The organism is Plantactinospora sp. B24E8 (assembly GCF_039871735.1).
Classification (GTDB): domain Bacteria; phylum Actinomycetota; class Actinomycetes; order Mycobacteriales; family Micromonosporaceae; genus Plantactinospora.
The window spans coordinates 1-56,854 of sequence record NZ_JBDPMH010000021.1 but is presented as its reverse complement, the minus strand read 5'-3'; the positions used below and the strand labels follow the sequence as shown (position 1 = coordinate 56,854).

48 protein-coding genes and 4 pseudogenes (1 of these 52 cut by a window edge) are annotated in these 56,854 nt (G+C 73.1%); 26 read left to right on the top strand and 26 right to left on the bottom strand.

Annotated features, from left to right (window positions below):
* From ABGB21_RS25170 to hisF, 3 genes are all read left to right on the top strand, one after another.
* Positions 1-105: the 3' end of a hypothetical protein gene (locus tag ABGB21_RS25170; protein WP_347656951.1), read on the top strand. 222 nt of this gene lie to the left of the window's left edge; 105 of the gene's 327 nt are visible here — the last part of the coding sequence; the start codon falls outside the window, past its left edge; its stop codon occupies positions 103-105.
* A gap of 67 nt (positions 106-172) precedes the next feature.
* Positions 173-907 carry a bifunctional 1-(5-phosphoribosyl)-5-((5-phosphoribosylamino)methylideneamino)imidazole-4-carboxamide isomerase/phosphoribosylanthranilate isomerase PriA gene (gene priA / locus ABGB21_RS25165; protein WP_347656950.1) on the top strand — a complete coding sequence of 245 codons (735 nt, stop codon included), beginning with the start codon at positions 173-175 and terminating at the stop codon, positions 905-907.
* Between the two features lie 28 nt (positions 908-935).
* A complete protein-coding gene (hisF, locus tag ABGB21_RS25160; RefSeq protein ID WP_347656949.1) occupies positions 936-1,706 on the top strand; it encodes an imidazole glycerol phosphate synthase subunit HisF in 771 nt (256 codons plus the stop codon).
* Between the two features lie 55 nt (positions 1,707-1,761).
* Here the strand turns inward: hisF and ABGB21_RS25155 are convergent.
* Together ABGB21_RS25155 and ABGB21_RS25150 are read right to left on the bottom strand one after the other, a co-directional pair.
* Positions 1,762-2,208: pseudogene (locus ABGB21_RS25155) on the bottom strand (hypothetical protein); the annotation flags it as partial.
* Positions 2,209-2,348: 140 nt separating this feature from the next.
* Entirely contained in the window at positions 2,349-3,059 is a 711-nt protein-coding gene (locus tag ABGB21_RS25150) for a hypothetical protein (RefSeq protein WP_347656947.1), read from the bottom strand.
* 59 nt (positions 3,060-3,118) lie between these two features.
* Here ABGB21_RS25150 and ABGB21_RS25145 point away from each other — a divergent pair, with 59 nt between their 5' ends.
* Positions 3,119-4,576, top strand: a complete 1,458-nt coding sequence (locus ABGB21_RS25145; RefSeq protein WP_347656946.1) for a PLP-dependent aminotransferase family protein — start codon at positions 3,119-3,121, stop codon at positions 4,574-4,576.
* A gap of 69 nt (positions 4,577-4,645) precedes the next feature.
* On the opposite strand, the gene ABGB21_RS25140 is transcribed toward ABGB21_RS25145, so the two are convergent.
* From ABGB21_RS25140 to ABGB21_RS25130, 3 genes are all read right to left on the bottom strand, one after another.
* Positions 4,646-5,482 (bottom strand): GNAT family N-acetyltransferase, encoded by an 837-nt coding sequence (locus ABGB21_RS25140; RefSeq protein WP_347656945.1) that lies wholly within the window; start codon positions 5,480-5,482, stop codon positions 4,646-4,648.
* Between the two features lie 192 nt (positions 5,483-5,674).
* The gene (locus tag ABGB21_RS25135; RefSeq protein WP_347679838.1) at positions 5,675-6,490 is read right to left on the bottom strand and encodes an ATP-binding protein; all 816 of its coding nucleotides are present in this window, start codon (positions 6,488-6,490) and stop codon (positions 5,675-5,677) included.
* 167 nt (positions 6,491-6,657) lie between these two features.
* A complete protein-coding gene (locus ABGB21_RS25130; protein WP_347657902.1) occupies positions 6,658-8,484 on the bottom strand; it encodes a long-chain fatty acid--CoA ligase in 1,827 nt (608 codons plus the stop codon).
* Positions 8,485-8,821: 337 nt separating this feature from the next.
* On the opposite strand from ABGB21_RS25130, the gene ABGB21_RS25125 reads away from it, so the two are divergent.
* A complete protein-coding gene (locus tag ABGB21_RS25125; RefSeq protein WP_347657901.1) occupies positions 8,822-9,196 on the top strand; it encodes a hypothetical protein in 375 nt (124 codons plus the stop codon).
* Positions 9,197-9,234: 38 nt separating this feature from the next.
* Here ABGB21_RS25125 and ABGB21_RS25120 read toward each other — a convergent pair whose 3' ends face one another.
* The 4 genes and pseudogenes from ABGB21_RS25120 to ABGB21_RS25105 form a co-directional block, all read right to left on the bottom strand.
* A complete protein-coding gene (locus tag ABGB21_RS25120; protein WP_347657900.1) occupies positions 9,235-10,467 on the bottom strand; it encodes a hypothetical protein in 1,233 nt (410 codons plus the stop codon).
* A gap of 176 nt (positions 10,468-10,643) precedes the next feature.
* A complete protein-coding gene (locus ABGB21_RS25115; protein ID WP_347679836.1) occupies positions 10,644-11,171 on the bottom strand; it encodes a PepSY domain-containing protein in 528 nt (175 codons plus the stop codon).
* Between the two features lie 113 nt (positions 11,172-11,284).
* A pseudogene (locus ABGB21_RS25110) lies at positions 11,285-12,169 on the bottom strand (low temperature requirement protein A); the annotation flags it as partial.
* A 25-nt stretch (positions 12,170-12,194) separates the two neighbouring features.
* A complete protein-coding gene (locus ABGB21_RS25105; protein WP_347657898.1) occupies positions 12,195-12,482 on the bottom strand; it encodes a low temperature requirement protein A in 288 nt (95 codons plus the stop codon).
* A gap of 132 nt (positions 12,483-12,614) precedes the next feature.
* Between ABGB21_RS25105 and ABGB21_RS25100 the strand changes: the two genes are divergently transcribed.
* Positions 12,615-12,962 carry a low temperature requirement protein A gene (locus tag ABGB21_RS25100; protein ID WP_347657897.1) on the top strand — a complete coding sequence of 116 codons (348 nt, stop codon included), beginning with the start codon at positions 12,615-12,617 and terminating at the stop codon, positions 12,960-12,962.
* 119 nt (positions 12,963-13,081) lie between these two features.
* Here ABGB21_RS25100 and ABGB21_RS25095 read toward each other — a convergent pair whose 3' ends face one another.
* The 3 genes from ABGB21_RS25095 to ABGB21_RS25085 form a co-directional block, all read right to left on the bottom strand.
* A complete protein-coding gene (locus tag ABGB21_RS25095) occupies positions 13,082-14,281 on the bottom strand; it encodes a HAMP domain-containing sensor histidine kinase (RefSeq protein ID WP_347679834.1) in 1,200 nt (399 codons plus the stop codon).
* A gap of 135 nt (positions 14,282-14,416) precedes the next feature.
* Positions 14,417-15,133, bottom strand: a complete 717-nt coding sequence (locus ABGB21_RS25090) for a response regulator transcription factor (RefSeq protein ID WP_347657895.1) — start codon at positions 15,131-15,133, stop codon at positions 14,417-14,419.
* A gap of 30 nt (positions 15,134-15,163) precedes the next feature.
* Positions 15,164-15,979 (bottom strand): SAM-dependent methyltransferase, encoded by an 816-nt coding sequence (locus ABGB21_RS25085; protein ID WP_347657894.1) that lies wholly within the window; start codon positions 15,977-15,979, stop codon positions 15,164-15,166.
* Positions 15,980-16,125: 146 nt separating this feature from the next.
* Between ABGB21_RS25085 and ABGB21_RS25080 the strand changes: the two genes are divergently transcribed.
* Complete coding sequence (locus ABGB21_RS25080; RefSeq protein WP_347657893.1) at positions 16,126-16,641, top strand: septum formation initiator; 516 nt, start codon at positions 16,126-16,128, stop codon at positions 16,639-16,641.
* Positions 16,642-16,724: 83 nt separating this feature from the next.
* Here the strand turns inward: ABGB21_RS25080 and ABGB21_RS25075 are convergent, their stop codons facing one another.
* Together ABGB21_RS25075 and ABGB21_RS25070 are read right to left on the bottom strand one after the other, a co-directional pair.
* Positions 16,725-17,678, bottom strand: coding sequence for a terpene synthase (locus ABGB21_RS25075; RefSeq protein WP_347657892.1), 954 nt, complete (start codon positions 17,676-17,678; stop codon positions 16,725-16,727).
* Positions 17,679-17,714: 36 nt separating this feature from the next.
* Complete coding sequence (locus tag ABGB21_RS25070; RefSeq protein ID WP_347679832.1) at positions 17,715-18,344, bottom strand: TIGR03085 family metal-binding protein; 630 nt, start codon at positions 18,342-18,344, stop codon at positions 17,715-17,717.
* Positions 18,345-18,547: 203 nt separating this feature from the next.
* Here ABGB21_RS25070 and ABGB21_RS25065 point away from each other — a divergent pair, with 203 nt between their 5' ends.
* Together ABGB21_RS25065 and ABGB21_RS25060 are read left to right on the top strand one after the other, a co-directional pair.
* Positions 18,548-20,614 carry an ABC transporter ATP-binding protein gene (locus ABGB21_RS25065; RefSeq protein ID WP_347657890.1) on the top strand — a complete coding sequence of 689 codons (2,067 nt, stop codon included), beginning with the start codon at positions 18,548-18,550 and terminating at the stop codon, positions 20,612-20,614.
* Between the two features lie 73 nt (positions 20,615-20,687).
* The gene (locus tag ABGB21_RS25060) at positions 20,688-22,481 is read left to right on the top strand and encodes an ABC transporter ATP-binding protein (protein WP_347657889.1); all 1,794 of its coding nucleotides are present in this window, start codon (positions 20,688-20,690) and stop codon (positions 22,479-22,481) included.
* Between the two features lie 67 nt (positions 22,482-22,548).
* On the opposite strand, the gene ABGB21_RS25055 is transcribed toward ABGB21_RS25060, so the two are convergent.
* Positions 22,549-23,004: a hypothetical protein gene (locus tag ABGB21_RS25055; protein ID WP_347657888.1), complete on the bottom strand. Its 456-nt coding sequence runs from the start codon at positions 23,002-23,004 to the stop codon at positions 22,549-22,551.
* Between the two features lie 185 nt (positions 23,005-23,189).
* Here ABGB21_RS25055 and ABGB21_RS25050 point away from each other — a divergent pair.
* Both ABGB21_RS25050 and ABGB21_RS25045 read left to right on the top strand, forming a co-directional pair.
* A pseudogene (locus tag ABGB21_RS25050) lies at positions 23,190-23,795 on the top strand (DUF2470 domain-containing protein); the annotation flags it as partial.
* A gap of 426 nt (positions 23,796-24,221) precedes the next feature.
* Positions 24,222-24,986, top strand: coding sequence for an SDR family NAD(P)-dependent oxidoreductase (locus ABGB21_RS25045; protein ID WP_347657887.1), 765 nt, complete (start codon positions 24,222-24,224; stop codon positions 24,984-24,986).
* Positions 24,987-25,040: 54 nt separating this feature from the next.
* Here ABGB21_RS25045 and ABGB21_RS25040 read toward each other — a convergent pair whose 3' ends face one another.
* From ABGB21_RS25040 to ABGB21_RS25030, 3 genes are read right to left on the bottom strand one after another with little or no spacing between them, the layout of a single operon-like run.
* Positions 25,041-25,685: a TetR family transcriptional regulator gene (locus tag ABGB21_RS25040; protein WP_347657886.1), complete on the bottom strand. Its 645-nt coding sequence runs from the start codon at positions 25,683-25,685 to the stop codon at positions 25,041-25,043.
* A gap of 36 nt (positions 25,686-25,721) precedes the next feature.
* Positions 25,722-26,477: an ABC transporter permease gene (locus ABGB21_RS25035; protein ID WP_347657885.1), complete on the bottom strand. Its 756-nt coding sequence runs from the start codon at positions 26,475-26,477 to the stop codon at positions 25,722-25,724.
* Positions 26,474-27,217: an ABC transporter ATP-binding protein gene (locus ABGB21_RS25030; RefSeq protein ID WP_347679830.1), complete on the bottom strand. Its 744-nt coding sequence runs from the start codon at positions 27,215-27,217 to the stop codon at positions 26,474-26,476. Before ABGB21_RS25030 ends, ABGB21_RS25035 begins: the two co-directional genes overlap by 4 nt.
* Positions 27,218-27,347: 130 nt before the next feature.
* Here ABGB21_RS25030 and ABGB21_RS25025 point away from each other — a divergent pair, with 130 nt between their 5' ends.
* The 5 genes and pseudogenes from ABGB21_RS25025 (at position 27,348) to ABGB21_RS25005 (ending at position 31,685) form a co-directional block, all read left to right on the top strand.
* On the top strand, positions 27,348-27,809 hold the full coding sequence (locus tag ABGB21_RS25025) for an aldo/keto reductase (RefSeq protein ID WP_347657883.1): 462 nt from the start codon (positions 27,348-27,350) through the stop codon (positions 27,807-27,809).
* A gap of 69 nt (positions 27,810-27,878) precedes the next feature.
* Positions 27,879-28,568, top strand: a pseudogene (locus ABGB21_RS25020) (nucleotidyltransferase domain-containing protein); the annotation flags it as partial.
* Positions 28,569-28,799: 231 nt separating this feature from the next.
* Positions 28,800-29,189: a phosphoribosyl-AMP cyclohydrolase gene (hisI, locus tag ABGB21_RS25015; RefSeq protein WP_347657904.1), complete on the top strand. Its 390-nt coding sequence runs from the start codon at positions 28,800-28,802 to the stop codon at positions 29,187-29,189.
* A 22-nt stretch (positions 29,190-29,211) separates the two neighbouring features.
* Entirely contained in the window at positions 29,212-30,918 is a 1,707-nt protein-coding gene (locus ABGB21_RS25010; protein ID WP_347679828.1) for an anthranilate synthase component I, read from the top strand.
* Positions 30,919-31,073: 155 nt separating this feature from the next.
* The gene (locus ABGB21_RS25005; RefSeq protein ID WP_347679880.1) at positions 31,074-31,685 is read left to right on the top strand and encodes a Trp biosynthesis-associated membrane protein; all 612 of its coding nucleotides are present in this window, start codon (positions 31,074-31,076) and stop codon (positions 31,683-31,685) included.
* Here ABGB21_RS25005 and ABGB21_RS25000 read toward each other — a convergent pair.
* A complete protein-coding gene (locus ABGB21_RS25000; RefSeq protein WP_347657880.1) occupies positions 31,678-31,959 on the bottom strand; it encodes a hypothetical protein in 282 nt (93 codons plus the stop codon). The genes ABGB21_RS25005 and ABGB21_RS25000 overlap by 8 nt on opposite strands.
* Positions 31,960-32,349: 390 nt before the next feature.
* Here ABGB21_RS25000 and trpC point away from each other — a divergent pair, with 390 nt between their 5' ends.
* The 6 genes from trpC to ABGB21_RS24970 all read left to right on the top strand — a co-directional run bounded on the left by trpC (position 32,350) and on the right by ABGB21_RS24970 (position 40,789).
* Positions 32,350-33,213 carry an indole-3-glycerol phosphate synthase TrpC gene (gene trpC / locus ABGB21_RS24995; RefSeq protein ID WP_347657879.1) on the top strand — a complete coding sequence of 288 codons (864 nt, stop codon included), beginning with the start codon at positions 32,350-32,352 and terminating at the stop codon, positions 33,211-33,213.
* A gap of 16 nt (positions 33,214-33,229) precedes the next feature.
* Entirely contained in the window at positions 33,230-34,468 is a 1,239-nt protein-coding gene (gene trpB / locus ABGB21_RS24990) for a tryptophan synthase subunit beta (RefSeq protein WP_347657878.1), read from the top strand.
* Complete coding sequence (gene trpA, locus ABGB21_RS24985; RefSeq protein ID WP_347657877.1) at positions 34,468-35,328, top strand: tryptophan synthase subunit alpha; 861 nt, start codon at positions 34,468-34,470, stop codon at positions 35,326-35,328. The genes trpB and trpA overlap by 1 nt, the downstream gene beginning before the upstream one ends.
* A 97-nt stretch (positions 35,329-35,425) precedes the next feature.
* Positions 35,426-36,703 carry a prolipoprotein diacylglyceryl transferase gene (gene lgt / locus ABGB21_RS24980; protein ID WP_347657876.1) on the top strand — a complete coding sequence of 426 codons (1,278 nt, stop codon included), beginning with the start codon at positions 35,426-35,428 and terminating at the stop codon, positions 36,701-36,703.
* Between the two features lie 17 nt (positions 36,704-36,720).
* Complete coding sequence (locus tag ABGB21_RS24975) at positions 36,721-37,920, top strand: NAD(P)/FAD-dependent oxidoreductase (RefSeq protein WP_347679826.1); 1,200 nt, start codon at positions 36,721-36,723, stop codon at positions 37,918-37,920.
* A 190-nt stretch (positions 37,921-38,110) separates the two neighbouring features.
* Positions 38,111-40,789, top strand: coding sequence for a hypothetical protein (locus ABGB21_RS24970; protein ID WP_347679824.1), 2,679 nt, complete (start codon positions 38,111-38,113; stop codon positions 40,787-40,789).
* Positions 40,790-40,943: 154 nt separating this feature from the next.
* On the opposite strand, the gene ABGB21_RS24965 is transcribed toward ABGB21_RS24970, so the two are convergent.
* The 3 genes from ABGB21_RS24965 to ABGB21_RS24955 all read right to left on the bottom strand — a co-directional run bounded on the left by ABGB21_RS24965 (position 40,944) and on the right by ABGB21_RS24955 (position 45,036).
* Positions 40,944-41,723, bottom strand: coding sequence for a fasciclin domain-containing protein (locus ABGB21_RS24965; protein WP_347679822.1), 780 nt, complete (start codon positions 41,721-41,723; stop codon positions 40,944-40,946).
* 115 nt (positions 41,724-41,838) lie between these two features.
* Positions 41,839-43,968: a M14 family zinc carboxypeptidase gene (locus ABGB21_RS24960; protein WP_347657872.1), complete on the bottom strand. Its 2,130-nt coding sequence runs from the start codon at positions 43,966-43,968 to the stop codon at positions 41,839-41,841.
* Positions 43,969-44,190: 222 nt separating this feature from the next.
* Positions 44,191-45,036 carry a GNAT family N-acetyltransferase gene (locus tag ABGB21_RS24955; RefSeq protein WP_347679820.1) on the bottom strand — a complete coding sequence of 282 codons (846 nt, stop codon included), beginning with the start codon at positions 45,034-45,036 and terminating at the stop codon, positions 44,191-44,193.
* Between the two features lie 234 nt (positions 45,037-45,270).
* Here ABGB21_RS24955 and gltB point away from each other — a divergent pair, with 234 nt between their 5' ends.
* Together gltB and ABGB21_RS24945 are read left to right on the top strand one after the other, a co-directional pair.
* The gene (gene gltB / locus ABGB21_RS24950; protein WP_347657903.1) at positions 45,271-50,016 is read left to right on the top strand and encodes a glutamate synthase large subunit; all 4,746 of its coding nucleotides are present in this window, start codon (positions 45,271-45,273) and stop codon (positions 50,014-50,016) included.
* On the top strand, positions 50,009-51,493 hold the full coding sequence (locus ABGB21_RS24945) for a glutamate synthase subunit beta (RefSeq protein ID WP_347679818.1): 1,485 nt from the start codon (positions 50,009-50,011) through the stop codon (positions 51,491-51,493). Before gltB ends, ABGB21_RS24945 begins: the two co-directional genes overlap by 8 nt.
* A gap of 194 nt (positions 51,494-51,687) precedes the next feature.
* Here the strand turns inward: ABGB21_RS24945 and ABGB21_RS24940 are convergent, their stop codons facing one another.
* Entirely contained in the window at positions 51,688-52,125 is a 438-nt protein-coding gene (locus ABGB21_RS24940) for a GNAT family N-acetyltransferase (protein ID WP_347657869.1), read from the bottom strand.
* A gap of 274 nt (positions 52,126-52,399) precedes the next feature.
* Between ABGB21_RS24940 and ABGB21_RS24935 the strand changes: the two genes are divergently transcribed.
* Positions 52,400-52,921, top strand: coding sequence for a DUF523 domain-containing protein (locus ABGB21_RS24935; RefSeq protein ID WP_347657868.1), 522 nt, complete (start codon positions 52,400-52,402; stop codon positions 52,919-52,921).
* Positions 52,922-53,813: 892 nt separating this feature from the next.
* Here the strand turns inward: ABGB21_RS24935 and ABGB21_RS24930 are convergent.
* Both ABGB21_RS24930 and ABGB21_RS24925 read right to left on the bottom strand, forming a co-directional pair.
* A complete protein-coding gene (locus ABGB21_RS24930) occupies positions 53,814-54,464 on the bottom strand; it encodes a class I SAM-dependent methyltransferase family protein (protein WP_347657867.1) in 651 nt (216 codons plus the stop codon).
* A gap of 33 nt (positions 54,465-54,497) precedes the next feature.
* A complete protein-coding gene (locus ABGB21_RS24925) occupies positions 54,498-55,034 on the bottom strand; it encodes a MarR family winged helix-turn-helix transcriptional regulator (RefSeq protein ID WP_347657866.1) in 537 nt (178 codons plus the stop codon).
* A gap of 92 nt (positions 55,035-55,126) precedes the next feature.
* Here ABGB21_RS24925 and ABGB21_RS24920 point away from each other — a divergent pair, with 92 nt between their 5' ends.
* Positions 55,127-55,534 carry a hypothetical protein gene (locus tag ABGB21_RS24920; RefSeq protein WP_347679816.1) on the top strand — a complete coding sequence of 136 codons (408 nt, stop codon included), beginning with the start codon at positions 55,127-55,129 and terminating at the stop codon, positions 55,532-55,534.
* A 55-nt stretch (positions 55,535-55,589) separates the two neighbouring features.
* On the opposite strand, the gene ABGB21_RS24915 is transcribed toward ABGB21_RS24920, so the two are convergent.
* Positions 55,590-56,567: a zinc-binding alcohol dehydrogenase gene (locus ABGB21_RS24915; protein ID WP_347679814.1), complete on the bottom strand. Its 978-nt coding sequence runs from the start codon at positions 56,565-56,567 to the stop codon at positions 55,590-55,592.
* Positions 56,568-56,854: the final 287 nt, after the last annotated feature.

Genomic DNA, 56,854 nt, shown 5'->3' with positions numbered 1-56,854 from the left:
ATCTGGCTTTTTGTCGACGACCTTGCGCTGCGGCTCGGCCTGATCATCCTGTTGCTGCTGGCCCTGCCGGCGATCGTGGTGATCGCGTTGGGCCGGCGCACCTGACCACCGGCCCGGCGGGGTGTCAGCCGCGGGTCCGGGCCACTGTTCCATCCGAGAAGAGGAGATCCCGTTGAGCCTCACCCTGCTCCCCGCCGTCGACGTGGCGGACGGTCAGGCGGTCCGCCTGGTCCAGGGCGCCGCCGGCAGTGAGACCAGCTACGGCGACCCGCTGGAGGCCGCGCTGGCCTGGCAGTCCGACGGTGCCACGTGGATCCATCTGGTCGACCTGGACGCGGCGTTCGGCCGGGGCTCGAACGCGGAACTGCTCGCCGAGGTGGTCGGCCGGCTCGACGTACGGGTGGAGCTCTCCGGCGGGATCCGGGACGACGAGTCGCTGCGGGCGGCGCTGGCCACCGGGGCGGCCCGGGTCAACATCGGCACCGCCGCGCTGGAGGACCCGCAGTGGTGCGACCGGGTCGCCGCCGAGTACGGCGACCGGGTGGCGATCGGGCTGGACGTGCGGGGCAGTACCCTCTCGGCGCGGGGCTGGACCCGGGACGGCGGTGACCTCTTCGAGGTGCTGGAACGGCTGGACAAGGCCGGTGCGGCCCGGTACGTGGTCACCGACATCACCAAGGACGGCATGATGCGCGGCCCCAACCTGGACCTGCTCCGGGACGTCTGCGCCCGTACCCCGGCCCCGGTGATCGCCTCGGGCGGCGTCTCCACCCTCGACGACCTGCGGGCGCTGGCCGGCCTGGAGTCGATCGGGGTGGAGGGCGTGATCGCCGGCAAGGCGCTCTACGCCGGGGCGTTCACCGTCGCCGAGGCGCTCGCCGTGCTGGCCGGGGCGGAGGCGTCGTGACCACCACCTCGCCGGACAGGTGCGACGCATGACGGTCGCGGTGCGGGTCATCCCCTGCCTGGACGTGGACGCCGGCCGGGTGGTCAAGGGCGTCAACTTCGTCGACCTGCGGGACGCCGGGGACCCGGTCGAGCTGGCCGCCGCGTACGACGAGGCCGGTGCGGACGAGCTCACCTTCCTCGACGTCACCGCCTCCTCGGACGACCGTGGCACCATGCTCGACGTGGTACGCCGCACCGCCGAGTCGGTCTTCATCCCGCTCACCGTCGGCGGTGGGGTACGACAGGTCGCGGACGTCGACCGGCTGCTGCGGGCCGGTGCGGACAAGGTGGGGGTGAACACCGCCGCGATCAACCGCCCCGAGCTGATCGCCGAGATCGCCGAGCGCTTCGGCCGGCAGGTCCTGGTGTTGTCGTTGGACGTCCGACGGTGCCCGGCCGGGGTGACCACCGACAGCGGCTTCGAGGTGACCACCCACGGCGGGCGGCGGGGCACCGGCCTCGACGCGGTCGGCTGGGCCGCCCGGGCGGCGGAGTTGGGCGCCGGCGAGATCCTGCTCAACTCGATGGACGCGGACGGCACCAAGGCCGGCTTCGACCTGGCGCTGATCGGGGCGGTGCGGCGGGTGGTCGACGTGCCGGTGGTGGCCAGTGGCGGGGCGGGTACGGTCGCGCACTTCCCGCCGGCGGTCGCGGCCGGTGCCGACGCGGTGCTGGCGGCCAGCGTCTTCCACTTCGGCGAGCTGCGGGTCGGCGAGGTCAAGGACGCGCTGCGGGCCGCCGGTCACCCGGTCCGCTGAGGTCGCCGTCGGTTCGTCGACCCGGCCTGCCGGCGTGGCGCCGCTGGCCCGGCCCGTTCTCCGGTGACCGGCGGGGCATCGGCAGGGTGAACCGGGCCGCGTACTCCTGCACCGCCGCGTGGTGTTCGTCCTCCTCGAGGATCCAGTCGTGGTCTCCGGGGGCGTGCCGGCGGGTCAGTACCCCGTGCACGGTCTCCACCGCGGTGCCGACCCCGCCGTGCGGCCTGGTCCGCCACAGCCGTTCGCCGGCCGTGGTGACCCGGAACCAGCCGTCGGAGACGGTGACCAGGCCGGCGCCGACCAGCCGTCGCACCGCGGCCTCGATCTCGTGTCGGGCCGGGATGGCCCGGTTGAGGTGTTCGGCGGTGGAGAGCACGTCGGCGAGGCGGACCCCCTCCGGACGTCGGGTGGTGCTCGACCGCCGGTGCCGGCCGGCACCGCCCGCGATCACCAACGAGACGAAAATCCAGGCGTCGGACCACCGCCATCCGTCATCCCCCATGGGAGAGATGATGCCGTGTGGTGCCGGTCGACGGGAAGGTCATCAGTCGTTCATTCTTCTCCGGTCAGTCCGATTCACTGTCCATTGCGGACGATCTGTGCCGACTCTGTGGCGCGGGGTCGTCGTGTCGCGCCGTGGTGTCAGACCGTTGCCGCGTCGACTTTCTCCGTGGTCGGCGGGGCGGCTCCCGGCGTGGTCGGCGGGGCGGCTTCCTGCGTGGTCGGCCGGGACCCGGCGACGTCCGTGGGCGGCACGGTGAACAGCGGGATGAACAGGTGCACCAGTGGTCCGATGCCGACCGCGTACACCACGGTGCCGATCCCCACTGTGCCGCCGAGCAGCCAGCCGGCGGCCAGCACGGTCACCTCGATCACCGTACGGACCACGCGGATCGAGTGGCGCGGGTGCCGGGCCACAAAACCGGTCATCAGGCCGTCGCGTGGCCCGGGGCCGAACCGGGCGCCGATGTAGAGGCCGGTCGCCACTCCGTTGAGCAGGACACCGGTGACGAGGAAACCGATCCGGGCGGGGAGCGGGGAGACGGTCGGCAGCAGCCACAGGGCGACGTCGACCGCCACCCCGATGACCAGGACGTTGCTGACCGTGCCGAGCCCCGGACGTTGCCGCAGCGGGATCCAGATCAGCAGGACCAGTACACCGACGACGATCGTGACGGTGCCGATGGAGGCGCCGACGAGTCGGGAGAGTCCCTGCTGGAAGGCGCTCCAGGGGTCCAGGCCGAGCGTCGACTCGATCATCAGCGCCATGCTCAGGCCGTAGAGCACCAGGCCGGCGTAGAGCTGTCCGAGCCGTCGGAGCAGTCGGTCGGGTCGGTTGCCAATCCGTGTCATGCATGCCACTCTGAGGGCCAATCTGGGAGGTATGAAGGACCAATCAAGGAGATGTGGTTATGACTGGACTGGTCCGTGGCCCCCATCTGGCTCGGATGCTCGGCCAGTGGCACTCCCTGCCCGGTCGGCGACGCGACCCCGACTACGCCGCGCTCGCCGGGGCGGTACGGGGACTGCTCGCCGACGGGCGGCTGCCGCTCGGCGTACGCCTGCCGGCCGAACGGGAACTGGCCGAGGCGCTGCGGGTCAGCCGTACCACGGTCACCGCCGCCTACCGGTCGCTGCGGGAGACCGGGCACCTGACCAGCCGGCGCGGCGCCGGCAGCTGGACCACCCTGCCAAATGGCCACCGGGTGGGCAGCACCGGCATGTTGACCCCGCTGGAGGACCTGGACGTGATCGACCTCGGCTGCGCGGCACTGCCCGCGCCGGTCGAGCTGGCCGACGCCGCCCGGGCCGCCGTCGAGGACCTGGCCTGCTACCTCGGCGGCGCCGGATACCACCCGACCGGCATCATCGAACTGCGTACGGCGGTCGCCGAGCACTACACCGGACGGGGCCTGCCGACCAGCCCCGAGCAGATCCTGGTCACCAACGGCGTGCAGCACGCCCTCGACCTGGTACTGCGACTCGCGCTGCCGCCCGGAGCCGGCGTACTCGTGGAGTCGCCGACCTATCCCAACGCGTTGGCCGCGCTGGCCGCCCGCCGAGCCCGGATCACCACCCACGGCCTGGACGCCGGGGGACCGGGCTGGGACGCCGACCTGCTGCTCGGCGGCCTGCGGCAGACCCGGCCCCGGCTGGCGTACCTGATCCCCGAGTTCCAGAATCCGACCGGTCACCTGATGCCCGCCGACCTGCGGGAGCGGGTGGTGGCCGCGGCCCAGGCCGCCGGCACCGACCTGGTCGTCGACGAGTCCTTCGTGGACCTCGCCCTGGACGGCGTCGAGGTGCCGCCGCCGACCGCCGTCTTCGACCGGCACTCGCGGGTGGTCACCATCGGCGGGATGAGCAAACCGTACTGGGGAGGTCTGCGGATCGGCTGGATCCGCGCCTCGGCGCCGCAGGTGCAGCGGCTGGCCGCCACCCGGGTCGGGGTCGACATGGCCGGCCCGGTGCTCGACCAGCTCGTCGCGGTACGCCTGCTCGCCGCCGCCGGGACCATCGTGCCGGCCCGGCGGGCGCAGCTGGCCGCCCAGCGAGACGCCCTGCTGGCCGTGCTCCGGGCCGAACTGCCGACCTGGCGGGTACGGCCCCCGCAGGGCGGGGTCACGCTCTGGGCCGAGCTGGACGGGCCGATCGCCAGCGCGTTGGCCCGGGCCGCCGAGGAGGTCGGGGTACGGATCGCTCCCGGACCGAGGTTCGGCCTGGACGGCACCATGGAACGGTTCCTCCGGCTGCCGTTCACGCTGCCGCCGGCCGACCTCACCGAGGCGGTACGCCGACTCGCCGCCGTTCGGTACGACCTCGACCGGGTCACCCGTCCACACTGGCGGGAGCCGGCGGTGATCGCCTGACCGCCGTGCCGGATCAGCGGCGGCCGTGCCGGATCAGCGGCGGCCGTGCCGGATCAGCGGCGGCCGGCGTCAGGCGTCGGTGCCGCCCGGTGCCGGCTGCCAGACCCAGTCCTGCCGGTCGTAGAGCCGGGTGAATCCCACCCGGAGCAGGTTCTCCAACGACTGGTGGCGTTCGCCCGCCGCGGGCCGGCCGGTCTGCACGACGAGTCGGCGGCAACCGGCCTCGGCGGCCGCTCGGGCCCGGGCGGCCGTCAGGGCCGACTGGGCGCCCCGGCCACGGTGGCTCTCCCGGGTGACCGCGCTGTTCAGCCCGCCGACCTCGCCGTTCAGGAACAGGTTGGCCGCGGCCACCATCTGATCGCCGTCCCAGGCCGCGAACGCCCGGAAGTCCGGCTGCCCGAGAGTGGCCCGGAACAGGGTGTCGAAGTGCTCGGGCATCTGGAACACGGTGTACAGCAGGCTTACCCACTGTGCGAAGTCGGCCGCTCCGACCGGTCCGATCCGCAGGTCGGTGCGGGCCGGTGCGATGTCGCCCACCGCGCAGCCGAGCTGCACCGTGAACGCGCCCGGGGTGAGCCCGTACGCGGCGCGGATCTCGTCCCAGTCCGGGGGAAGCAGGTCGGGGGCGATCTGGATCCGCGCCGACGGGCTGCCCTGGTCACGGTGGAACTCGATCACCTTGTCGAGCACGTCCCGGGTGACCGGCTCGGTCACCCCGAGCCCGAGGGTCTTGTTCCAGTAGCCGGCCATCGGATCGTTGCGGGTGACCCAGGTGAACGCCCCGCCGATGCGGGTGGTGCTGATGCCGAGGGCCTGCCGGGTGCGCTCCGGCGCCAGGGCCACCATCCGGTAGTTGCACTCGGCTTCGGCGGATTCGGCCAGGGCGGCGAGATTCTCTGCTGACATGGGTGGTTCCAGGGGGCGTCGAAGGGCCGGGGCGGCCCGGGCGGACTGTGCTGCCGTCGACAACCGACCGGGTGGCGGCCGGATCTGTGGGCGACGACGTCCGTCATGGAACCCGGTGATCCCTTTCCTGACCAGCCCGGGGAGGGGCAGGTGTGAGCAGGATCTACGTACCCGTGAGTAGCTGGTCGGGGGTCAGGCCGGGTAGCCGTCCCGGGCGATCAGGTCCAGGCGGGGCAGCCGCAGCCGGGCCGCTCGGGGTGCCGGCAGGGACGCCCAGACCACCTTGCCGTCGGTGCCCGGCAGCACCCCCCAGCCGGCGACCGACCGGGCCACCAGGTCCAGTCCGCGCCCGCGCAGCGCGGGCGGTGTCGCCGCATCCTCGGCTCCGTCGGGCGTGGTGGCGATCCGGGGTACGCCGTGGTGCCGGTCGGCGACCGCGATCCGAAGTCGTTGACGGTGGTGGGAGACGGTGACGTCGATCTCCGTACCGGCGTGCTCCACGGCGTTCGCCACCAGTTCGGAGACGACGAGCTGGGCGTCGTCGGTCACCTCGGACAGACGCCACCGGTCGCAGCAGTCCCGGACCAGGCGCCGGGCGGTGGCCGCCGCCTGCGCCGCCGGGGCGAGCCGCTGGTGGGCCCGCCGGACCCCCGGTGGCACCGGGTACGGCCGGAGTCGGCTGAGTGCCTCGGAGAGTCGTGGATAGAGCCGGACCCGGCGGGTCGGCAGTCGACGCAGCGCCCCGGTCAACGCCGACGCCGGGGCGCAGACCAGTACGGTGATGCCCCGTCGGCAGGACTGTCCGAGCATGACCAGGGCCGGCAGCACGGTCGGCAGCAGACCGTCCGGGGTGACCCGGGTGCAGTCCAGCGCCACGTAGGGCGGGTGGTGCGCGGTGCAGGCCTCGAACGCGCGCTGCAGGGTGTACACCTGGGCCAGACTCCACCGGCCGGCCATGGTGATCACCAAGGCGCCGGTTTCCACGTGTGCCGCCACCATGGTCGTCATCCTGGGAACCCCCTCGCCGCCCGCCCGGGCGACCACCGGCTCGTCGGTCGCTCGGATGCTGCCTCTGGTCTTACCCCGGCGAGCGGCGGACGATTCCGGGTCGGCCGGATCGGTCGGTCCGGGTGACCCACCCGACCCCCCCCCCCCCCCCCCCCCCCCCCGCCCGCTCAGAGCTGGGCGAGGGTGCCCTCGTACATCTTGTTGATCTCGTCGGCGAAGCTGGTCTCCACGGCCTTCCGCTTGATCTTCATCGAGGGTGTCATCTCGCCGTCCTCGACGGTCAGTTCACGGGGCAGGATGGCCACCCTCTTGATCGTCTCCCAGCGGTTGAGCTTGGTGTTCAGGTCGTCGACGTACCCCTCGACCAGGCTGCGCACCTCGGCCGACGCGACGAGTTCGGCGTACGGACGCCCGGCGAGCGGTCCACCGGCGGCCCAGGCGGCGATCGCGTCGGCGTCCAGGCTGACCAGCATCGTGCAGTAGTTGCGGGCCTGGCCGATCACCACCGCCTGCGCGGTGTACGGGCAGATGGCCTTGAACATCCCCTCGATCGCCGACGGCGCGATGTACTTGCCGCCGGAGGTCTTGACCAGGTCCTTCTTCCGGTCCGTGATGGTGAGGAAGCCGTCGTCGTCGAGTTCGCCGATGTCACCCGTGCGGAAGAAGCCGTCCGAGGTGAACGCCGCCGCGGTCTCCTCGGGCAGGTTGTGGTAGCCACGCATCACCGGCGCGCCCCGGAGCAGGATCTCGCCGTCGGAGTCGATCCTGCACTCCAGGTCCGCGATCGCCTGACCGACGGTGCCGATCTTGAGCCTGCCGGGCCGGTTGACGAAGTTGGCCGCACTGCTCTCGGTGAGACCGTACCCCTCGTAGATCGGCAGCCCGGCGGCGGCGAAGAACCCGGCGATCTCCTTGCTCAGCGGCGCGGCGCCGGAGACCAGTACCCGGATCCGGCCACCGAGCCGGGCCTGGAGCTTGCTGAACACCAGCTTCTCCGCGATGCCGTAGCTGATCCGCAGGCCGGCGGAGACCGGTTGACCGGCCTGCTCCAGGGCGACCTTCCGCCTGCCGGTCCGTACCGCCCAGGCGAAGATCTTCGCCTTGGCCCCGCCGCCGGTCTGCGCGGTGGTGACCGCGCGGTTGTAGACCTTCTCGTAGATCCGGGGCGCGCCGCACATCAGGGTCGGCTTGACCAGGCCGAGCAGCTCGACCAGCTTGTCGAGTCGACCGTCCACGTACGTCGGCAGCCCGACGTGGATCACGCCGCAGAGCAGGGTCTTGCCGAACGAGTGGGACAGCGGCAGCCAGAGGTACTGCAGGTCGTCGGGCTCGAGGATGCCGATCGTCCCCTGGGCGACCCCCTCCCAGCACCAGCCGGCGTGCAGCAGTTCCACACCCTTGGGCCGGCCGGTGGTGCCGGAGGTGTAGATCAGGGTGGCCAGCCGGTCCGGGGAGATGTCGGCGACGATCCGCTCGATCAGGTCCGGATCCTGTTCCAGCGCGAGCGTGCCCTGCACCTCGAGGTCGCCGAGGGTGAGCTGGGTCGGGCTGGCCTCGGGATCCGCGGGCCCGTCCATCAGCACCACGTGGGTCAGCGCGGGCAGGTCCGCGGCGGCGACCTTGGCGGCCTGGGCGGCGTTCTCCGCGATCAGGATCTTCGAGCCGGAGTCGGTGAGGATGTAGGCGGTGTCCTCCGGCTCGGTGGTCGGATAGACCGTTGTGGTCGCGCCGCCCGCGCACATGATCCCGAGGTCGGCGAGCACCCAGTCGAGCCGGGTGTTGGCCGCGATCGCCACCCGGTCCTCGTGGTCGACACCGAGACCGCGCAGTCCGGCGGCGATGGCCTTCGCCCGCTGGCCGACCTGCGCCCAGCTGAGCCAGATCGGACCGGAGTCGTCGGGCGCGGGATGGGCGAAGGCGTCCCGGTCGGGGGTGGCCGAGACACGTTGCAGGAACATGTCGGGGATGGACCGGTACGGGATGTCGAGAGACATTGGGGGATAGCCTCCGGATATCGTGGCGTGACGGTGATCACGTTAAATCGCGGTTACCAGAGAGTATTGGCTCTTCCGGCCGCTCGGCTAGTGCTGATCGGACCGAGCCGGTACGGCTGGACGGACGGTAGGTCGAGGCCGTCCCGGTGCTGGCTCTTCGTGCTGGTCTGTTCACGAACTGTCGACATTTGCCGGGAGTGGCAAACCCTTGTCGGCCCGTCGCGTCTCTAAGCTATCCAGGCGTCGGCCCAGGCCAGTCGATCGGCGGACGAGGTCCCGCGGCCCCTGGTCGACACATTTCCGCGACAGACCACCCCCCCGGGTACGAGGAGAGAACGTGTCCATGGACGAATTCGGTTGCGGCGAGGCGGCACCGGGGCACGTCATCCACCTGCGGGTCGCCGTACCCACGCTGGACGCCGCCACCGATCTGGCCGCGTTGCTCACCGAGTCCCTGGCCTTCCTGCCGGAACTCGACGCCGGCGAGGTGACCGTCTCGGCGGAGGACGCCCAGCACGAACGGTTCCGGGTGTTCTGCGACCGGCGGCTGCCCGGTGGCGGCCGGTGCGGCGAGCGTGAGGGACACGGCGGCTCCTGCCGGTCCGGTCCGCCCGGAACCGGTCCGGGACAGTGGCCCGGGTTCGTCGAGATCAGCCCGGCGCCACCCCGGTTCCGGACCGGCGTACCGGTGCGGCTGCAGGGCCGACTGTGAAACCGTGTCCCACGATCGCGACGAGGTAGCGCGGGAGTTCAGTTCCCGCGCCAGCTGACGGTGGTCACCCCGACCAGTTCGTTCACCGCGACCCGGTCCTCGGTGGCGAGGATCCGGACCATCCGCTCCGCCTCCGGCAGGGACACGTGTCGGCCGGTCGACGTCTCCGTCGCGGGGTCCGGGCTCTCCAGCCAGAGCCGGCCCCGCTCCCAGCGCATCTGCACCGCCGCGTCGGAGCGGCCGACGTAGCAGATCCAGGCGCCGGTCCGGACCGGCATCCGCCGGACCATCTCGACAGCCTCGGCGGTTTCGAGGGGCACCGCCCGGTCCTGCAGACCGGCCGGGTGCTGCCAGGTCGCCTCCACCAGCCCGGCCTCGGGTGTCGGCTCGGCGGCCGGTGCCGTCGCACCCCGCAGCCGACGTACCAGGGTCATCCCGTCCCGACGACCGACCCGCAGTTCGGTGCCGTCCGGGAAACCGCCGACCAGGGTGTCCCAGTCCCGTCGTACCGTCACCGACGCCCCGTCGACGGTGACCCGGACCCGGATTCCGACCGGCAGCCACGGCAGGTGCAGACCGGTCAGCCAACTCGCCGCAAGGGTGCCGTCGGTCAGCGCGAACGGGCCCCGCCAGGCGTCGGGGACCGCCACCTCGACCGGTATGTCGTCCTCGACGACGGGCGGAACCGCCGCGAGCCGGCCGAACCGCCGACGCCGCAGGGTCAGCGGAACGAAGATCCGGGTGCCGGTGCTCCCGTCCCACCGCACCGGTAGGTCGTGGTCGCGCAGTGCGGCCGCCACCTCCTCGCCGATCTCGACCGTGGCCGGCCCGTCGAACAACCCGTACGCGAGGTACACCCCGCCGCCCTCGACGCCGCGCTCCGCGTCCTGCTGGTGGTAGAAGGTGTAGCCGCGTCGCTGGTCCCGCTCGTCGGCCTCGTCGCGGATCTCCTGGACGCCGCAGTTCTGGCAGCAGGTGAAGTCCTCCCGGGCGACGATGCCGGCGCTGTCCAGGGCGCGGAAGGCGAGGGTGAGCCGGTCGCTGTCGGTCGGCCCGGGAAACTCCGCCTGGGCGGCGAGATGTGCGGCCAGTTCACGGGCCGTGACCTCCCCGGCCCAACGGCGGACCACGTCCCGGTTCGCCTCGTCCTGGAAGTGGTACCCGGTCTCCTCGACGATCGTCGCGTACGGCAGGACGCCGAGCGCCACCTGCTGCCGTACGAACGCCTCGACCACCCCGCGGATGTCGTCCGTCTCCTCGTCAGTCTCCACGGCCGCGAACGCTAACAGCCTCGACCGACAGCCGTCGGCGAGCGATGTCACGGTCACGTCCCGCGGCGACCTCGACGCCACTTTCCCGCCGCCGGCGATGCCACGGTCGCGGGCGGCGGCAGCGCGACGGCCGCACCGCCAAGGGGGCGGTACGGCCGTTCGTCGGGGCAGGTTGCTCAGTCGTCGTCCCGGTCGTCGTCGTCGTCATCGTCGTCGTCCCGGTCGCGGTCGTCCCGGTCGTCGTCCCGGTCGCGGTCGGTCTTGACGATGTCGCCGGTGCTGGTGTCGACGTCGACCTCGACCTCCCAGCCGTCCTGCTGGATCTCCACGCTCCAGACCGTCCGGCCGTGTTCCCGCTCCCGCTCGACCTCGTCGACCCGGCCGCCGCCGGCCTGGCCGAGCGCGATCTCCACCGCGCGTTCCCGGCTGATCGGATCGTCCGTGCCGGGGCTGGTGGTGCTGGGAGCACCGGTCGACGGGCCGCCGGTCGAGGTGGTGGCGGTCGACGGGCCGCTGGTCGACGGGGCGGCCCGAACGGTGCCCGGCTCGGTGGCCGGCGCGGTGGCCGTGGCGGTCGCCACCGGTGCGGCGCCGAGCCCGCGTTCGCCCTGCTCCGCCGCGTTGGCCCCGATCGCGGTGCCGACGACGGCGAGTACGGCGAGCGCACCGCCGATGCCCAGGACCATCGTGTTGCGCCGGATCATGTCCCCTCCTCGGTGCTGAGTCCTCTGTGCTGTCACCCTCAGAGGTTCGCCCGAGCGGGGATAGCGGCGCACTGTGCGAATGCTAAGCCGAGGTAAAGATCCGGCCCCGCCGGTCAGCCGGCGTGCGGGGCCGGCATCGGCAGGTGGGCCCGGGTCAGCAGCAGGTTGACGGCCGCGACACCGGTCAGCACGGCCAGCACGACCAGCGCCGACATCATCGGCGGCAGCACCGTCGCCGTCGGGGCCAGCACGAGCAACCCGACCAGACCGACGATCTGGGGTCGGTCCAGCCGGGCGAAGACGATCCGGTCGAGCAGCAGCCGGCCGAACAGGAACAGTGCGGGGCCGCCGAAGATCAGCATCGCCGTCGCGGCCGGCGTGGCGCCGAACGGCCGGGCGATGACAAGCTCGTTGGCGGCGGCCGTTCCGAGGATGCCGCTCACCAGGACCAGGTGGACGAGGGCGGTCAACTGGCTACGCCGCCACGGGTTCGACGACTCGGCGATGCCGCTGGTCATCAACTCCCCGGCACGGTGGATGTAGATCCGCCAGATCAGCACCGTCGTGCCGAACACCACCGCGAGGGCGAGGGTGTCGGCGAGCCGGTGCGCACTGCCGCTGTACGCCCGACCGGTCAGGAAGATGGCGACCCCGAGCGCGATGATCACGAACTGCCGGTACCGCTCGGAGACCCGCTCACCCACCTGCACCGGCGGCGGGGCGAGCCGCTGCCGGGCCCACGGTGTCGGCCAGCTGAGCAGCACGCCGAGCATCTCCACCGCCGCCGCCACCGTCCAGAGCGCCAGCCGCACCTGTTGCGGCAGCAACGCCCCGACGATCCACGGCACCGCGGCGAGGAGTACCCAGAAGAGCACCCGGGGCGGCCGCCCCCGGACCGGCTCCGGCGCCCGCGCCCGGGCCAGCAGCACCAGGTTGTACGCGCCGCTGCCGACGTGCGTCGCCAGGTAGGCGACCACGAACAGCAGGCCCCGCTGTTCGTACGCGGCGGGACGGCGGCGGACATCACCAGGACGCCCGCCGTGCCCAGACGAACTGCGGTACGTGGGTCCACCGGTTCAGGTCGACCGTGTCCCCGGCCCCCCACGAGGTCAGGGCCCAGAGCAGGGCGAAGGGCACCAGCAGCACCAGCGCCTCGGCGGCGCCCAGCGGGGTCAGGTCGGCGAGCAGCCGCTCGGTCAGGGTGATCATGGCGGCGACGTACGCCAGGTCGAAGAAGAGCTCCAGCAGGGCGGGGCGGCTCGTCGACGCCAGGCCGGGCGGCGACATCCGCTCCCTGTCGCCCTCCGCCATCGACCGGCCTGCCTCCCGTGCCCCGCCCTCGTCCGACGTCTCCGAGCCTATGAGCCGTTCGGGTGCCCCGTCCCGGGTTCCCCACGTGCGAAGCGTCCGCCTTTGTAGCGTTGCCACGGGTCACCGGGGGTGATGGTCGGCGGTGTCCTGCTGATCTCCACCGGCACCTCGCTCGTGGTCGGCGACCCCTACCGCGACCCGCCGCTGTCCTGGGTCCTGATCCTGCTCGGTGGTCCCGCACTCTTCCTGCTCGGCACGCTGTTCTTCGAGATCGTGGTGACCGGCCGCCTCCTTGGCACCCGGGTGACCGCGATCGTGGTGCTCGCCGCGAGCGGGCCGGCGATGCCACTGTTGCCGTCGCTGGCGGTCATGGCGGTCCCGACTCTCGTCCTGCTCGGCACCCTTGTGGTCGAGTTGGCCGTCAACCGGGCTGGGGCCACCGCCGAGTCATCGCCGGGATGGCCGGCGCCGCCACAGTGAGGCAGCGCCGCCACAGTGAGGCAGCGCGGCAGCGCCGCCACAGTGAGGCAGGGCCGTCGGAACGGCAGCGGTGAGGCAGCGCCGTCGGGGGTGTCCACCCGCGGACGGTACGGCGCCGGTCAGGCCGGCGGGACCGCCGGCGACCGGGTGGGTGGGCCGAGGGTGAGCGCGACCCGGGCGCCGCCACCGATCCCGCTGGCCAGTTCGAGTTGTCCGCCGCTGTCCCGGGCGGCCCGGCGAGCGATGTCCAGCCCCAGCCCGGTCGAACCGCCGGCGCTCGCCCCCCGTTCCACCAGCGTCGCCGGGTTCAGCACCGCCGACGGCAGTCCCGGACCGGCGTCCGCGACGGTCAGCAACGCGCCGCCGCCGACCTTCGGCACACAGGTGACCGAGAACCCGACCCCGTCCGGGGTGTGTGCGAAGACGTTGCCGAGCAGCGCGTCCAGGACCGCCGCCAGGTCGTCGGCGGGCAGCCGTACCGGCAGTGGGTGGTCGGCGAGGTCGACGGCGACCGTCCGGCCGGTGTCCTCGGCCAGCACCGTCCAGAACGCCACCCGGTCCCGGACCACCTCGGTCGCGTCGCAGACACCCTCGGCACCGCTCGGGCCGCCGGGGCCGGCCTCGGTCGTGCCGCGGCGCCGGGCCTGCCGGATCAGCCCGGTCACCGCCCGCTCCACCGCGTCGATCCGGTTGCCGATCCGGGCCGCCTCCGCCGGGTCGGTCAACGACTCGGCCTCCAGCCGCAACGACGTCAACGGGGTACGCAGCCGGTGCGACAGGTCCGCCAACTGCTCCCGTTCCTCCCGGAGCAGCTCCTGGATCCGGGCGGCCAGGTGGTTGAGCGCGCCGGCGACCGCCCGCAGTTCCGGTGGCCCCGACGGCCGGGCCCGGGCGGTCAGTTCCGCCCCGGCGAGCCGCAACGACACCGACGACAGCTCGCTGATCGGCGCCACCATCGACCGGGCCAACCGGTCGGCGACGACCAGGCCGAGCAGCAGCAGGGCCACGCCGAGCCCGGCGAGGACCAGCCACGACCGGTACACCCCCCGGACCAGCTCGGCCCGGGGGACGAAGGTGCGGACCACCGCCGTACCGTCCGGCCGGCCCTGCACCGCGACCAGGATCTCCCGGCCCTCCGGCCCGGCCACGGTCAGGCTTTCGCCCCGTGCCGCGAGCGCCACCCCGGGGCTGCGTTCCGACGGCGTCCCGAGCGCCGAACCGTCCGGCAGGAAGACCGTGACCGGCCGGCCGGCCAGCGCGCCGACCTGGTCGGCGGCGAGCCCCAGCCGGGCCGGGTCGGCGGTGCCGACCAGCGGCACCAGCCCCTGGACCTCGGCGGTGGCCGCCGAGGTCCCGGTCGGCCGCGGCGTCGCGCAACAGCACCGCCAGCGGGACCAGGAAGGCCAGCAACACCAGGCAGGTGGTGGCGGCGACCAACAGGGTCAGCCGGCGCCTCACCGGACACCTCCGGGATCGCCGGCCGGCTCGTCACCGGGCGCGGCGAGCCGCACCCCGACCCCGCGTACGGTGTGCAGGTAGCGCGGCCGCTGCGCGGTCTCCCCGAGCTTGCGGCGCAACCACGACAGGTGTACGTCCACCGTCTTGTCCGCCCCGCCGTACGGCAACTGCCACACCTCGGTCAGCAGTTCCCGTTTACTCACCACCTGGCCGGCCCGGGTGGCGAGGTAGTGCAGCAGTTCGAACTCCCGGGGGGTCAGCTCGACGGGGGTGCCGGCCAGGGTCGCCAGCCGGGCGCCCGGGTCGACCCGCAGGTCACCGACGGCCAGCACCGGCGGCCCGCCGGCCGGGCCGGTGCCCCGGCGCAGTACCGCCCGGATCCGGGCGTCGAGCTGGGCCGCGGTGAACGGCTTCACCAGATAGTCGTCGGCACCCGAGTCCAACCCGCGGATGATCTCGGTCTCGTCGTCCCGGGCGGTCGCGATGATCACCGGGGTGGTGTTGACCGCGCGCAGCATCCGGAGCAACTCCAGCCCGTCCAGGTCAGGCAGGCCCAGATCGAGGACCACAAGGTCGGGGCGGTGGTCGAGGACCGCCTGCAGGCCACTCATCGCGGTCGCGACGGCGGCGACGGCGTGCCCCCGCTCACGCAGCGCGTGCAGGAGCGGATTGCGGATCGCCGGATCGTCCTCGATGAGCAGTAGGCGTGCCACACCGGAACGGTAACCGGTGCCGTCGGCGGCTCAGGGGATCCGGGCGACACCGCCGTACATGCATATGTCGACCGGGTCCGGGATCTCGGCACCGGGGGCGGGCCGCCACTGCGCGAGCGGCACGACCCCCGGCTCGACCAGCTCCAGGCCGTCGAAGAACCGGTCGACCTCCGCCCGGCTCCGGGTCCGGCTCAGCCCACCGCTGGCGGCGTTCGCCTGTTCCAGCCGCTCGACGACCCCGGCCGGCAGGCCGTCGTACGTGCCGTGGGAGAGCACCAGGTAGCTGCCCGGGGGCAGCGCGTCGACGAACCGCCGGACGACGCCGTACGGGTCCTCGAAGTCCCGGACGAAGTGCACCACCGCCGCCAGCGTCAGGCCGACCGGCTGGCCGAGGTCGAGGGTGTGCCGCAGTTCGGGGGCGTCCAGGATCGAGTCAGGGTCGCGAACGTCGCGCTCCAGGTAGACGGTCCGGCCCTCGGGCGTGGAGGTCAGCAGCGCCCGGGCGTGGCTCATCACCAGCGGGTCGTTGTCGACGTAGACGACCCGGGACCCGGGGGCGATCCGCTGGGCGAGTTCGTGGACGTTGTCCGCGGTGGGCAGGCCGGTGCCGACGTCGAGGAACTGCCGGATCCCGGCCTCGCCAGCCAGGAACTCCACCGTACGTCGCAGGAAGTCGCGGTTGGCGCGGGCGGCGATCCGGACGGTCGGGAAGGCGGCGGCCACCTGGTCGCCGGACTCGCGGTCGGCGGCGAAGTGGTCCTTGCCGCCGAGCCAGTAGTTGTAGCGGCGGGCGGGGTGGGCGACGGTGGTGTCGAGTTTGCTGCCCGGGGGGCTCGGGTCGGTCACGGGAAAGATTATGATCCATGCCGCCCGCCGGCCGGGAGCACCCGTCGGGTCGAGAGTGGGTGCCCGCCGGGTCGAGGGCGGGTGCTTTACCGTCTCTTAGGCTTCGCCGGCCCCGGCCTTAACTTCCGGCCGGGCATGATCGGAGCATGCGTCGACGTACCGTGTTCGCGGTCGGTGGTTGGCTGCTCGCCGCGTTGGCCGCCACCGGCACCGGGTTGGCCGCCGTCCGGGTGATCGGTGCGGATCTCACCGGGCCGGCGGGCGAGGTCCGCACCCCGGAGGAGGTGGCCCGGGCGCTGGCGGAGGTTCCGACCGGCCCGACTCCCACCAACGCCATGCCGGGCAGCCACACACCGGTCCCGTCCGGTCCGGCGGTCCCCGGGTCCCCGACTCCCGGCACCCCGGCGACCACCCCGCCGGTCGCCGGAGCCCGGCTGCTCGCCACCCCGGGCGGCACGATCGTCGCCCGGTGTGACGGCGGCCAGGTGTGGCTGGTCTCCTGGACCCCGGCCCAGGGCTTCCGGGCCGAGGACGTCGACCGTGGGCCGGACGACGACGCCGAGGTCACCTTCCGGGGTACGAGTCGCCGTCTCGACGTCGAGGTCGAGTGCCGGAACGGGGAACCGGTCCCGTCCTGGCAGGACCACAGCGACGACGACTGACAGCCCCGCCGGGCCCGGAGCAGGTCGCCGCGCAGGTGGTCGTGGCCGTCGCGCGGTGACCGGGCGAGGGCGGGCGCGGCGGATCACTGGTAGCGGCTCGCCCGCAACGACCAGTCGTAGCTGCCCCGGATCCAGCACCGGCGGGCGGTGACGAACCGGACCGTCTCGGCGTCCGCGTCGACCAGCAGTTCCGACTCCACCCGCAGGTACGTCCGCAGTGCCGCGTTGAACCGGTCGGCGGCGCCGACGAGGGCGGACCGTTCCGGGGCGGCGTCGGCGCTCCGGTGCAGCACGACGACCAGATTGTGCCCGTCGCCGCCCTGCCGCCACTCCTTGTCGTAGGAGAAGATGTCGTTGCACCAGCACACCAGGTCGGTGGCCAGGTTGTCCAAGGTGGACGCACGGGGGTCGGTCCGGTGCGCGGCGTCGCCGCCGCCGTACACCAGGTCGGTGACGGTCAGACTCGGCCGTACGCCGCCGGTGTGCCGCCGCATCTGCAGGTACTCCGCCACCGCCGGGACCCGGGACCGCTCCCGGTTCGCCGCCTCCCAGAGCAGGGCGAGCAGGTAGTCACGCATCTGGTTGGTGAATCGGAGCAGCAGGTGCGGCGAGTTGTGACCGCGTACCCGTCGACACAGGTCGTGCAGGGCGGCGCCGGCCGGGCCGGCGACGGTGGCCGGGTCCGGCGGCGCCGGTCCGCCGAGCAGGTCCAGGACGTCCAACAGTCCGCCGACGACCGGGGCGAGCCGACCGGGGTCCCGGCCGAGCCCGTCGTCGTCACACCTGTCGTCGAAGGCGAACAGCCAGGTGAAGAGATCGGTGAGCAGACGCAGCGGCGCCGGCCCGGCGTCCGGGCAGGCCCGCCCGGCCAACTCCGCCGCGCTCGCCCGGTCCAGTCGGCGCAGCGTGTCCGGGGTGGACACCAGGCCGAGTTCGGTGGCCCAGCGCAGCGACTGGTGCCCCACCTCCCCGACGTGTCCGTTGACCCGGTCGGGGAACGGCGGACGGGTCAACGCCGCCACGGCGAGGGTGCGCATCCTGCTCCTGTCGCGTGCGCCGGTCCTGCTGGGGGGTCAGATTCCGAGCTTTGCGGTCCGCAGCCGGTCGGTGAGGGCGGCGGGACCGACCAGCTGCACCCGGGCGACCCGCTGGCGGCCGAACAGGAACATGGTCAACTCGGCCGGCGAGCCGACCAGCCGGAGCTGATCCCCGCCGGCCCCGACCGTGGCCTCGCCGTGGTTCGGCGCCTGGACGAGCAGCGCGGCCGGGAATCGGCGCAGCGACATCCGGGCCAGCGACGGTATCCGTTTCCAGAGCGCGGCCTGGTGGTCCTCGGGCAGCTGCCGGGGTTGCCAGCCGGGCTCGGCGCGGCGGACGTCCTCGTAATGGACGAAGAACTCGGTCAGGTTGGCCAGTTCGTCGACCGGCGGCAGGCTCAGCGGGCTCCACCGGGGGCGGTGCCGGACCAGGTCGACGAGCTGCGGGTACGGCCGGGACGCGAACTCCTGCAACACCCGTTCGGCGTGTCCGCGCAGCGGCCGGAGCAGGATCCCGGCGGCCGCGTCCGGCCGGCGCTCCCGGAGCACCAGGTGGGCGGCGAGGTGGCGGGTGGCCCACTCCGGGATGATCGTCGGTGCCTCCGGACCACGGGCGAGGAGAAGGTCGGCCAGTGCGTGACGCTCCGAATCCGCGTACCGGGGCATGTGCCTGATCCTAGGCCGATCTTCGGGCGATCGTGTCGGGCTGTGTGACGGCCAACACAATCCGCGCCCGACTGTCCTCCGTCGAGCCGGTCGGTTCGTCACGGGCGCCGCCGATCGGTAAGGATGATCTGGACGAAGAACGCTTACGCCGGCGCCGGCCCGAACGCGCCGTGCCGGGCGATCACGGTGACGCGGGGGAAACTGTGGCGGGTGGGACGAGCCGGGACGTGCTGGCCAAGGGAATCCGGATCCTCGGCTACGCGATCCGGGACGAACCCCGGATCTTCACGATCGCCGCTGCCGGCAGCGTCGTCTACAGCCTGCTCATCGTCGCCAGCGCGTACGTCGTCGGCGCGGTGGTCGGCAACGTGGTGGTGCCGTCGCTGGAGCGGGGCGAGGCGGACGTCGGTGCCGTCGCGCTCGGCGCGGCCGCGCTGCTGGCGGTGAGCCTCGGCCGGGTGCTGGGCATGTTCGGCCGCCGAATCGGCGCCGGATACATGCAGTACCGGCTGCAGGCGAGCTACCGCCGCCGGGTCACCCGGCGCTACCTCGAACTGCCGCTCGCCTGGCACCAGCGGCACGCCACCGGCACCCTGCTCTCCAACGCCAACTCCGACGTCGAGGCGGCCTGGTTCCCGATCGCACCGCTGCCGTTCGCGGTCGGCACCCTGGTGATGCTGGTCGCCGCGATGGCCTCGCTCTTCGTCACCGACTGGGTGCTGGCCCTGGTCGGTGTCGCGATCTTCCCGGCGTTGTTCGCCCTGAACGTCGTCTACTCCCGGCGGATGGCGCCCCGGCAGTCCCGCGCCCAGCAGATGCGGGCAGAGGTCAGCGCGATCGCCCACGAGAGTTTCGACGGCGCGCTGGTGGTCAAGACCATGGGCCAGGAGGCCCGGGAGACGGCCCGGTTCGCGGCCCAGGCCGGCGAACTGCGGGACGCGCTGATCTCGGTCGGTCGGCTGCGCGGGGTCTTCGACCCGATGCTGGAGACCCTGCCGAGCCTCGGCACCCTGGCGGTGCTGCTGGTCGGCGCGGTCCGGCTGAGTCAGGGCGCGGTCACCATCACCGAACTGGTCAGCGTCGCGTTCCTCTTCACGGTGCTGGCCTTCCCGGTCCGGGCGATCGGCTGGGTGCTGGCCGAACTGCCGCGCAGTGTCGCCGGCTGGGAACGGCTGCAGACCGTGCTCACCGCGACCGGCGAGATGCCGTACGGCGACACGACCCTGGACCGGGCCGACGACCGGCCCGCCACCCTGGACTTCGACCGGGTCAGCTTCAGCTACCCGCCGGGGGAGTCGGCCACCGTCGCCGTGCCGGCCGACCCGGCGCCGCCGACCGCCGAACCCGCCGCCCCGGTGCCCGCCCCGGCACCGCCCGCAACGGCGTCGGGCACCGGGCCGGCACCGGTCGGCACGCCGGTGCTGCACGAGGTGTCGTTCACCGTGCCACCCGGCCGGACGGTCGCGCTGGTCGGTCCCACCGGTTCCGGCAAGTCGACGATCGCCGCCCTCGCGGTCCGGCTGGTCGACCCCGACACCGGCACGGTGACCCTGGACGGGGTCGACGTCCGGTCGCTGACCGCCGCCTCGCTCTCGGCCAACACCGCCCTCGTCGCCCAGGTGCCGTTCGTCTTCGACGACACCATCCGGGAGAACGTCACCCTGGGCCGGGACGGCATCGGCGACGAGGACGTCTGGGCGGCTCTGCGGCTCGCCGAGGCGGACGGCTTCGTGTCGGCACTGCCGGACGGGCTGGACACCGTGGTGGGGGAGCGGGGTGCCGCGCTCTCCGGGGGACAGCGGCAACGCCTCACCCTGGCCCGCGCCCTGGCCGGTCGGCCCCGGCTGCTGGTACTCGACGACGCGACCAGCGCGGTCGACCCGAGGGTGGAGGCGGCGATCCTGGCCGCGCTGCGTGGCGGACGCACAGCCACGCCGGAGACCGGGCGCCCGGCCGACGGGACTTCCGCCACGCCGGACGGCGGTGCCGGTCCCGACGGCGGTGCCGGTCCGCTCAACCCGGCCACCTCGATCCTGGTGGTGGCCTACCGCCGGGCGACCATCGCGCTCGCCGACGAGGTGGTCTACGTCGAACACGGCCGGGTGGTCGGGCGGGGCACGCACAGCACGTTGCTGCGGACCACCCCCGGGTACGCCGCCCTGGTCACCGCGTACGAACGGGCGGAAGCCGAGCGGGAACGGGACCGGGAGGACGCGCGGACCATCCTCGACGATCCGACGGACCGGCAGGACCAGGAGGTGGGGGCATGAGCGAGCGGAGCGAGCGAATCGGCCAGTTCAGGTTGACGGCTCATGACGCCGACGAGCGCAGCGAGGAGGCGGCATGACCAGTACGACGGTGAGCGCACCCGGGACGGAGCGGACCGAGACCACCTGGCACACCCTGCGTCGTGGCCTGGCCCTCTCCCCGGAGCTGCGGACCGGACTCGCCGGCACGCTCGCCCTGGCCCTGGTCTCGATGGTCGGCCGGGCCGCCGTACCGGTCGCCATCCAGCAGGGCATCGACCGGGGACTGCGGGCACCCGGCGGACCGCACCTGGACGTGGTCGCCTGGGTGGTGGCGGCGACCGCCGCCGTCCTGCTGGTGACGACCGTCTGCGGCTACCTGATGATGCGCCGGCTGTTCACGGTCAGCGAGACCGCGCTGGCCGGGGTCCGGGTCCGGGCCTTCCGGCACGTGCACGACCTGTCGACGCTGCACCAGCAGGCGGAGCGGCGCGGGTCCCTGGTCTCCCGGGTCACCAGCGACGTGGACCAGATCACCCAGTTCCTGCAGTGGGGCGGGGTGATCCTGCTGATCAACGTGGGCCAGGTGGTGGTGACCACCATCGTGATGGCGGTCTACTCCTGGCAGCTGACCCTGGCGGTCTTCGCCGCGTTCGTACCGGCCGCGCTGGTGATCCGGCTGTTCCAGAAGCGGCTGGCGGCGGCGTACGGGGTGGTTCGGCAGCGGATGGGCGCGATGCTCGCCGCCGTCTCGGAGAGTGTCGTCGGGGCGCCGGTGATCCGGGCGTACGGCGTCGCGGGGCGGACCGCCGCCCGGCTGGACCGGACCATCGACGGGCAGCGCCGGGCCCAGCAGCGGGCGATCCGGACCAGCGTGATCAGCTTCTCCACCGGGGAGATCGCCGCCGGGCTGGCCCTGGCCGGTGTGGTGCTGCTCGGGGTCCGGCTGGGCGTCGACGGGACGATCGGCATCGGTGAACTGACCGCGTTCCTCTTCCTGGTCACCCTCTTCATCCAGCCGGTGCAGATCGCGACCGAGGTGCTCAACGAGGCGCAGAACGCGATCGCGGGCTGGCGCCGGGTGCTCGACGTACTGGACGTGGAGCCGGACGTGGCGGACCCGGGGGAGCAGGGGGTCGAGCTGCCGCCCGGGCCGATCGACATCCGGTTCGCCGACGTCGGCTACCGCTATCCGGGCGGCCCGCCGGTGCTGGTGGACGTGGACGTGGAGATCCCGGCCAAGACCCGGGTCGCGGTGGTCGGGGAGACCGGCAGCGGCAAGACCACCTTCGCGAAGCTGCTGACCCGGCTGATGGACCCGTCCACCGGGGCGGTGCTGCTCTCCGGCGTACCGCTGGACCGGGTCCGGTTCGCCTCGCTGCGCTCCCGGGTGGTGATGGTGCCGCAGGACGGGTTCCTCTTCGACGCGACGGTGGCGGAGAACATCCGGTTCGGCCGTCCGGAGCTCTCCGACGACGACCTGGCCCGGGCCATGGTCGAACTCGGTCTCGGCGACTGGGTGGCCGGCCTGCCGGCCGGGCTGGCGACCCCGGTCGGGGAGCGGGGCGAGGCGCTGAGCGTGGGTGAGCGGCAGTTGGTCGCGCTGGCCCGGGCGTACGTCGCAGACCCGGACCTGCTGGTGCTGGACGAGGCGACCAGCGCGGTCGACCCGGCGACGGAGGTACGGCTGCAGCGAACCCTGGATGCGGTGACCCGGGGGCGGACCACGGTGGCGATCGCGCACCGGCTCTCCACCGCCCAGGCCGCCGACGAGGTGATCGTGGTCGACAAGGGTCGGATCGTGCAGCGTGGACCGCACGACGAGCTGGTCCGGGATCCGGAGTCGACCTACGGCCTGCTCTACGCCTCATGGTTGGAGCAGACCAGGTGAACGTCCGGTCGCGGTCGGGACCACCGGTGACACCTGTCGCGGTCCGCCCGTCGGTGTCGTCCGCCCGCTACGCGGGTCCGAGGCAGAAGAGCACGTCGACGTAGTCCGACCGGCCGGCCCAGTTCGAGTAGTGGTATTCCGTGTAGTCGGCGCTGTCCGCCTGGCAGATGGCGTCCGCCTCGGCCTCGTCGGAGATCTCCTGCTCGATCCGGCCGAGTACGCGTAGCGCGCCGGCGGCGTCGCATGCCGCGATCCTGAGGATCGGGCTTTCGGCGGTTCCGACGTTCGCGGCGCACTGTCCGGGCTGGAGGAAACCCTCGTCGCCGTTGGCGAGCCGAACGGGAGGCGTCTCCTGGACGGTGGAGGTGGTCGACGTCGGGACGGCCCGGGGTGGTTCTGCCGGGTCGAAGCGGTCCGCCAGTTCGAACAGGCCGACGATGAGGCCGACGCCGGCGCCGATCACGGTGAGCCAGAAGGCGACCCGCGTTGCCCGTCCGCGACCCGACACGCCCTGGTCCGCCATCGTGCCTCCCGGTGCCCCGCGGTCACCGTTCGGGGCGATCGACAATGGTCAGCCCATGCTCACACATCTCGACGCGGGTCGGTTCGGTCGGTGGGACCGGCCGGGATACCGGGATGGACGATGATGAAACAGTAGGTTAGCCTGCCCTAACACTAAGGTCAGCCTAACCACTGGAGGTTGTCGTCATGCAGCCCAGCCCCGCGGAGGTGGCCCGCACCCTGGCCGCCGGTCGGCTCGCCGGTACCGCCCAGGTGGCGTACCGGCCGGGGCCGCACCAGGTCCGGCACGCCACCGACCCCTCCGGGCGGGTTCTGCTGCTCGTCTCGGTGGTCAGCGACCTGGCGGCGGCGCTGCGACCGGCCGGCGCCGTCGGGCAGCCGGCCGGCCCGTCCGGCATGGCCGGGCATCCGGCTGGTGGTGGTCGGGCTGCGGCGGTGGTCCTCGACGTGCGGGACCTGCCGCCGTCCGCCGGCGCGCCGTCGCTCGGCCGGCTGCGGATCTCCGGCTGGGCCCGGCCGCTCGGCGGCGACGCGGCCCGCCGGGCGGCGGTCGACTTCGCCGAGGTGGTACCGACCGGTGACCTGCTCGACGTCGGCCAGCGGTTCACGCTCTACCGCTACGAACCGGCCGAGGTTCGGCTGGACCGCGGTGACGTCCGGTACGACATCGACCCGATCGAGTACGCCGCCGCCGAGCCGGACCCGCTGCACGAGCGGGAGGCCGACCTGCTCGCCGACCTCGCCGAGCACCACGGACCGGAGATCGTCGCCTTCGTCCGTCGACAGCTTGGCGGCGCGCGGACCCGGTCCGACCGGAGAACCCGTTGAACCTCCAGACCGGCTGACCGGGCGTCCATGCGCCCGCTGTCGGACACCCGGCGCACCGCGGAGTGCCGGCCGTGTCGGCGCTACCCGCCCGGTTGTCGGATCTCTGCCGCCCCGTGCCGGCCTGCCCGACATTCGCCGCCGTACGCCGACCCGGGTCGTCTCGCCTGGTTGACCGGATCGTCCCTGATTGAGTGGCCTGTCCCTGGTCTGTCCACCGGTGACGGGGTAACCGCAGCGCAGCGTCGCGAGTAGTAGTTGACACGTCAAGCCGGAGCTATGCTTGACGCGTCAAGTACAGGGGGTCGCGGACCCACGAGGTGGCGCGTCCCAGGCGCCCGCCCGGACCGGCTGACCAGCCGTCCGGGTGGAGCGCGGACCAGGGAGGTTTCCATGGGAACGCTGGACGGCAAGATCGTGCTGATCACCGGGACCGGAGGAGGCGTGGGGCGCGTCGCGTCACAGCTCTTCGCCCGGGAGGGCGCGAAGGTGGTCGGCATCGACATCCAACCCGCCGGCAACAACGAGACCGTCGAACTCGTCCGTGGCGCCGGTGGGGAGATGACCGGCATCGCACCGGTTGATCTCACCGATCCGGACCAGGTGCGGCAGGCCGTCGAGGAGGCGGCGGCGGCCTACGGCGGACTCGACGTGGTCTACAACAACGCGGCCGCGCTCCGGTTCGGGCCGATGCCCGACTTCTCGGTCGAGGACTGGCGGGCGACCATCACCGGCGAACTCGACATCCCGTTCTTCGTGTCGAAGTTCGCCTGGCCGCACCTGGTCCGGCGGGGCGGCGGTGTCATCATCAGCGCCGCGTCGATGGCCGGCATGATCGCCGGCCAGGTCCCGCCGATGATCGGGCACGCGGCGGCGAACGCCGGGATCATCGGGATGACGCGGCAGCTCGCGCTCGAGGGCGCGCCGCACGGGATCCGTGCGGTGGCGATCAGTCCCGGACCGATCCTCACCCCGGCCAGTGACCGCGACCTGGGAGACGACCGGGCCGCCCGGGACGCGATCACCGCCAAGACGCTGGTCAAGCGTTTCGCCCGGCCCGAGGAGGTCGCCGAACTGGTGGTCTTCCTCGCCTCCGACCGTGCCGCGTACATCACCGGCGCCAACTACGCGGTCGACGGCGGCGCGACCGCCTGGTGAGTGGTCAGGTCCGCCGGTCGCTGCGGCCCGCCGGCCGGGCCCGTCGGTCGCCGGTCAGGCCGCCCCGGAGTGGCCCGGGAACGTTCCTGCGACGTCCCCGGCCGGTCCGGAGAGGTCGCCGGTGAGGTAGCGCTGCACGGTCGGGGCGATGGCGGCGACGACGACATCCGGCGAGGCCGAGGCGAGCGGTTCCAGCCTGAGGATGTAGCGGGCCATGGCCAGGCCGACCAGTTGGGAGCCGACCAGCGATGTCCGCAGCGGAGCCTCGGCGGGGTCGATCTCGAGCAGGCTGGTCGCCCGGCGGAAGATCTGGGTGACCACGAACTCGCGTAGCAGGCGGGCGGTCCACTCGTTGTTCACCGCCGACCGCATCAGCGCGGCTCCGGCCGTGCCGGCGGGCGAGTCCCAGACCCGCAGGAACGTCCGGATCAGCCGCTCCCCGGCCCGGGTCACGTCTCCGGCGGCGATCTGCGGGATCAGCTCGTCCGGGTCGAACGGGATGTTGATGGTCGCCCGGAAGAGCTGCTCCTTGGTGCCGAAGTAGTGGTGGACCAGCGCCGGGTCGACCCCGGCGCTGGTCGCGATCGCGCGGATCGAGGCGCCGTCGAAGCCGCGTTCGGCGAAGGTGTCCCGGGCAGCAGCGAGGATCGCCTCCCGGGTGTCAGGGTTGCCGGGTCGCCGTCCGCTCCGTCGTGCCATCGCCGTCCTCGTGCTCGGGTCCTTCCCGCCCCGGCCTCAGCCGGTGCGGCGGCGCAGCGTGGCCGCGCCGAGCGCCAGGGCGATGATCGTCGCCCCGACCACCACGGCCAGGTCACGCCACATGATGGTGGTCGGTTCGGCGTAGCGGCCGACCTCCTGCAGGGCCTGGACCGCGTACGACAGCGGCAGCACGTCGCTGGCCGCCTCCAGCCAACCCGCCATCTGGTCGCGGGGGACGAAGAGCCCGCAGAGCAGGAGCTGCGGCACCACCACGACCGGCATGAACTGTACGGCCTGGAACTCGGTCTGCGCGAAGGCACTGCAGAGCAGCCCGAGCGCGACCCCGAGTACGGCGTTGACCACCGCGATCAGCACCACCAGGCCGGGACTGCCGGCGGTGTCCAGGCCGAACAGCCAGTACACCGCCGCGGTGGCCAGACCTGCCTGCACCGCGGCGGCCAGCCCGAATGCGAGACCATACCCGAACAGCAGGTCGAGTTTGCCCAGTGGCGTGGTGAGCAGCCGTTCGAGGGTGCCGGAGGTACGCTCCCGCAGCATCGCGATGCTGGTCACCAGGAACATCACCACAAACGGGAAGACCCCGAGCATGACCAGGGCGATCCGGTCGAAGGTCCCGGGCTGGCCCGGCGGGGCGGGCTGGTCCGCGAGCATGAAGTACAGCAGGGTCAGCAGCAGCGTGGGCACCACGACCAGCAGGGCGATCGTCCGCCGGTCGTGTCGCAGTTGCCGCAGGATCCGCCCGGTGGTGGCGGCGAGGATGGGCAGACTCATCGGATACTCTCCCCGACCTCGGCCGGCACCGTCTCGTTCGCCCTGATCAGCTGCAGGAACGCCGCCTCGAGGTCGTCGGTGCCGGCGGTGGCGCGGACCGTCGCCAGAGTGTCGTCGGCGATCAGTCGGCCGTCGCGGATCAGCAGCAGCCGGTCACAACGGGCCGCCTCGTCCATCACGTGGCTGGAGACCAGCAGGGTGCGGCCCTCGGCGGCCATCGCCCGGAACATCTGCCACAGCTCGGCCCGGAGCACCGGGTCCTGGCCCACCGTGGGTTCGTCGAGGATCAACAGCTCCGGGCGGCCGACCAGGGCACACGCCAGCGAGGCCCGGCTGCGCTGGCCGCCGGAGAGGGTGCCGACGAGCTGACCGGCAGCCCCGGCCAGCCCGACGTCGCGGACCGCCCGGTCCGCCTCGGCGGCGCCGAGACCGTGTAGGCGGGCGAAGTAGCGGGCGTTCTCCCGGACCGTCAGGTCGGGGTAGACGCTCGGCGCCTGGGTCAGGTAGCCGACCCGGTGCCGTAGCCGGGGGACACCGGCCGGCTCGCCCAGCACGGTGACCGTGCCACCGGTCACCACCTGCACGCCGACCAGGGCACGTAACAGGGTGGTCTTTCCGCTGCCGCTCGGCCCGAGCAGGCCGGTGACGCTGCCGCGGGGGATCGCGCAGCTGATCCCGTGCAGCACGGGTCGCCCGCCCCGGCGTACGACGAGGTCGCGGACCTCGATCGCGTTGTCCATGGATCCTCCTTCCTAGATCTCAACGGTTGTTGAAATCAACGGTAGTTGAATTTTCGGCCCCCCACAATCCGGGCTGGCCCCGTCGGTCCGGGCTTGACTTCGAGTGCACGCGAACTGGGAGGCTGGCCCGGTGACGAGCACTGCTGACGAGACGACCCTGACGGTTGGCGCGGCCGCCGCCGAGGTCGGGCTCACCGCGTACACCCTTCGCTGGTACGAGCAGGAGGGCCTGGTCGAGCCGGTCGGGCGCGACTCGGCGGGACGGCGGCGCTACACCGGCGCCGACATGCGCAGGCTGACGCTGCTCACCCGGCTGCGGCGGACCGGGATGCCGGTCCGCGACATGCGGCGGTACGCCGAGCTGGCTCGGCGCGGCGACCAGACCCGCGCGTTGGCCTGGTTGCTCGCCCAGGGCGACGACGTCCTGCCGATTCCCGGTACGAAGCGGGTCCGGTATCTGGAGGAGAACGTGGCGGCGGGCGAACTCACCCTCTCGCCGGACCAACTCGCCAGGCTCACCGCGTCGGTGCCGCCGGCGGCGGTCGCCGGGGAACGGTATCCGGAGCAATCAAAGCGATTTCTCAGACATTAGACTCGAAACACCCAGTGAGCGCACGATCGGGCGTTGCTTCATGATCCCTGGCTGGGGCACGATGACGCCGTGGATCACGTTCCGTTACTACAACTCGGCTTCCTGGACGACTGGACGGATCGGCTGCGCCGGTTGTCCGGCCCGCCCGTGGTGGGCGTACTGCTCCGGGGCAGCCACGCCCGGGGCACCGCCACGCCGTACAGCGACGTGGACATCGATGTGCTGGTCAGCGGCGGGCCGTACGTCGCGCACCCGGCCTTCCTCGTCGAGGCCGGCGACCGGTTGATCCATCTCTCGGTCGCCGTCCGGGACGTCCTCTCCTGGCTCGAGCGCCTCGACCAGCCCGCCGAGTGGTCCTTCGGACTGCCGGTCGTCGCGCCCACACGGTTACTCTGGGCAAGCGATGACTGGCGATCGTCCGTCGCCCGTACCGAGATCCGGCAGCGCCCGGGCGTCCCGGAACTCGAGGACGTCGTCGCCGCGCTGGGCAAGGTGAGCGCGGCCTGTGTCACCGCTGACGAGTTCGGCGCCCGGTTCGCCGCCGCCGAGCTGGCCCGGCGCTGCCCCTCCGTCGTCCGGCTCGCCAACCCGACGGTCACCGTCGCCAGCCGGCGGGCCGCGCTCAGCGCCGCGCTCGACCTGCCCGTCGCGCCCGTCGGCTACCGCGCCGACATGGTGACCTGCCTCGGGCTGGACACCACGACCAGCCTGCCCCGGCTGCGGGCCGCCGCGGGCCGGCTGGTCGTCGGCGCGGTCGAGCTGGCCCGCCCGTACGCCGACGAGCTGGTCCCGATGATCGGGACGGAGTTGGCGGACGCGCTCCGGGACGGCCGGCTCGACCGGTACGTCCACCAGTTGGCCTCGACCGAGCCCTCGGCGCCCACCCCGGGGCGGGACGGGTGGACGGCACCGGGGCCCCGTGCGGAACAATCAGGAACTGTGCGCGTACCCGAACTCTCCCCGGCGGTCCCGGTAACCGCTCCCGGACCGGTGCCGGACGGCCCCGCGCGACCGTCCGCGCTCGACCCGGCGATCGCGGCCCGGCTGCGCCGCAACCCCGACGGCCTGGTCACCGCGGTGGTCCGGGCCCACGACTCGGGCGAGGTGCTGATGGTCGCCTGGATGGACGACGAGGCGCTGCACCGCACCCTCACCACCGGCCGGGCCACCTACTGGTCCCGCAGCCGGCGGGAGTACTGGGTCAAGGGCGACACCTCCGGCCACCACCAGTACGTGCGCACGGTCGCCCTGGACTGCGACGGGGACGCGGTGCTGGTCAGCGTCGAGCAGGTGGGTGCGGCCTGTCACACCGGCAACCGGACCTGCTTCGCCGACGAGTTGCCGGTGACCGCGGCCACACCGGCCGGCCCGACCCGATGACCACACCTGGGACGGTGACCCGATGACCACCGGAGCGGTGAGCCCGGACGAGGCGACCTTCCACGAACTGGCCCGGACCCGGCGGGTGGTGCCGGTGGTCCGCCGGCTGCTCGCCGACGGCGAGACCCCGGTCGGGGTCTACCGCAAACTGGCCGGTGGACCCGGCACGTTCCTGCTCGAGTCGGCCGAGCAGGGCGCCGGAGCCGCCGGCATCGCCTGGTCGCGCTACTCGTTCGTCGGCGTACGCAGCGGCGCCACCCTGGTCGAGCGGGACGGCCGCGCCCACTGGCTGGGTACGCCGCCGCAGGGGGTGCCGACCGACGGTGACCCGATGGCGGTGCTCCGGGCCACCGTCACGGCGCTGACCGGGCCGACCACGCCCACCGGTGGCACCGGCCCGTTGCCCCCGCTGACCGGCGGCATGGTCGGCTACCTCGGCTACGACGTGGTACGCCGGATCGAGCGGCTGCCCTCGCTGACCGAGGACGAGCTGGGCGTGCCCGAACTGGGCATGATGCTCGCCACCGACCTGGTGGTGCTGGACCACTTCGACGGCTCGGCGATCCTGGTCGCGAACGCCGTCCTGCCGCCGACCGACCCGACGACGGCCGACCCGACGACGGCCGACCCGACGACGGCCGACCCGACGACGGCCGACCCGACGACGGCCGACCCGACGACGGCCGACCCGTCGCCGGCCGCGCCCGCCCCGGACCCCGCCGGCCGGGTCCCGACCGGCGACGTGCCGCCGGACCGGGCCGCCCAGGTGACGGCCGCCTACCACCAGGCGGTCGGGCGGCTGGACGCGATGACCACCGCACTGTCCCGGCCCAACCCGCCGATGATCTCCATGGTCGACCGGCCGGCGGTGGGCGAGGTGGTCAGCCGTACGCCGGCGGGTGAGTTTCCGAAGGCGGTCGAGGTCGCCAAGGAGGCGATCCGGGCCGGTGAGTGCTTCCAGATCGTGCTGTCCCAGCGTTTCGAGCGGCAGACCGAGGCCGACCCGCTCGACGTCTACCGGGTGCTGCGGGCCACCAACCCGAGCCCGTACATGTACCTGCTGCGCTTCGACGACTTCGACATCGTCGGCTCCTCACCCGAGGCGCACGTCAAGGTCACCATCGGCGAGGACGGGGAGCGGCGGGCGATGCTGCACCCGATCGCCGGTACCCGGCCCCGGGGCGTCGACCCGGCCGACGACGGCCGGCTCGCCACCGAGCTGATCAGCGACCCGAAGGAGCGCTCCGAGCACGTCATGCTCGTCGACCTGGGCCGCAACGACCTCGGCCGGGTCTGCCGACCGGGCACCGTCGAGGTGCCGGAGTTCGCCACCATCGAGCGGTACAGCCACGTGATGCACATCGTCTCCACGGTCGTCGGCACGCTGCGCGAGGACCGGACCGCCTTCGACGCGCTGGCCGCGACCTTCCCGGCCGGCACCCTCTCCGGCGCGCCCAAGGTACGGGCAATGGAGATCATCGAGGAGTTGGAGCCGGTACGGCGCGGCCTGTACGGCGGCACCGTCGGCTACTTCGGGTTCGGCGGTGACCTGGACATGGCGATCGCGATCCGGACCGCGCTGTTCCGCGCCGGCCGGGCGTACGTGCAGGCCGGTGCGGGGATCGTCGCCGACTCCGACCCGGCCGCCGAGGAGCGGGAGACCCGGAGCAAGGCGGCCGCCGTGCTGGCCGCGATCGCCGCCGCCGAGACACTCCGGTCGGCCCGGTGAGCGGCCCGATGGGCGGCACCGATCCCGCCGCCGCCCAGGCCAGCGGTACCGATTCCGCCGCCGCCCAGGCCAGCGGTACCGATTCCGCCGCCGCCCAGGCCAGCGGTACCGATCCCGCCGCCGCCCAGACCACCGGCACCACCAGCGGTACCAGCATCAGCGAGGCCGGCACCGGCAGCGCCGACACCGGTGGCGGACCGGAGCGGGCCGGCCGGCGCGCGTTGACGTACGCGGTCCTGCTCTGCCTGCTCGGAGCCGGCCTGGCGGTCTTCGCGGCGACCCGGACCTGGGGGGTCGAACTCACCCCACGGCCGGCGCCCCTGCCGCCGATCCGGACCGTGCGCACCGGCGGTGACCTGCTGCCCTGGCTGCCGGCGCTGGCCCTGGTCGGGCTGGCCGCCGCCGGCGCGGTCCTCGCCACCCGTGGCCTCGGTCGCCGGCTGGTCGGCGTGCTGCTGGCTCTGGTCGGTGCCGGTCTGGTGGCCGGCGGGGGATACGGCGGGTTCGGTCCCACGTCGGACGGGATCTCGGTCGGCTGGCCGGTGCTCTGCGCCGTCGGCGGCCTGCTCGCCACCGCCGCCGGTGTGGTCACCGCGGTACGCGGTGCGGGCTGGCCGGTGATGGGGGCCCGTTACGAGCGGGCCGGCCGGGGCGGCGGACCGGCGAAGGTCGGACCGGCCCCGGAGGCACCCGGCCGGCTGGAGGGCCGGCGGACCACCGCTGCCTGGGACGCGCTCGACCGGGGTGAGGACCCGACGGTCAGCTGACCGGCTGCCGCCACCCGCGTCGCTCGGCGGCCCGGTCGCTCCGGGCGGGCGGCGTGGCGGCGAGCGCGGCCACCAGCGCCGCGACCTCGGCCCGCCGGTGTGCCCGTTCCCGGTCGGCGCAGATCGCCTCCCAGGCGTTGCCCCGGGAGGTCCGGATCCGGGTCTCGCCCACCATCGCCCGTTCCACGCTCTGCACCATCGTGACGGCGACCGAGAGAACGGTCCGCGGAATGCTGATCAGGTCGATGGTCGAGCCCGGTTTCGTCACGCTCATGTCTTCCCCGTACGACGATCGATCCGACTGGCCGACGGCGCCCCGCGACCAGTGTGCCCGAGGTTGATGGTGCCGATGTGGTGTTTCCGCCGGGTCACCCCGAGATCAACGGTTCCGTCCATGGGCATCCGCGGCGTCGCCCTTCCATGGTCTACCGGACGGACCGTCCCGAGCGGTCCCTGCTCGATTGAGTTGCGTCACAGCGGGTGAGAATCGGCCGCCATCACTCGGGAACGGCCGGTTCGACGATGGCGGAGCGTGATCTTCTGCTCACAAAGGTCCGGCATTATGCCCCAGGCCATCTCGTGAAGCACGCCATACCCCCGACGGCGTCCGCCCCGTGGCGCCGCCTAGCATCGGCGCATGACACCCGGAGAGGGGAGTCCGTTGGTGACTGCTGAGCATCCGCACGCGGAGGGGGGCGACGCCGCGCCGGCCGCGTCCGCCAATGTCCTCGACGAGATCCTCGCGGGAGTCCGGGAGGATCTCGAGCGCCGGCAGCAACAGGTCCCGCTGGAGCAGGTGAAGCAGCTCGCCGCAGCGGCCCCACCGCCGCTCGACGCGTACGCGGCGCTGCGCCGGCCCGGCGTGGCGGTGATCGCCGAGGTGAAGCGGTCGTCGCCGTCGAAGGGGCAGCTCGCCGAGATCGCGGATCCGGCGGACCTGGCCGGCGACTACGCCGCCGGCGGGGCCCGCTGCATCAGTGTGCTGACCGAGGGCCGGTGGTTCGGCGGGTCCCTGGCGGACCTGGCGGCGGTCCGGGCCGCGGTGAAGATCCCGGTGCTGCGGAAGGACTTCGTCGTCTCCAGCTACCAGGTGCACGAGGCCCGGGCACACGGTGCCGACCTGGTCCTGTTGATCGTCGCTGCCCTGGAGCAGAACGTGCTGGTCGGGCTCCTCGAACGGATCGAGTCGCTCGGCATGACCGCGCTCGTCGAGGTGCACGACGAGGAGGAGGCCGACCGGGCGCTGGAGGCCGGGGCCCAGGTCATCGGGGTGAACGCCCGCAACCTGCGTACCCTCGAGGTCGACCGGTCGGTCTTCGAACGGATCGCGCCCGGACTGCCGAACAGCGTCGTCAAGATCGCCGAGTCCGGGGTACGCGGTCCGCACGACCTGATCCGGTACGCCTCGGCCGGTGCCGACGCCGTACTGGTCGGTGAGGGACTGGTCACCCAGAAGAGCCCCCGGGAGGCGGTGGCCGAGCTGGTCAACGCCGGCAACCACCCCGCCACGCCCCGCCCGGTGCGATGAGCACGAGGAGGTCGGCATGACCGCGCCGTCCCTGACCACCGGTACCCCGGTGCCCGACGCCGCCGGCCACTTCGGCCGGTACGGCGGCCGGTTCGTCCCCGAGGCGCTGGTCGCCGCGCTCGACGAGCTGGACGTGGCGTACCGGGAGGCGCTGGCCGACCCGACCTTCCAGGCCGAGTTCGATCGGTTGCTGCGCGAGTACGCCGGCACCCCGTCCCTGCTCTACCGGGCCGAACGGCTCTCCGAGCGGGTCGGGGCCCGGATCCTGCTCAAGCGGGAGGACCTCAACCACACCGGGGCGCACAAGGTCCGCAACGTCCTCGGCCAGGCGCTGCTCACCAAGCGGATGGGCAAGCCCCGGGTGATCGCCGAGACCGGCGCCGGGCAGCACGGGGTGGCCAGCGCCACCGCGGCCGCGTACCTCGACCTGGAGTGCGTGGTCTACATGGGTGAGGTGGACACCCAGCGGCAGGCACTGAACGTCGCCCGGATGCGGATGCTCGGCGCCACCGTGGTCCCGGTCACCGCCGGCTCCCGCACCCTCAAGGACGCGATGAACGAGGCGATGCGGGACTGGGTCGCCAACGTCGACCAGACCCACTACCTGATCGGCACCGTCGCCGGGCCGCACCCGTTCCCGGCCATGGTCCGGGAGTTCGTCCGCGGCATCGGGGTCGAGGCCCGCCAGCAGTGCCTGGAGCTGACCGGCGGACTGCCGGACGCGGTCACCGCCTGCGTCGGCGGTGGCTCCAACGCGCTCGGCATCTTCCACGCCTTCGTCCCCGACGACGAGGTCCGGCTCTACGGCTTCGAGGCCGGCGGCGACGGGGTGGAGACCGACCGGCACGCGGCCAGCATCACCGGCGGCTCCTCCGGCGTGCTGCACGGCACCCGGACCTACGTGCTGCAGGACGAGGACGGACAGACGATCGAGTCACACTCGATCTCCGCCGGACTCGACTACCCGGGCGTCGGACCCGAGCACGCCTGGCTCAACGACCTCGGCCGGGCCCGGTACGAGCCGGTCACCGACGCCGAGGCGATGGACGCCTTCCAGCTGCTCTGCCGGACCGAGGGGATCATCCCGGCGATCGAGAGTTCCCACGCGCTCGCCGGCACGCTGCGGATCATCCCGGCGCTCACCGCCGAGCTGGGCCGCGAGCCCACCATCGTGGTCAACCTTTCCGGCCGGGGTGACAAGGACGTGCACACCGCCGGGGCGTACTTCGGCATCCTCGACGGGGAGCAGTCGTGATGGGCGACGTCGCGGGCGCGGTGACGGCGCCACAATCGCAGGGCACCCCGGCGGAGCGGAGCATCGCGGTCGCCTTCGGCAAGGCCAGCGCGGAGGGCAGGGCCCTGCTGATCGGTTGCATGCCGGCCGGCTTCCCGACCGTGCCGGGCAGCATCGCCGCGATGACCGCGATGGTCGAGGCCGGCGTCGACGTGATCGAACTGGAGATCCCGTACTCCGACCCGGTGATGGACGGTCCGGTCATCCAGCGGGCCAGCGACATCGCCCTGGCTGGCGGCGTACGGGTCGCCGACGCGCTGCGGATCATCGAGACGGTCGCCGCCACCGGAGCTCCGGTGGTCACCATGACCTACTGGAACCCGATCGAGCGGTACGGCGTCGACTCCTTCGCCCGGGACCTCGCCAACGCCGGCGGCACCGGGCTGATCACCCCGGACCTGATCCCGGAGGAGGCGGCCGAGTGGCTGGCCGCCTCCGACGCGTACGGGCTGGACCGGACCTTCCTGGTCGCCCCGTCGTCGACCGACGAACGGCTGGCGATGACCGTGGCGCACTGCCGGGGCTTCGTCTACGCCACCGCGCTGATGGGCGTCACCGGCGCTCGGGAACGCACCTCGGACGCCGCCCCGAGGCTGGTCGGCCGGGTTCGGCAGGTCACCGACCTGCCGGTCGGGGTCGGTCTGGGCGTCGGCACCGGGGCACAGGCCGCCGAGGTCGGCCGGTACGCCGACGGCGTGATCGTCGGTAGTGCGTTGATCCGTACCCTGCTGGACGCGCCGGACCAGGCGGCGGGCCTGGCCGCCCTGCGGACGCTCAGCGCCGAGCTCGCCGAGGGTGTACGGGCGGTTTCCGCCGCCTGAGCCGGGTGGGGTGGGGCAAACCAGACTCAGTTCGCCACCGGTTGCCAACCGGACCGGGGTGCCGCCGACCGGGGTGACGACGGTAGCCTGTGCACCCGTGACCCTCGCCTCGCTAACTCCTCAGGCGGCCCTGCCCAGTCCCGCCACCGCCGTGTGGCAGCTCGGGCCGGTGCCGGTCCGGGCGTACGCGCTCTGCATCGTGCTCGGCATCGTGGTCGCCTCCGTGGTGACGGAGCTGCGACTGCGCCGCCGTGGCGTCGCTCCCTGGGCGGTCCTCGACATCGCGGTCTGGGCGGTGCCGTTCGGCATCGTCGGCGCCCGGATCTACCACGTGATCACCTCTCCCGGGGACTACTTCGGCGAGGGTGGCGAGCCGATCCGGGCCCTCTACATCTGGCAGGGCGGCCTCGGCATCTGGGGGGCGGTGGCCGGCGGCGCGGTCGGCGCCTGGCTGGCCGTCCGGCAACTCGGCCTCCCGCTGACCCTGGTGGCCGACGCGCTGGCGCCGGGGCTTCCGCTGGCCCAGGCGGTCGGCCGGGTCGGCAACTGGTTCAACAACGAACTCTTCGGCGGCCCGACGTCCCTGCCCTGGGGGCTCGAGGTCCACCGGATGGACCCGGCGAACCCCGGGCACGCGCTCCGCGACGACAGCGGCAACCCGGTGCTCGAACCCGGGCTGTTCCACCCGACGTTCCTCTACGAGGCGATCTGGAACGTCGGCGTCGCCGGTCTGGTCTACGCCCTCGACCGGAAATTCAAATTCGGCCGGGGCCGGGCCTTCGCCCTCTACGTGATGGGCTACACCGCCGGCCGGTTCTGGATCGAGATGATGCGGACCGACGAGGCGAACCACATCCTCGGGCTGCGGCTCAACGTCTGGACCGCTCTCCTGGTCTTCCTCGGCGCGTTGGTCTACTTCGTCCGGGTCCGGGGCCCCCAGGAGTTCGTGATTCCGGTCGACGTCGCCACCGAACCGGTCCCGGCGACCGGCGGGGACGTCTCCCAGGTGGACGTCTCGCGTACCCGCCAGGCCACCGCGGTCGCGCCGAGCGGCTACCGGGTGGTGACCGAGGAGCAGTTCACGCACTACCAACGGACCGGCGAGGCCCCGCCAGAGGCGGACGGACCGGACGGTGACGACAACACCGGCGGCACCGACGGTCCGGAGACCGCCACCGCCGCCGCACCGGCCGGCGCCGAAACGCGCGCCGGTGCCGACGGACCGGCTGGCGCGGACCGCCCGGCCGAGACCGGCCCGGCCGGCGGCGGGAGCACCGTCGACTCGCCGGCTGACAACGTCGACTCGCCGACCGACAACAACGCCGATTCCCCGGCCGAGGCGACCCCCGGGCCCGCCGCCGATCGGGACCGTTGAACGGGGGCGCCGGACCGATGCGTACGGCCGTGGTGGTGGGTGCCGGGATCGGTGGGCTGGCGACCGCCGGCGCGCTGGCCCGGACTGGCTGGCAGGTGACCCTGCTGGAACGCGACGACCGGGTCAGGGCCGGCCGTACCGCGTTGGTCCTCTGGCCCAACGGGGTGCGGGCCCTGCGGGCGCTCGGCCTCGGCGAGGGACTGGCGGCGATCGCCACCCCGCTGCCCGACACCGGCGTCCGCCGGCCCGACGGCCAGTGGCTGGTGCAGCCGCGACCGGTGCCCGCCGACCGGGCCCCGGTGGTGGTGCACCGCGAGGACCTGCACGACGCGCTGGTGGCCGGGCTCGGCGACCGGGTGGAGATCCGTACCGGGGTGGAGGTGCGGGCGGTGTCGGCCGCCGACGGTGAACGGCCGAGCGTCGGCGACGGCCGGAGCACCTACGAGGCGGACCTGATCGTCGCCGCCGACGGCATCGACAGCGTGGTACGCCGCCGGACGGCTCCCGGCGCGACCGTGGTCAGCTCCGGCTGTGCGGCCTGGCGGGCGGTGATCCCCTGGTACCGGGCCCCGCAGCTGCCGTCGGACCAGCCCGTCGACGGCGAGACCCTCGGTGCCGGGTACCGCTTCGTCGCGGCGTCGCTCGGCGAACGCGGATCCTCCGGCGGCTCGACCCGGGGCGGGATCTACTGGGTGGCGACCGCGGCCGGCGCCTCCCGCCCGGAGTCCCCGGCGACCCAGCTCGCCCTGCTCCGCCGCTGGTTCGCCGACTGGCCGGCGCCGATCGCCGAGCTCCTTGCCGCCACCGAGCCGGAGGACCTGGTCCAGCAGGAGGTCCGGGAACTACGACCGCTGCCCAAGACGTACGGCTTCCCGGCCGGCACCGGCGGGATCGTGCTGCTCGGCGACTCGGCGCACGCCATGCCGCACCACCTCGGCCAGGGCGCCTGTCTGGCCCTCGAGGACGCCGCCACCCTGCAGGTGCTGGTCCGGGATGCGATCCCGGGTGCTCCGCTGCGGGAGGCGGTCGAGACGTACAGCCGGACCCGACGGCCCCGGGCCGCGACGGTGGTCCGGCAGACCCGGCGGATGTCGGCGGTGCTGCAGGCCCGGGGCCGGTTGGCGCTGCGGGCGCGGGACGCGGCGCTCGGCACCATCACCCCCCGGTTGATGGGCAGCGCGGCGAGCGCCGCCGCCCAGTGGCATCCGCCGTCCTGACCGGCCCGGTGATCTCTCCGGTCGGGTCGTCCCGGACCGGGGCGGGCCAGCGGTGTCCGAATCGAAGTCGACGGTCGCCCGAGCGGGTCCCGGTGTACCCCCGGTCCGCCGGGTAACCGACCGATCGGGGGGATGACCCCGCCGCCGCCCGCGACGGAGACTACCCGGGAGCGAAGGTGAGGGCTCCCAGGTGCGGCACAGCGGGTCTGACCAGCAGGTCGAGGCGGGTCGGCAGGTTTCCGCCGGTGGCGCGGCGCGGCCGCCGCTGTCCCGGGTCGACGCGTTCGAGCAGCGCTGGCAGGGCGAGTTGCGGGCGGCCGTCGCGGCGTGGACCGCCGCCGGCGGCCCGCGTGCCGACCGGTCCGTGGTGGCCGCCGGCGCGGCGGGTACCCGGTTGGCCGGGGTAGCCCGGGGTGAGCTGGAGGCGGCGGTGCTCCGGCATCCGCTGCGGGCCCGCCTCTGGGAGCTGCTGCTCGTCGCCGCCTACCTCGCCGAGGGACGGCGGGCCGCCGCCGAGGTGGAACGGCGGGCCCGTGGGGTCTTCGCCGAACATCTCGGGATCGAGCCGGCCGGCCGGATCTGTCTGTTGGCGGAGGCGGTACGGCTGGGCCGGCTGACGGAGAACTGGCTGGTGGATCCCGCACCGGCAGCGGTTCCGGACGTCGTCGCGCCGCCGCCGGTGACCCGCCCCCGTCCGGCGGCCCGGCTCCCGGTCCCGCTCACCGTGTTGCTCGGCCGTGACGACCTGCTCGACGCCGTCGGGCAGCGTCTGCGAGAGCACCGCCTGGTCACCCTGACCGGGACCGGCGGCGCGGGCAAGACCCGGCTGGCGGTGGCTGCGGCGGTGCGGGTCACCGGGCGCCCCGTCTGGTTCGTCGACCTCACCACGGTCGAGAGCCCGGTACGGGTGCCGCAGGCGGTCGCCGCCGCGCTCGGCGTACCGGACGTCGGGGCGGATGTCGTCGAGTCGCTGCTCGCCGACCTCGGTACGGCCGAGGCGCTGCTGGTCCTGGACAACTGCGAGCATCTGGTCGCCGGCTGTGCCGAACTTGTCGGCCGGCTGCTGGCGCACTGTCCGGGGCTGCGGGTGTTGGCCACCAGTCGGGTCGGGCTGCGGGTCCGCGGCGAGTCCCGGATCCGGGTACCCGCCCTCGGACTGCCCCCGGAGTCGACCGGGCACCGTATCGAGGCGCTCGCCGCCCACCCGGCCACCCGGCTCTTCCTCGAACGGGCCCGGCAGGTCTGCGGGCGTGACATGCCCGAGGCGAGCGCGGACGCGGTCGTCCGGCTCTGTGCCGAACTCGACGGGCTGCCGCTCGCGATCGAGTTGGCCGCGGCGCGGACCCCGCTGCTGAGCGTCGACGAGATCATCGACCGGTTGCGGGCCGACGTACGGCTGCTGCGCAGCCCGGACCCGACCGCCCCGGACCGGCACCGCAGCCTCGTCGCCGCGGTGGAGTCCAGCCTCGCCCAGCTGGACGCCGACCCCTGCCGGCTGTTCGACCGGCTCTCGATCTGCGTCGGCGGCTTCGACGTCGACGTCGCCCGGGCGCTCGGCGGGCCGGCCGCCCCGGCAGCGCTCGCCGCCCTGGTCGAGGCGTCCCTGGTCGAGCCGGTGCCGGCCGAGCCGGTCCGCTATCGGATGCTGGGGCCGATCCGGCGGCACGCCGCGGCCCGGCTGGCCGCCTCCGGTGCCGAGCCGGCGGCCCGGCACACCCTGGCCATGTACTGCCTGGAGCTGGCCCGATGTGCCGACACCCGGCTGCGTGGCGCCGACCAGGAGCGCACCCTGGCCCGGCTGCGGGCCGAGGCGGCGAACCTCCGGTCGGCGCTGACCTGGCTCGCCGAGGCTGGCGCCGCCGGGCCTGCCTACGGTGACCTGCGGCTGGCCGCCGCGCTCGGGACGTACTGGCGGTTGGAGGGCCACTACCGGGAGGGGCACGGCTGGCTGGCCACCGCCCTGGCCCGGCACCCGGGAGCCCCGGCGGCGCTGCGGGCCCGGGCCGGCACCGGCGCGGCGATGCTGGCGATGCTGCGCTGCGACTATCCGGCGGCGATCAGGCACGCGGAACTGGCCCGGGCCGCCTGCCGGACGGTCGGGGACCGCCCGGGCGAGGCCCGGGTGGAGCAGATCCTCGGCTCGGTCGCCCGCGAGCAGGCCCGCTATGCCGAGTCCGCCGCGCACCTGGCCGCCGCCGGCGCGATCTTCGCCGAGTGCGGCGACGAGTGGGGCGAGGCGCAGATCATCGAACTGCGCGGGTTCACCGCCTGGCTCGGCGGCGACCTGGACCGGGCCGACTCGCGGTTACGGGCGAGCCTGCGCCGGTACGAGGCCCTGGGCGACCCGCTCGCGGCGGCGAGCGCCCTGCTGAACCTCGGTGCGGTGGCGCTCTACCAGGGTGACGTCGACCGGGCGTCGGCGCTGCTCGACGTCGCGTTGCACCGGAACTCGGCGATGGGGTTCCCGGAGGGGGTCGGCTGGGCGCACAACCTGCGCGGGCTGGTCGAGCTGCGGGCCGGTCGTACCGGCCGGGCGGCGGTGCACCTGCGGGCGGGTCTGGCCGCGCACCGACAGGTCGGCGACCGGTGGCGGACGGCGAGTGTGTTGGAGGCGTTGGCCGAGGTGGCCCGACTCGAGGGTGATCCCGACCGGGCCGCGATGCTGCTCGGCGCGGCCGAGCGGATCCGGGACGAGATCGGGGCACCGGTGCCGGCGTGCGAGCGCGCGGACGTCGAGGCGACCCGGCAGGCGCTGCGCGCCGCGCTCGGCGACCGCTACCCGGATACCTGCCGGTGGGGCCGGGAGCTGGGTGCCGACGCGCTGGTCAGCACCGGTGAAGGCGCCCCGGCCGGCCACGCCGCCGGCTGAGCCGGCCGCTGACCGGGCCGAATCGTCGGCTGAGCCGGGGTCGCTCGGCTGAGGCATGCCGCCGGCCGGATCGGGCCGTCGAAGGGCGGCGCTGATGCCGGGGCGGCTCGGGCCGCGCGTTCGGAGGGCGGCGCCGGTGCCGCAGCGGCTCGGCTCAGTGTGCGGGTTCGCCCTCGCCAGCGGTGGTCGGCAGGTTGCCGAGTACGCCGTTGATGATGTGGATCCGGCTGCCGCCGGCGGTCCGGTAGTCGGCGCAGACCGTCTCGGCGGTGTCGCCGAACCGGGCCATCGGTTCCGCCGCCGCCCGGGTCACCGAAAGCCGGGTGCCGTCCAGCGTGGTGACGGTGCCGGCCGCGACCAGCTCCGGCAGCGGGTGCGACCCGGCGACCAGGTGCGCCCGGAGCAGGGTCCGCAGCTCGTCCCGGCGGTGGATCATCAGCTCGTCGAGGTTGTCCTCGGAGAACTTACGGCCGAACGCGTCGTCGGTCGGCGCCAGGACGGTGATCCCCTCCGGGGCGCGCAGCTCGGCCGCCAGCCCGGCCGCCCGGACCGCCGCCTCGAACCTCGTCAGCACCGGGAGCCACTGCAGGGCCACGTCGGTCGGCTCGCCGGCCAGCGACCCCGGGTTGCCGGGGTCGGTACCGGACGGCAGCGCGGCACAGAGCGGTCCGGTCACCCCGCCGTTCCCGGCCGCACCGCCGGCCGCCGCCGAACCGGCTCCACCCGCGCCGGCCGTGCCACCGGAGCCGTCCGAGCTGCAGGCGGCGGTCGCGGTCACCAGCAGCAGGGCGGCGGCGACCAGACCGAGCCGGCCGCGCGGGCGTACCCGGGGCGGGTGGTCGGGACGACCGGCGCACGTGGCCCGACCGGGCCGACCGGCGCGGCGGCCGGCCGGGGGACCGGCGTCGGCGGGCGGAACGACAAGCTCGGACACGGCGGACCTCCCGGCGGGGAACGGACGTCGGGGCGGCGGGACCGGGCCGCGCGCCCGGCCCCGCCGCCACGACGGATGGTCGTCCGGTGGCGATCAGCTCACCACCGGTACGGCGTCACAGCGCCGCGCACTGCCCCGCACGCGGACCATGCACCGAGTTCGGCACCTCGATGTTGGTCGGCGTCGGACCGTTGCCGGTGCAGTTGAGCGGGCCGTTGACCGTGTTGCCGGCGACCAGCGGCGCGTCGGCGCCGGTGTTGCCGACCACGTTCAGCGGACCGGAGACGGTGTTGCCGACCAGCGACACCGGGCCGGTGCTGTTGGCGACCTGGACCGGGCCCCGGACCGTGCTGTCGCCGAGGAAGACCCCGGCCGCACCGGCGGCGCTGATCGGCCCGTTGAACGTCGTACCGGTGGCGACCAGGGTCGCGCCCGGCCGGACCGTGACCGGACCGTTCACCGAACCACCCGCGATGCAGGTGAAGCCGGAGACGGTCAGCGGCCCGTTGTGCCGACCGGTGCCGGTCGGGTAGACCCGCTCACCGTCGACCCACTCCTCGGCGCCCTGCGCGTCCAGCAGCAGCGGGATCAGGCCCCGCTCCGGCTGGGCCAGCGGCACGTAGTAGCCGTCGGCGGCCTTGACCACCTTCCAGCCGTGCTGGGCGATCCGCTGCGCCAGGGTGGCGCCGACCCCGCCCGGACCGTCGGTACGCGCCCCGTTGTACTGCTCCTCGGTGAGCTTGTACGCGCACGGCGGGTTGTCCAGGATCATCTCCGGCACCGGCAGGTCCTCGCGCGGTCCCGCCTCGCCCGGGTGCGGCGCCGGGTGCAGCGGGATGACCCGCGAACCCCGGAACACGATCCGGCCGCTGTTGCCGGCCTGGAACTCGATCGCCTCACCCCGGGCCCGCCGGATGTCGTCGAGCTGCGCCCGGTGGTAGTCGAGGAACTGGTTGAACGTCCACAGTGCGGAGAAGGTCTTCCGGCGCCGGTTGTTTGCCGTGTTCCCCTCGTCGGGCCGGGTCGCCCCGCCGGAGCTGCGCAGCTCCAGCAGCGAGTTCACCACGTTCTTCAGGCCCAGGGTGTTGCGCAGGATGGTCTCCTCGCTCAACCCGACGCCGCTGCCGTTGGCGCAGCCGTACGGGCACGCCCACCAGCCGTCCTTGGCGCCCTCGACGTACATGTGACCCTCGATCATGTCGAGGGACTCGTCGAAGATGCCCTGCGCCACGTTCTGGTGCCGGGGCGGCAGCATCGGCAGGTCACCGGCCTGCGAGTTGCCGTACTCGTGCCCGTCGTAGCCGGCGACCGGCCGGTACTGACGGAGCATGTTGACGTACGCCGCGGTCTCCGGCTGGCGGATCAGCGAGTAGTCGCGGTTGAGGTCCTGCCCGGTCGAGTTGCCCCGGGTGTTGGCGGCCCGACCGTCGCCGTTGATGGTCGGGACGATCAGGACGGTGGTGTGCGACAGCAGGTCGACGGTCCGCTGGTCGGTGCCGAAGGCGAGCTGCCGGGCCATGATCAGGCAGGCTTCCCGGTCGCCCGGCTCGTTGCCGTGCACGTTGCAGTTGATCGCCAGTGGCGAGGTGGCGGCGACCGCCTCGGCGGTGGCCGGCGGCTTCGGGTAGCCGATGACGAGCATGTTGATCGGCCGGCCGAGCACGGTACGGCCGATCTCGACGGTCCGGACCCGCTCGCTGAGCCGGTCGACCTCGGCGGTGTACGCGTACTCGTCGACGTCGCTGGTGTACTGCGCCGCCCGGGTGGTCTCCCACTGGGTACGCAGGTTCTGGCCGGGGACGGCCGGGTCGCCCCACGGCTGCTTCGTCTGGCCGGCGACCGGCGCCGAGTACGGCTGCTCGGCGGTGCCGAACCGGGCGCGTACCCGCCACTGGAACCGGTCGCCTGGGTTGAACCCGGCGTCGGCGAAGGTCGGCGACTCGTTGTTGACCTGCCGGTTGGGGCGCCAGACGCCGACCACCACGGACGGGCCGGTGGCCACGTCGCCGGCGTCGACGGGGGTGCGTTCGATCTGGTAGTCGGTGGCACCCTCGACCGGGGTCCAGGCGACGGTCGCGTAACCGTCGGCCTGGCTGACGGTGAGCCCGGTGACCTGGTTGGGCTCGGCGGCGACGGCGGACGCCGAGGCCGGCTGACCCAACGCGGTCGACGGTGCGGTGACCGTACCGAGAGTGGCGGCGAGGAGTGCGGAGAGAACAATGACGATGGGTCGTCCTACACGCATGCGAGCTCCGGGGGAGGGGGATTGAGCTGGGACTGCATGCGGGTCATCCTGATCGTCCTCAGCGGACGAAGCAATGATCTTGAGGATGATTTGAGGATCGGGCCACGGCGCTGAGTTGTCCCGGCGTCCCGGAGACCGACCTGTCCGGCGCCCCCGGCGCCCGCGGAGGCCGCCGACCGGTCGGGACGGGCCCCTCCCACCTCGACGAGAGGGGCTCCTTCCTCAGCCCCGGACGGGGGTGGGTTCGGCGATGCAGGCGGTGCCGATCCGGCGGAAGCCGACCCGCAGGTAGACCCGGGCGATCTCCTCGCTGCCGGCGGAGAGGAAGACCAGGTCGGTGCCGTCGTCGAGCAGTTGGCGGGCGAGCGCGGCGGTGACCGCGGCGCCGAGGCCACGGCGGCGGGCCGACGGCAGGGTGGCGATGCCGGCGATCTCGGCGACGTCGTCGACCCGCAGCGCCATGCCGCTGGCGACCGCGCCCTCGGGCTGGGTCTCGACGAGCGCGGAGACCCGGTGCCCGGCGATGGTCCTGGTGCGTTCCTCGTCGAGGGCGTCGAGGGGGAGTTCGATCAGGGCGGTGTCCCGGGCGGCCGGCCCGGCGCCGCCGACCGCGGTGCCCGGAGCGGCGAATCCGACCGCGGCGACCGCCCGGCGGGCCGCGATGTCGGCGGCGAAGCCGGGTGCGGCCGGGTCGAGGATCCGCACCGGCAGGCTGGCCAGTTCGTCGGCGGACACCAGCGCCGCCGGGTCGAGCACCATCAGTGGCGCCTCCAGCACCGACAGCCCGGCGGACCGGGCCACGGCCAGCAGGTCGGGGTGGTTCTCGTGCACCCACTCGAAGGCCTCGGGCAGGCCGAGTTCGCGCTGCCGCTGCCGTACGTCGGCGACGTCGGCGGCCGACGGTGACTCCGTGGCGTCCAGCCGTGGACGGGCGTAGAATGGCCAACCCGCACCGTCCCGGACGAAGAGCACCAACCCGCCAAAGGTCTCGGTGTGGGCAACGTCACGCGGAACGGCGTCGTAGAAACGCTCCAACCGGTCGAAAAGCTCTTTTTGCGTCGACGTCACCGGGGGAGCGTACACGTGCCGGATCCCGGGCATGTGATCAATTCCGCGCCGTGTGATCGATCTGAACTGGTGGACCCGGTCGGCCCCTAACGTAAACTCAGAAGACCCGCAGGGCCGACGTCGTCCCGACCGCATGATTGAACGTGAATGACGACAGGAGCCCCGGTGGCCTTTCCGTACCCTCAGGAACCGCACCCCTCCTCGTCGGCGACCGCCGACCTCGCCTCCGCGCCCGTGACCGGCGCGCCGCCCGCGCAGGGGCTGTACGACCCCGCCACCGAGCGGGACGCCTGTGGGGTGGCATTCGTGGCCGACCTGTACGGCCGCCGCTCCCACGACGTGGTCGACAAGGGGCTCGCCGCGCTCTGCCGGCTCGACCACCGGGGCGCCCGGGGCGCCGAGCAGAACACCGGGGACGGCGCCGGGATCATGATCCAGGTGCCGGACGGATTCCTGCGCGAGGTGGTCGACTTCCCGTTGCCGCCCGCCGGGCAGTACGCCACCGGCCTGGTCTTCCTGCCCACCGACCCGGCCGACGAGGCCCGCGCCCGGACCGTGCTGGAGAAGTACGCGCTGGTCGAGGGGGCCGAGATCCTCGGCTGGCGGGACGTACCGGTGCGCGCCGACGACCTGGGTGAGACCGCGCTGGCGGCCCGCCCGACGATCCGGCAGGTCTTCCTCGCCGCTCGCCGGCTCACCGGCTCGCCGGCCGGCTCCGCCGGCACCCCGCTGACCGGCCTCGACCTGGACCGGGTCGCCTTCTGCGTCCGCAAGCAGGCCGAACGGGAGACCGCCGAGCGGGGCGTCGCCGCCTACTTCCCGTCGCTGTCCGCCCGGACCATGGTCTACAAGGGCATGCTCACCCCGGACCAGCTCCCGGAGTTCTTCCCGGACCTGACCGACCCCCGGGTGACCAGCGCGATCGCCCTGGTGCACTCCCGGTTCTCCACCAACACCTTCCCGTCCTGGCCGCTGGCGCACCCGTACCGGTTCATCGCGCACAACGGCGAGATCAACACCATCCGGGGCAACAAGAACTGGATGCAGGCCCGAGAATCGATGATGGCCAGCGGCGGTTCCGGCAAGGGCGGCGGAGCCGCCCAGCACATCCCGGGCAACCTGAAGCGGCTGTTCCCGATCTGCACCCCGGCCGCCTCCGACTCCGCCAACTTCGACGAGGTCCTCGAACTGCTGCACCTGGCGGGGCGGAGCCTGCCGCACGCGGTGCTGATGATGATCCCGGAGGCGTGGGAGAACGACCCGGACATGGCCCCGGCGAAGCGGGCCTTCTACCGGTTCCACGCCAGCCTGATGGAGCCGTGGGACGGCCCGGCGTCGGTCGCCTTCACCGACGGCTCGCTGGTCGGCGCGGTCCTCGACCGCAACGGGCTGCGGCCGGGCCGCTGGTGGCTCACCTCCGACGGCCTGGTCGTGCTCGGCAGCGAGGCCGGCGTGCTCGACCTCGACCCGGCGGGCGTGGTCGCCAAGGGCCGGCTGCAGCCGGGCCGGATGTTCCTGGTCGACACCGCCGCCGGGCGGATCATCACCGACGAGGAGATCAAGGCGGAGCTGGCCGCCGCCGCACCGTACGACGAGTGGCTGCACGCCGGCCTGATCGACCTGGCCGACCTGCCGCCCCGCGAACACATCGTCTACACCCACGACTCGGTGCAGCGCCGGCAGCAGACCTTCGGCTACACCGAGGAGGAGCTGAAGATCCTGCTCGGGCCGATGGCCCGGGCCGGTGCCGAACCGGTCGGCTCGATGGGCACCGACACCCCGATCTCGCCGCTGTCCACCCGGCCCCGGCTGCTCTACGACTACTTCCACCAGCTCTTCGCCCAGGTCACCAACCCGCCGCTGGACGCCATCCGGGAAGAGCTGGTGACCAGCCTGCAGGCGACCATCGGGCCGGAGGGCAACCTGCTGGAGCCGACCCCGGCGAGCTGTCGGCAGGTGGTGCTGCCGTACCCGGTGATCGACAACGACGAGCTGGCCAAGCTGCTCTCCATCGACGAGGATGGTGACCTGCCCGGCCTCAAGGCGGTCCGGGTCTCCGGGCTGTACCGGATCCGGGAGGGCGCGCCGGGGATCAAGGCCCGGCTCACCGAGATCTGCCGGCACGTCTCCGAGGCGATCGAGGACGGGGTACGCATCCTCGTCCTCTCCGACCGCGACTCCACCGCCGACCTGGCGCCGATCCCGTCGCTGCTGCTCACCGCCGCCGTGCACCAGCACCTGGTCCGGGAGCAGACCCGGACCCAGGTGGCGCTGATCGTCGAGACCGGCGACTGCCGCGAGGTGCACCACACCGCGCTGCTGATCGGGTACGGTGCCGCCGCGGTCAACCCGTACCTCGCCTTCGAGTCGGTCGAGGACCTGATCACCACGGGGACGCTGACCGGCATCGAACCGCGTACCGCGGTCCGCAACTACGTCAAGGCGCTCGGCAAGGGCGTACTCAAGATCATGTCGAAGATGGGGATCTCGACGGTCTCGTCGTACTGCGGCGCCCAGGTCTTCGAGGCGGTCGGACTCGACAACGGGCTGCTCCAGCGCTACTTCGCCGGCACCGCCGGCAAGATCGGCGGCATCGGGCTGGCCGAGATCCACGCCGAGGTCGCCGCCCGACACTCCCGCGCCTACCCGACCGGCGACGCCCAGCACACCCACCGGCCGCTCGAGGTCGGCGGCGAGTACCAGTGGCGCCGCGAGGGCGAGCTGCACCTGTTCAACCCGGAGACGGTCTTCCTGCTCCAGCACGCCACCCGCAGCCGCCAGTACGACGTCTTCCGCGACTACACCCGCAAGGTCGACGCGCTCGCCGAGCAGGCCGGCTCGCTGCGTGGACTGTTCCGGCTCCGCACCGGGGTCCGGCCGCCGGTCCCGCTCGACGAGGTCGAGCCGGCCAGCGAGATCGTCAAACGGTTCGCCACCGGCGCCATGTCGTACGGCTCCATCTCGGCCGAGGCGCACGAGACCCTCGCCATCGCGATGAACCGGCTCGGCGGCAAGTCCAACACCGGTGAGGGCGGCGAGACCGTCGAACGGCTCTACGACCCCACCCGGCGCTCCTCGGTCAAGCAGGTCGCCAGCGGCCGGTTCGGGGTGACCACCGAATACCTCGTCAACGCCGACGACATCCAGATCAAGATGGCCCAGGGCGCCAAGCCCGGCGAGGGCGGCCAGCTCCCCGGCAACAAGGTGTGGCCGTGGATCGCCCGCACCCGGCACGCCACCCCGGGCGTCGGACTGATCTCCCCGCCGCCGCACCACGACATCTACTCGATCGAGGACCTGGCCCAGCTCGTCCACGACCTGAAGAGCGTGAACCCGGCCGCCCGGATCCACGTCAAGCTGGTCAGCGAGGTCGGCGTCGGCACCGTCGCCGCCGGCGTCGCCAAGCTCAAAGCCGACGTCATCCTGATCTCCGGCCACGACGGCGGCACCGGCGCCTCCCCGCTGAACTCGCTCAAGCACGCCGGCACCCCGTGGGAACTGGGGCTGGCCGAGGCGCAGCAGACGCTGCTGCTCAACCGGCTCCGGGACCGGGTCACCGTGCAGGTCGACGGCCAGCTCAAGACCGGCCGGGACATCATCGTCGCCGCGCTGCTCGGCGCCGAGGAGTACGGCTTCGCCACCGCCCCGCTGATCGTCGCCGGCTGCGTGATGATGCGGGTCTGCCACCTCGACACCTGCCCGGTCGGCATCGCCACCCAGAACCCGGTGCTGCGTGAGCGCTACACCGGCCGCCCCGAGTTCGTGGAGAACTTCTTCCTCTTCCTCGCCGAGGAGGTCCGCGGCTACCTCGCCGAACTGGGCTTCCGCAGCCTCGAGGAGGCGATCGGCGCGGCCGAGCTGCTCGACTTCGTACCGGCGCTGGACCACTGGAAGGCCAAGGGAGTCGACCTGCGGCCGGTGCTGTACACGCCGGAGCTGCCGGCCGGTGCCGCCCGGCGTGGCGTACGGGCCCAGGACCACGGCCTCGACCGGTCGCTCGACAACCAGTTGCTGGCGCTGGCCGAGCCGGCGCTGCGCGACGGTGACCGGGTCCGGGCAGCGGTCGCGGTCCGCAACGAGCACCGCAGCGTCGGCGCGATGCTCGGCGGCGAGGTCGCCCGCCGGTACGGCGGCGCCGGGCTCCCCGCCGACACCATCGAGTTCGACCTGACCGGCACCGCCGGGCAGTCGTTCGGCGCCTTCCTGCCCAGCGGGGTGACCCTGCGGCTGGCCGGCGACGCCAACGACTACGTCGGCAAGGGCCTCTCCGGCGGCCGGATCGTGGTCCGGCCACACCCCGAGGCGCCGTTCGCCGGTGGCCTGGACGCCCCGCCCGGACCTAACGGCCGGGCCGAGGACCAGATCATCGCCGGCAACACCATCCTGTACGGCGCCACCGGCGGTGAACTCTTCCTGCGCGGCCGGGTCGGCGAGCGGTTCGCGGTCCGTAACTCCGGCGCGGCGGCGGTGGTCGAGGGCGTCGGCGACCACGGCTGCGAGTACATGACCGGTGGGACCGTGGTGGTGCTCGGCCAGACCGGCCGCAACTTCGCCGCCGGCATGTCCGGCGGCACGGCCTTCGTCTGGCGGCTCGACCCGCGTCGGGTGAACCCGGAGCTGGTGGACCTGGCGCCGCTCACCGACGAGGAGCGGGTCACCCTGCACGACCTGGTGCAGCGGCACTTCGCCGAGACCGACTCGTCGGTGGCGGAGGCGCTGTTGAAGCGCTGGCCGGAGGCGGTGGAGGAGTTCACCGCCGTGGTGCCGCGCGACTACAAGCGGGTGATGGAGCTGATGCGGGCCGCCGAGGCGGAGGGCCGCGACGTCGACGAGGCGGTGATGGGGACGCCGGCCGCCCCGTCCGCCGCGACCCCGGCGGCCGGCACCGCCCCGACCACGCCGACCGTTCCCGACGTGTCCGTACCCGTCCAGCCGCCGGGCGGCGAGTTGCACTCTTCCCAGGAGGTGGCCCGTGCCTGACCCGAGTGGATTCCTCAAGCACGAGCGGCGGCTGCCGGCCCGCCGTCCGGTGCCGGTCCGGATCGCCGACTGGCGCGAGGTCTACCCGTCCGCCGAGGAGGGGCTGATCCGCGAGCAGGCGACCCGCTGCATGGACTGCGGCATCCCGTTCTGCCACGACGGCTGCCCGCTCGGCAACCGGATCCCGGACTGGAACGACCTGGTCCGGACCGGTAACTGGGCGGCGGCGATCGAGGCGCTGCACGCCACCAACAACTTCCCGGAGTTCACCGGCCGGCTCTGCCCGGCCCCGTGCGAGGCCGCCTGTGTACTCGGGATCGGCGGGCGGGCCCCGGTCGCGATCAAGCAGGTCGAGGTCGAGATCGTCAACCGGGCCTTCGACCTGGACCTGGTCACCCCGCAACAGACCGCCGCGCCGTCCGGCCGCCGGGTCGCGGTGGTCGGCTCCGGCCCGGCCGGGCTCGCCGCCGCCCAGCAACTGGTCCGCGTCGGTCACGGTGTCACGGTGTACGAACGCGACGACGCGATCGGCGGTCTGCTCCGGTACGGCATCCCCGACTTCAAGCTGGAGAAGGAGCACATCGACCGGCGGCTGGCGCAGCTCACCGCCGAGGGCGTCGAGTTCCGGACCGGGGTGGACGTCGGGGTCGACGTCACCGCCGAGCAGCTCCGGGCCGAGTACGACGCGGTGCTGCTCGCCTGCGGCGCGCTCGCCGGCCGGGACACCCCGGCGACGCCGGGCCGGGCGCTGCGGGGTGTGCACCAGGCGATGGAGCACCTGGTGGCGGCGAACCGGGTGGTCGCCGGCCGGGAGGACAGCACTCCGATCGACGCCGCCGGCAAGCACGTGGTGATCATCGGTGGTGGCGACACCGCCGCCGACTGCCTCGGGGTGGCGCACCGGCAGGGTGCGGCCGGCGTACACCAGCTCGACCTCTATCCGCGACCGCCGCGCGAGCGGGACGAGGAGCGCGACCCGTGGCCGACCTGGCCGTGGATCCTGCGGGAGTACCCGGCGCATGAGGAGGGCGGCGAGCGGGTCTTCGCGGTCGCCGTCCAGGAGTTCGTCGACGACGGCACCGGCCAGGTCCGGGCGGTCCGGATCGCCGAGGTGACCGTGGAGAAGCGGGACGGTCAGCGGCTGCTGACCGTGGTCCCGGGGACCGAGCGGGAGCTGCCGGCCGACCTGGTGCTGCTCGCGATCGGGTTCGAGGGGACCGAGGAGCAGCCGCTGCTCGACCAGTTCGGGCTGGCCCGCAACCGGCGGGGCGCGGTCGACACCGACGACACCTGGCAGGCCGGGCCCGGGGTCTTCGTCGCCGGGGACATGCACCGGGGCGCGTCGCTGATCGTCTGGGCGATCGCCGAGGGTCGGGCCGCGGCCGCCGCGATCCACCGCCACCTGGGCGGGGCCGAGCCGTTGCCGGCCCCGGTCGCCCCGTCCACGCAGCCGCTGGCGGTACCCGCCCGCGCCTGACCCGGCAGCGTTCCCGCGCGACTCCACGGCCGCGGCGTCCGAAGGACGTCGCGGCCGTCGCGCGTCCGGGCGTTGCGGGTACGACGTGACCGCCGCCTCGCGCTGGTCGTGTGCTCTCACCTGGCCTGCGCAGTTGAGTGGGGTCGATTGCCGTGGTCTGCAAGCGGCGGACGACTTGCCAGGTTCCTACGGCCCTACGACGGCCGGGCCAGATATGCCGTCTTGGCTTCGGCCGAGAAACCGCAGGCTCGGTAGAAGTTGTGGACAGCTGGCTCGCGCGAGCCCGTCATCAGCATCGCCTTGTAACAGCCCGCTGCCCATGCCGCTTCGAGCGTGGCGGCCATGATCTGCCTGCCCAGGCCTGAACCTCGGAGGGATTCCTCCACGACGACGTTCTCGATGACGGCGTACGGCGATGCTGACCGACTGATGTTCGGGATCACGTTCAGGTACGTCGTAGCGACGACAGCCCCGTCAAGGTCGAACACGAAGAGATGCAGTCCCGGGGAGCTCAGGATCCGATCGAACGCTTCCGCGTCAGATCCATCATCGAGCCACGGGTCGTCAGGCTGCAGTTGCCGGTACAAGCGAAGGACGTCGGGGAAGTCGTCTGGCCGAGCCTCACGGAACACGCCCCGAGCGTACCGGCCGGGGCCTCTGCCCAGACCGGGCGACCATGGTCGGGCATCGAACCACGACTCCGAGGAGTGTGCGTTCATCGGCATGGGCGTGCACCTGACCTTGACGCACCACAACGAGCCTGTCGGGCCTGACCCGCGGTTCCGATCTGCGCGCTTGTCACCGCCTCACCGCGTACGGTGACGCCCGGTCGGTGGCAGGCGGCGGTCCGGCCCTGGGCCCCGATTCTCAGTACGTCCCGTTCGCCCGGTGATACCGTTCGGCCCCGTGCGGAAGGTACTCGTCAGCGGATGCCTGCAGGGGCGGGCCCTGCGTTACAACGCGACACATGTGCCGGTGAACTCGCTGATCTGGGATCGTTGGTCGACCGAGGGGCGCCTCGTACGGTTCTGCCCGGAGGTCGCGGTGGGGTTTCCCGTTCCTCGGCCGCCAGCCGAGATAGTCGGCGGAACCGCAGGGGACGTTCTCGCAGGTCTCGCGCGGGTTGAGGAAGCTACCGGCGCAGACGTCACCGGCCTGTTCCGGCTTGCCGCTCGACGAGCGCTGGAACGGGCAGTAGAGGCGGGAGTCGCGCTCGCGGTCCTTGTCGACGGCAGCCCCACCTGCGGCAGCAGCGTCGTCTATGACGGTTCGTTCACCGGTCGCACCGTACCGGGACGGGGAGTAGCCGCAGAGGAACTGCTGCGTCACGGCATTCCGGTGTTCCACGAAGGGCAACTTCAGCAGGCCGCGGCGATGCTCGTCGACCTGGAGCAGTCAGGGAGCGCCGACGCCGTCAGCGGTGGGTGAGTCGGCCACAGCCACGAGACGGTTGTCGCGGTGCACTGCCGCGTTCAGCATGGCACTTTGGTGAGCGCGACGTGCTCCCGGCGAATTTCGCCGACCAGGACGAATTCGGACCGGTCGACATCGCAGCAGAACGGAAGATCCTTCGACAGGTCAACGCGTTCGGGCACGGGTTGCCGTGCGTACCCACGGACATGCTCGGCGGCGCCCTCCATGATTCCCGCGACCAGGTCCGCCCGCCTCGGCTCTGCCCCCTGGAGAAGGTCGCTCAGGTATCTCGCACAGGCCTGGTCCTCGGGGGTCTGTCCGGTGCAGACGAGAGTGCACGGAGTCCCCGGCCTGGTTCGTCCCGATCCACCGAGCGGTGGCGCCGACATTCGGCGCTGACGCCGCGAGCAGCGCCGCCGGGTCCGGATACCGGAGGAGCCCGCGTGTACCGTTCGATGTCGCCTGGATCAGACGGCGGCCGTTCAGCTGTGCCGTCGACATCTCGAACGGCGAGTTCCCGAAGTCGAAGTCCGCGGGCTTGAGCCCACTGGTCTCGCCGACGAGCAGGTGGTCGGGGGTGCAGCCGCCGGAGATCTCGGCCGACCTTGGTCGACGGCGCGCAGAGTATCTCCGTTGCGCCACGCTCGAAGGCGACCGCGGCCGTCGTGAAGGCACGGATGACATCGATGACGACGACGACGGTGCCGGGCAGGACCTCTGCATCCATACCCACGATCGACACGGCACGCGATTCTTCGCCGTACGATTCTCACCTGCAAGACTATTTCCGAGACGCGACCGGCGGCACCCAGTGCTGCGGCGCCGGTACGCGGGCGTGGTGCTCCACGCGTTCCGCACCTGTGTCGGGACCAGCGCCCGAGTCGGGGGAGCAGAGCCGCAGCGGGGCTCAGCCGGCGGGCGGTTGGGTGAAGGTGAAGAGCCGCACGCCGCGGTCGAGTGGTCGGGGCGTACCGGTGAACCGGTGCACGCCCACCCCGAACCGCTCCGCCGGGTCGGAGAGCCAGCGCAGTTCGAAGCCCTCCTCGGCGTACCAGTCGCAGATCTGCGGCACCATGTCGACCGGGCTGATCCGGCGGTGCCGGGTCCAGATCACCGTGCCGCCGGTGGCACAGAGTTGGGCACAGCCCGCGACGGTACGACGGATGTCGGCGTCGGAGATGTTCCCGTAGATCCCACAGGCCAGTACGAGATCCGCCGGTACGAGGCCGGCGTACTGCCCGGGCAGCGCGGCGTCGCCGGTCACCACCTCGACGTTGTCGAGTCCGGCCGTCCGGGCCGTTGTCGCGGCCTCCTCCGCGTTGCGTTCGTCCAGTTCCACCAGCCGGGCGGTGACGTCGTCCCGGCGGGGATGGTCGACCAGCACTCCGAGCAGGTCCCGGCCCTGGCCGGCGCAGATGCTGACCACCCGCAGCGGCCCCGGCGGCGCCTCGTCGAGGAACTCCCGGATCCGCTGCTGGACCACGACCAGCCGGCGGGCGAGTGTGCTGTCCGGGTCCGCGTAGTGCTCGTGCCAGGTGTTCCAGTCCCCGTTGTTCATCGTTTCCCGTTCTCTGCGCGGTGGTCGGGCAGCCTATCGCCGAGGCTGGTCGGCCGTACCGGACGGATCGTCCGCCGTGGACGGATTGGCCGGCGCTGACGGGTCGGCTCCGGACGCGGTCAGGATGTGGCGCAGGGCGTGGTCGAGGGTTTCGCGGGTGCTCGGCGCGAGGTGCCCGAAGAGCTGCCGACCCACCTGGGCGGCGATCCGCTGGCCGTCGCGTACGTGCCGGCGGCCCTGCTCGGTCAGGTGGATCGCGTGGGCGCGCCGGTCACCCGGCAGGGGACGCCGTTCGGCGAGCCGCTGCCGTTCCAGGTCGTCGACGATCCGGCCGAGCGACGACTTGTCCAGGTCGAGCAGGTCGGCGAGGCGGCGTTGGGTCAGCGGCCCGGTGCCGTTCAGCACCGCCAGCGTGGCGAAGTGCCGTTCCTCGATGCCGAGCGGTCGTAACGACTCGTTGAAGAGCTTCTGGCAGCGTCGGTGGACCGTGCTGATCAGCATCCCGGTGGCGACGTCCGGGGGCAGGAAGCCCAGGGGAGCCGGGGCGGACGGTGATCGGGCGGCGGTCATCTCTGGATTCTAGGACCCGAGACAGATACTCTCAGCCGAGACTATCTCGGATGAGAGCTTTGGGGGTTGTCGTGCCGGATGGAACGACGAACATGACCGAGACGACGGCGAGCCGAACGGACGGGAAGGGCGGGCCGGCGCCGACGGTGGTGCCGCCCCGCCGACTGCGAACGGCCGCCGTGCTGGTCTGGGTGCTGGTGGTCGAGCACGTGTTCGCGCTCGTCACCCCGCCGTACGAGGTGGGTGTCGAACACGTCTTCCATCTCACCTTCGGAGCCGCGTACGCCTGGCTCGCGCTACGCCTGCCCGCCGGTCGACGTGCCCACCGGGTACTGCTGACCGTGCTGCTCGGCATCCAGCTGGTTGGCCGGTGTGTTGTCTTCACACTGATCACCGAGCCGTGGATCAGGGTGCTGCTGGTCCTGGGGGCCCTGCTCACCATCGCTGTGCTGACACTGATCTGGCGACCCACCCGACGGGCGGGTGACCGGGTGCGCTGACCCCGGGCCGGTCCGCGCACCGCGGCCCGGCGTGGCGGCGGTGCGCGGACGGCACTCAGCGGGCGAGCACCACCTGCGACTCGTGGCGGCGGCCGGCGGCCATCTCCCGCAGCACCGTCGCTGCCTCGTCGAACGGCACCACCGCCGAGACCAGATGCTTGCGTACCAGGTCTCCGTACTCGCGGAGCAGGGTGACCGTCTCCGCCGACAGGCGGTCCCGGTCCCAGGTCGAGGCCAACCCGCGCGGCACCCGGCCGATCTGCGCGCACCGCACCGACAGCCCGTTGTGGTGGAACTCCTCACCGAGCCGCAACGCGTCCGCCCCGCCCTGGTAGAACGCGAGGTCGACCACCGTCCCCTGCGGTCGGAGCAGCCGCAGCGCCAGGTGCAGCGCGGACGCCTGACCCCGGCACTGGAAGACCACGTCGGCGCCCCGGTCGCCGGCCGCGTGCCGCCACCGGGTCTTCAACACCACCGCCGGGTCCGCACCGTCGGGGTCGAGTGTCTCCAACCCCAGCGCCTCGGCCACCGCCCGCCGCTCCGGCGTCGGGTCGAGTACGACCACCGAGGCGGCCCCGCCGAGCCGGGCGAAGAGCGCGGTCAGCAGCGCCACCACACCCGCCCCGGTCACCGCCACCCGTCGACCACGTACGCCGTCGCCGAGGTCGTGGACCGTGTGGCCGTACAGGTCGGCGGCGGCGTGCAGCAGTCCGTTGGCGCAGATCGGCCCCATGTGCGCCAGGTAGATCCCGAGCAGCGGGTCGACGTCGGCCGGCACCGGCACCACCCGGTCGATTCGGGGATCAACCCGATATCCGGTCCGGTGCCCGTACGTCATCGCCACCGTCGCGCCCTCGGTGACCGCCGGGGTACGACTCTCCGTCACCCGCCCGACCTCCATGTAGCCGAGCCTCGTCACCGGGTACGGCGACGCCGCCCCGCCCGCCACGAACAGCCCCAGTTCGGCGTCCCAGCCCGCCGACAGGTACGGGTTCGTCCCCTTCAGGTACGACAGCTCGGTGCCGGCCGACACCCCACTGACAGCGTCTCCACCCGGAACGTCCCCCCGGTCAGCGGGGCCGCCTCCTCGTCCCGGAGCAGCACCTCACCCGGACCGGTCACCACCATGATTCCGGCAGGTCGAACGGGGACCACTCCGGCAGGTTCTTTGGGCACCAGGGGGGCCGACGGCACTAGGCCGTGTGTCATAAGTGCCCTGTGGTCCTGGCTGTGAGGTAGATCGGCTGGGCGTGTCGGTGACCGGGATGCGGTGAGGTCTCCGGTAGATGGGTTATCGACCAAGACAACCATCTGCACGGA

What these genes read in the sequence shown, in the direction of transcription:
- hisF (WP_347656949.1), top strand. Translation starts at nt 936, where the DNA reads ATGACGGTCGCGGTGCGGGTCATCCCCTGCCTGGACGTGGACGCCGGC.
- ABGB21_RS25150 (WP_347656947.1), bottom strand. Translation starts at nt 3,059, where the DNA reads ATGACACGGATTGGCAACCGACCCGACCGACTGCTCCGACGGCTCGGA.
- ABGB21_RS25145 (WP_347656946.1), top strand. Translation starts at nt 3,119, where the DNA reads ATGACTGGACTGGTCCGTGGCCCCCATCTGGCTCGGATGCTCGGCCAG.
- ABGB21_RS25140 (WP_347656945.1), bottom strand. Translation starts at nt 5,482, where the DNA reads ATGTCAGCAGAGAATCTCGCCGCCCTGGCCGAATCCGCCGAAGCCGAG.
- ABGB21_RS25135 (WP_347679838.1), bottom strand. Translation starts at nt 6,490, where the DNA reads ATGACGACCATGGTGGCGGCACACGTGGAAACCGGCGCCTTGGTGATC.
- ABGB21_RS25130 (WP_347657902.1), bottom strand. Translation starts at nt 8,484, where the DNA reads ATGTCTCTCGACATCCCGTACCGGTCCATCCCCGACATGTTCCTGCAA.
- ABGB21_RS25115 (WP_347679836.1), bottom strand. Translation starts at nt 11,171, where the DNA reads ATGATCCGGCGCAACACGATGGTCCTGGGCATCGGCGGTGCGCTCGCC.
- ABGB21_RS25105 (WP_347657898.1), bottom strand. Translation starts at nt 12,482, where the DNA reads ATGGCGGAGGGCGACAGGGAGCGGATGTCGCCGCCCGGCCTGGCGTCG.
- ABGB21_RS25100 (WP_347657897.1), top strand. Translation starts at nt 12,615, where the DNA reads ATGGTCGGCGGTGTCCTGCTGATCTCCACCGGCACCTCGCTCGTGGTC.
- ABGB21_RS25080 (WP_347657893.1), top strand. Translation starts at nt 16,126, where the DNA reads ATGCGTCGACGTACCGTGTTCGCGGTCGGTGGTTGGCTGCTCGCCGCG.
- ABGB21_RS25075 (WP_347657892.1), bottom strand. Translation starts at nt 17,678, where the DNA reads ATGCGCACCCTCGCCGTGGCGGCGTTGACCCGTCCGCCGTTCCCCGAC.
- ABGB21_RS25070 (WP_347679832.1), bottom strand. Translation starts at nt 18,344, where the DNA reads ATGCCCCGGTACGCGGATTCGGAGCGTCACGCACTGGCCGACCTTCTC.
- ABGB21_RS25060 (WP_347657889.1), top strand. Translation starts at nt 20,688, where the DNA reads ATGACCAGTACGACGGTGAGCGCACCCGGGACGGAGCGGACCGAGACC.
- ABGB21_RS25055 (WP_347657888.1), bottom strand. Translation starts at nt 23,004, where the DNA reads ATGGCGGACCAGGGCGTGTCGGGTCGCGGACGGGCAACGCGGGTCGCC.
- ABGB21_RS25045 (WP_347657887.1), top strand. Translation starts at nt 24,222, where the DNA reads ATGGGAACGCTGGACGGCAAGATCGTGCTGATCACCGGGACCGGAGGA.
- ABGB21_RS25040 (WP_347657886.1), bottom strand. Translation starts at nt 25,685, where the DNA reads ATGGCACGACGGAGCGGACGGCGACCCGGCAACCCTGACACCCGGGAG.
- ABGB21_RS25035 (WP_347657885.1), bottom strand. Translation starts at nt 26,477, where the DNA reads ATGAGTCTGCCCATCCTCGCCGCCACCACCGGGCGGATCCTGCGGCAA.
- ABGB21_RS25030 (WP_347679830.1), bottom strand. Translation starts at nt 27,217, where the DNA reads ATGGACAACGCGATCGAGGTCCGCGACCTCGTCGTACGCCGGGGCGGG.
- ABGB21_RS25010 (WP_347679828.1), top strand. Translation starts at nt 29,212, where the DNA reads ATGACCACCGGAGCGGTGAGCCCGGACGAGGCGACCTTCCACGAACTG.
- ABGB21_RS25000 (WP_347657880.1), bottom strand. Translation starts at nt 31,959, where the DNA reads ATGAGCGTGACGAAACCGGGCTCGACCATCGACCTGATCAGCATTCCG.
- trpB (WP_347657878.1), top strand. Translation starts at nt 33,230, where the DNA reads ATGACCGCGCCGTCCCTGACCACCGGTACCCCGGTGCCCGACGCCGCC.
- trpA (WP_347657877.1), top strand. Translation starts at nt 34,468, where the DNA reads ATGGGCGACGTCGCGGGCGCGGTGACGGCGCCACAATCGCAGGGCACC.
- ABGB21_RS24975 (WP_347679826.1), top strand. Translation starts at nt 36,721, where the DNA reads ATGCGTACGGCCGTGGTGGTGGGTGCCGGGATCGGTGGGCTGGCGACC.
- ABGB21_RS24960 (WP_347657872.1), bottom strand. Translation starts at nt 43,968, where the DNA reads ATGCGTGTAGGACGACCCATCGTCATTGTTCTCTCCGCACTCCTCGCC.
- ABGB21_RS24930 (WP_347657867.1), bottom strand. Translation starts at nt 54,464, where the DNA reads ATGAACAACGGGGACTGGAACACCTGGCACGAGCACTACGCGGACCCG.
- ABGB21_RS24925 (WP_347657866.1), bottom strand. Translation starts at nt 55,034, where the DNA reads ATGACCGCCGCCCGATCACCGTCCGCCCCGGCTCCCCTGGGCTTCCTG.
- ABGB21_RS24920 (WP_347679816.1), top strand. Translation starts at nt 55,127, where the DNA reads ATGACCGAGACGACGGCGAGCCGAACGGACGGGAAGGGCGGGCCGGCG.